Source organism: Zoogloea sp. (assembly GCF_041908905.1).
Taxonomy (GTDB): Bacteria; Pseudomonadota; Gammaproteobacteria; order Burkholderiales; family Rhodocyclaceae; genus Zoogloea.
In genome coordinates, this window is record NZ_JAYREK010000003.1 from 1 (window position 1) to 54,980 (window position 54,980).

Annotated in this window: 58 protein-coding genes and 1 pseudogene (1 of these 59 running past the window's edge); 24 read left to right on the top strand and 35 right to left on the bottom strand. The window is 67.4% G+C overall.

Features of this window, described 5'->3' with window-relative positions:
- Positions 1-603, top strand: a pseudogene (locus ACE3OU_RS03205) (IS3 family transposase); the annotation flags it as partial.
- A gap of 127 nt (positions 604-730) precedes the next feature.
- On the opposite strand, the gene ACE3OU_RS03210 reads toward ACE3OU_RS03205, so the two are convergent.
- The 5 genes from ACE3OU_RS03210 to yiaA form a co-directional block, all read right to left on the bottom strand.
- On the bottom strand, positions 731-1,936 hold the full coding sequence (locus ACE3OU_RS03210) for a YbfB/YjiJ family MFS transporter (RefSeq protein WP_374240096.1): 1,206 nt from the start codon (positions 1,934-1,936) through the stop codon (positions 731-733).
- A 149-nt stretch (positions 1,937-2,085) separates the two neighbouring features.
- On the bottom strand, positions 2,086-2,664 hold the full coding sequence (locus ACE3OU_RS03215; RefSeq protein ID WP_374240097.1) for a peroxidase-related enzyme: 579 nt from the start codon (positions 2,662-2,664) through the stop codon (positions 2,086-2,088).
- A gap of 46 nt (positions 2,665-2,710) precedes the next feature.
- A complete protein-coding gene (locus tag ACE3OU_RS03220) occupies positions 2,711-3,694 on the bottom strand; it encodes an MDR family oxidoreductase (RefSeq protein WP_374240098.1) in 984 nt (327 codons plus the stop codon).
- Between the two features lie 52 nt (positions 3,695-3,746).
- Positions 3,747-4,385, bottom strand: coding sequence for a TetR/AcrR family transcriptional regulator (locus ACE3OU_RS03225; protein WP_374240099.1), 639 nt, complete (start codon positions 4,383-4,385; stop codon positions 3,747-3,749).
- A 154-nt stretch (positions 4,386-4,539) separates the two neighbouring features.
- Positions 4,540-4,971, bottom strand: coding sequence for an inner membrane protein YiaA (gene yiaA / locus ACE3OU_RS03230; RefSeq protein ID WP_374240100.1), 432 nt, complete (start codon positions 4,969-4,971; stop codon positions 4,540-4,542).
- Positions 4,972-5,199: 228 nt separating this feature from the next.
- Here yiaA and nirJ point away from each other — a divergent pair, with 228 nt between their 5' ends.
- Both nirJ and ACE3OU_RS03240 read left to right on the top strand, forming a co-directional pair.
- Positions 5,200-6,393, top strand: coding sequence for a heme d1 biosynthesis radical SAM protein NirJ (nirJ, locus tag ACE3OU_RS03235; RefSeq protein ID WP_374240101.1), 1,194 nt, complete (start codon positions 5,200-5,202; stop codon positions 6,391-6,393).
- An 82-nt stretch (positions 6,394-6,475) separates the two neighbouring features.
- Positions 6,476-8,032, top strand: a complete 1,557-nt coding sequence (locus ACE3OU_RS03240; protein WP_374240102.1) for a cytochrome D1 domain-containing protein — start codon at positions 6,476-6,478, stop codon at positions 8,030-8,032.
- 13 nt (positions 8,033-8,045) lie between these two features.
- Here the strand turns inward: ACE3OU_RS03240 and ACE3OU_RS03245 are convergent, their stop codons facing one another.
- Complete coding sequence (locus ACE3OU_RS03245; protein WP_374240103.1) at positions 8,046-8,405, bottom strand: hypothetical protein; 360 nt, start codon at positions 8,403-8,405, stop codon at positions 8,046-8,048.
- A gap of 286 nt (positions 8,406-8,691) precedes the next feature.
- Here ACE3OU_RS03245 and ACE3OU_RS03250 point away from each other — a divergent pair, with 286 nt between their 5' ends.
- Positions 8,692-8,922 carry a DUF2249 domain-containing protein gene (locus ACE3OU_RS03250; protein WP_374240104.1) on the top strand — a complete coding sequence of 77 codons (231 nt, stop codon included), beginning with the start codon at positions 8,692-8,694 and terminating at the stop codon, positions 8,920-8,922.
- A 14-nt stretch (positions 8,923-8,936) separates the two neighbouring features.
- Here ACE3OU_RS03250 and ACE3OU_RS03255 read toward each other — a convergent pair whose 3' ends face one another.
- A complete protein-coding gene (locus tag ACE3OU_RS03255) occupies positions 8,937-9,644 on the bottom strand; it encodes a Crp/Fnr family transcriptional regulator (protein ID WP_374240105.1) in 708 nt (235 codons plus the stop codon).
- 92 nt (positions 9,645-9,736) lie between these two features.
- On the opposite strand from ACE3OU_RS03255, the gene ACE3OU_RS03260 reads away from it, so the two are divergent.
- The 4 genes from ACE3OU_RS03260 to ACE3OU_RS03275 all read left to right on the top strand — a co-directional run bounded on the left by ACE3OU_RS03260 (position 9,737) and on the right by ACE3OU_RS03275 (position 16,062).
- The gene (locus ACE3OU_RS03260; RefSeq protein ID WP_374240106.1) at positions 9,737-11,008 is read left to right on the top strand and encodes an NnrS family protein; all 1,272 of its coding nucleotides are present in this window, start codon (positions 9,737-9,739) and stop codon (positions 11,006-11,008) included.
- 160 nt (positions 11,009-11,168) lie between these two features.
- Positions 11,169-14,219 (top strand): EAL domain-containing protein, encoded by a 3,051-nt coding sequence (locus ACE3OU_RS03265; protein ID WP_374240107.1) that lies wholly within the window; start codon positions 11,169-11,171, stop codon positions 14,217-14,219.
- Between the two features lie 101 nt (positions 14,220-14,320).
- Positions 14,321-15,082: a TerC family protein gene (locus ACE3OU_RS03270; RefSeq protein ID WP_374240108.1), complete on the top strand. Its 762-nt coding sequence runs from the start codon at positions 14,321-14,323 to the stop codon at positions 15,080-15,082.
- The gene (locus ACE3OU_RS03275) at positions 15,079-16,062 is read left to right on the top strand and encodes a serine/threonine protein kinase (RefSeq protein WP_374240109.1); all 984 of its coding nucleotides are present in this window, start codon (positions 15,079-15,081) and stop codon (positions 16,060-16,062) included. Before ACE3OU_RS03270 ends, ACE3OU_RS03275 begins: the two co-directional genes overlap by 4 nt.
- A 16-nt stretch (positions 16,063-16,078) precedes the next feature.
- Here ACE3OU_RS03275 and ACE3OU_RS03280 read toward each other — a convergent pair whose 3' ends face one another.
- From ACE3OU_RS03280 to ACE3OU_RS03290, 3 genes are all read right to left on the bottom strand, one after another.
- Positions 16,079-17,221, bottom strand: a complete 1,143-nt coding sequence (locus tag ACE3OU_RS03280; RefSeq protein WP_374240110.1) for a PepSY-associated TM helix domain-containing protein — start codon at positions 17,219-17,221, stop codon at positions 16,079-16,081.
- A 15-nt stretch (positions 17,222-17,236) separates the two neighbouring features.
- Positions 17,237-19,264: a TonB-dependent receptor gene (locus ACE3OU_RS03285; RefSeq protein ID WP_374240111.1), complete on the bottom strand. Its 2,028-nt coding sequence runs from the start codon at positions 19,262-19,264 to the stop codon at positions 17,237-17,239.
- Positions 19,265-19,411: 147 nt separating this feature from the next.
- Positions 19,412-19,912, bottom strand: coding sequence for an HAD domain-containing protein (locus ACE3OU_RS03290; RefSeq protein WP_374240112.1), 501 nt, complete (start codon positions 19,910-19,912; stop codon positions 19,412-19,414).
- 131 nt (positions 19,913-20,043) lie between these two features.
- On the opposite strand from ACE3OU_RS03290, the gene fabI reads away from it, so the two are divergent.
- A complete protein-coding gene (gene fabI / locus ACE3OU_RS03295; RefSeq protein ID WP_374240113.1) occupies positions 20,044-20,823 on the top strand; it encodes an enoyl-ACP reductase FabI in 780 nt (259 codons plus the stop codon).
- 16 nt (positions 20,824-20,839) lie between these two features.
- Complete coding sequence (locus ACE3OU_RS03300; RefSeq protein WP_374240114.1) at positions 20,840-21,433, top strand: hypothetical protein; 594 nt, start codon at positions 20,840-20,842, stop codon at positions 21,431-21,433.
- Positions 21,434-21,448: 15 nt separating this feature from the next.
- On the opposite strand, the gene ACE3OU_RS03305 is transcribed toward ACE3OU_RS03300, so the two are convergent.
- The gene (locus ACE3OU_RS03305) at positions 21,449-22,021 is read right to left on the bottom strand and encodes an SCP2 domain-containing protein (RefSeq protein WP_374240115.1); all 573 of its coding nucleotides are present in this window, start codon (positions 22,019-22,021) and stop codon (positions 21,449-21,451) included.
- A gap of 137 nt (positions 22,022-22,158) precedes the next feature.
- Here ACE3OU_RS03305 and ACE3OU_RS03310 point away from each other — a divergent pair, with 137 nt between their 5' ends.
- On the top strand, positions 22,159-22,926 hold the full coding sequence (locus ACE3OU_RS03310; RefSeq protein WP_374240116.1) for a LamB/YcsF family protein: 768 nt from the start codon (positions 22,159-22,161) through the stop codon (positions 22,924-22,926).
- A gap of 67 nt (positions 22,927-22,993) precedes the next feature.
- A complete protein-coding gene (locus ACE3OU_RS03315) occupies positions 22,994-24,280 on the top strand; it encodes a Glu/Leu/Phe/Val dehydrogenase (RefSeq protein WP_374240117.1) in 1,287 nt (428 codons plus the stop codon).
- 49 nt (positions 24,281-24,329) lie between these two features.
- Here the strand turns inward: ACE3OU_RS03315 and ubiE are convergent, their stop codons facing one another.
- Both ubiE and ACE3OU_RS03325 read right to left on the bottom strand, forming a co-directional pair.
- Positions 24,330-25,067, bottom strand: coding sequence for a bifunctional demethylmenaquinone methyltransferase/2-methoxy-6-polyprenyl-1,4-benzoquinol methylase UbiE (gene ubiE / locus ACE3OU_RS03320; RefSeq protein WP_374240118.1), 738 nt, complete (start codon positions 25,065-25,067; stop codon positions 24,330-24,332).
- 22 nt (positions 25,068-25,089) lie between these two features.
- Positions 25,090-25,512: a gamma-butyrobetaine hydroxylase-like domain-containing protein gene (locus ACE3OU_RS03325; RefSeq protein ID WP_374240119.1), complete on the bottom strand. Its 423-nt coding sequence runs from the start codon at positions 25,510-25,512 to the stop codon at positions 25,090-25,092.
- A gap of 166 nt (positions 25,513-25,678) precedes the next feature.
- Between ACE3OU_RS03325 and phoB the strand changes: the two genes are divergently transcribed.
- Positions 25,679-26,389 carry a phosphate regulon transcriptional regulator PhoB gene (phoB, locus tag ACE3OU_RS03330; RefSeq protein WP_374240120.1) on the top strand — a complete coding sequence of 237 codons (711 nt, stop codon included), beginning with the start codon at positions 25,679-25,681 and terminating at the stop codon, positions 26,387-26,389.
- 3 nt (positions 26,390-26,392) lie between these two features.
- The gene (gene phoR, locus ACE3OU_RS03335) at positions 26,393-27,739 is read left to right on the top strand and encodes a phosphate regulon sensor histidine kinase PhoR (protein ID WP_374240121.1); all 1,347 of its coding nucleotides are present in this window, start codon (positions 26,393-26,395) and stop codon (positions 27,737-27,739) included.
- Between the two features lie 24 nt (positions 27,740-27,763).
- On the opposite strand, the gene ACE3OU_RS03340 is transcribed toward phoR, so the two are convergent.
- The 3 genes from ACE3OU_RS03340 to ACE3OU_RS03350 all read right to left on the bottom strand — a co-directional run bounded on the left by ACE3OU_RS03340 (position 27,764) and on the right by ACE3OU_RS03350 (position 30,806).
- The gene (locus tag ACE3OU_RS03340) at positions 27,764-29,398 is read right to left on the bottom strand and encodes a hypothetical protein (RefSeq protein WP_374240122.1); all 1,635 of its coding nucleotides are present in this window, start codon (positions 29,396-29,398) and stop codon (positions 27,764-27,766) included.
- 17 nt (positions 29,399-29,415) lie between these two features.
- Positions 29,416-29,859 carry an HIT family protein gene (locus ACE3OU_RS03345; RefSeq protein WP_374240123.1) on the bottom strand — a complete coding sequence of 148 codons (444 nt, stop codon included), beginning with the start codon at positions 29,857-29,859 and terminating at the stop codon, positions 29,416-29,418.
- A gap of 98 nt (positions 29,860-29,957) precedes the next feature.
- The gene (locus ACE3OU_RS03350; RefSeq protein ID WP_374240124.1) at positions 29,958-30,806 is read right to left on the bottom strand and encodes a class II glutamine amidotransferase; all 849 of its coding nucleotides are present in this window, start codon (positions 30,804-30,806) and stop codon (positions 29,958-29,960) included.
- Between the two features lie 141 nt (positions 30,807-30,947).
- Here ACE3OU_RS03350 and ACE3OU_RS03355 point away from each other — a divergent pair, with 141 nt between their 5' ends.
- A complete protein-coding gene (locus ACE3OU_RS03355; RefSeq protein WP_374240260.1) occupies positions 30,948-31,757 on the top strand; it encodes an NAD-dependent deacetylase in 810 nt (269 codons plus the stop codon).
- Between the two features lie 93 nt (positions 31,758-31,850).
- On the opposite strand, the gene ACE3OU_RS03360 is transcribed toward ACE3OU_RS03355, so the two are convergent.
- From ACE3OU_RS03360 to ACE3OU_RS03400, 9 genes are all read right to left on the bottom strand, one after another.
- Complete coding sequence (locus ACE3OU_RS03360; protein WP_374240125.1) at positions 31,851-32,276, bottom strand: F0F1 ATP synthase subunit epsilon; 426 nt, start codon at positions 32,274-32,276, stop codon at positions 31,851-31,853.
- Positions 32,277-32,336: 60 nt separating this feature from the next.
- Positions 32,337-33,713, bottom strand: coding sequence for a F0F1 ATP synthase subunit beta (gene atpD, locus ACE3OU_RS03365; protein WP_374240126.1), 1,377 nt, complete (start codon positions 33,711-33,713; stop codon positions 32,337-32,339).
- 28 nt (positions 33,714-33,741) lie between these two features.
- Positions 33,742-34,611, bottom strand: coding sequence for a F0F1 ATP synthase subunit gamma (atpG, locus tag ACE3OU_RS03370; RefSeq protein ID WP_374240127.1), 870 nt, complete (start codon positions 34,609-34,611; stop codon positions 33,742-33,744).
- 21 nt (positions 34,612-34,632) lie between these two features.
- Complete coding sequence (gene atpA / locus ACE3OU_RS03375) at positions 34,633-36,171, bottom strand: F0F1 ATP synthase subunit alpha (RefSeq protein WP_374240128.1); 1,539 nt, start codon at positions 36,169-36,171, stop codon at positions 34,633-34,635.
- Between the two features lie 11 nt (positions 36,172-36,182).
- Complete coding sequence (locus ACE3OU_RS03380) at positions 36,183-36,719, bottom strand: F0F1 ATP synthase subunit delta (protein WP_374240129.1); 537 nt, start codon at positions 36,717-36,719, stop codon at positions 36,183-36,185.
- Positions 36,720-36,722: 3 nt separating this feature from the next.
- Positions 36,723-37,196, bottom strand: a complete 474-nt coding sequence (locus tag ACE3OU_RS03385) for a F0F1 ATP synthase subunit B (protein ID WP_374240130.1) — start codon at positions 37,194-37,196, stop codon at positions 36,723-36,725.
- Between the two features lie 35 nt (positions 37,197-37,231).
- Positions 37,232-37,477, bottom strand: coding sequence for a F0F1 ATP synthase subunit C (gene atpE, locus ACE3OU_RS03390; RefSeq protein ID WP_079434620.1), 246 nt, complete (start codon positions 37,475-37,477; stop codon positions 37,232-37,234).
- 62 nt (positions 37,478-37,539) lie between these two features.
- The gene (atpB, locus tag ACE3OU_RS03395) at positions 37,540-38,382 is read right to left on the bottom strand and encodes a F0F1 ATP synthase subunit A (RefSeq protein WP_374240132.1); all 843 of its coding nucleotides are present in this window, start codon (positions 38,380-38,382) and stop codon (positions 37,540-37,542) included.
- Positions 38,383-38,384: 2 nt separating this feature from the next.
- The gene (locus tag ACE3OU_RS03400; RefSeq protein ID WP_374240133.1) at positions 38,385-38,726 is read right to left on the bottom strand and encodes an ATP synthase subunit I; all 342 of its coding nucleotides are present in this window, start codon (positions 38,724-38,726) and stop codon (positions 38,385-38,387) included.
- Positions 38,727-38,909: 183 nt separating this feature from the next.
- Between ACE3OU_RS03400 and ACE3OU_RS03405 the strand changes: the two genes are divergently transcribed.
- The 5 genes from ACE3OU_RS03405 to ACE3OU_RS03425 all read left to right on the top strand — a co-directional run bounded on the left by ACE3OU_RS03405 (position 38,910) and on the right by ACE3OU_RS03425 (position 44,695).
- Positions 38,910-39,221, top strand: coding sequence for an ArsR/SmtB family transcription factor (locus ACE3OU_RS03405; protein WP_374240134.1), 312 nt, complete (start codon positions 38,910-38,912; stop codon positions 39,219-39,221).
- A 15-nt stretch (positions 39,222-39,236) separates the two neighbouring features.
- On the top strand, positions 39,237-41,378 hold the full coding sequence (gene aas, locus ACE3OU_RS03410) for a bifunctional acyl-ACP--phospholipid O-acyltransferase/long-chain-fatty-acid--ACP ligase (protein WP_374240135.1): 2,142 nt from the start codon (positions 39,237-39,239) through the stop codon (positions 41,376-41,378).
- A gap of 16 nt (positions 41,379-41,394) precedes the next feature.
- A complete protein-coding gene (gene rhlP / locus ACE3OU_RS03415; protein WP_374240136.1) occupies positions 41,395-42,222 on the top strand; it encodes a rhombotarget lipoprotein in 828 nt (275 codons plus the stop codon).
- Positions 42,212-42,751, top strand: a complete 540-nt coding sequence (gene rrtA / locus ACE3OU_RS03420) for a rhombosortase (RefSeq protein WP_374240137.1) — start codon at positions 42,212-42,214, stop codon at positions 42,749-42,751. Before rhlP ends, rrtA begins: the two co-directional genes overlap by 11 nt.
- A gap of 66 nt (positions 42,752-42,817) precedes the next feature.
- A complete protein-coding gene (locus ACE3OU_RS03425; protein ID WP_374240138.1) occupies positions 42,818-44,695 on the top strand; it encodes an MFS transporter in 1,878 nt (625 codons plus the stop codon).
- Positions 44,696-44,707: 12 nt separating this feature from the next.
- Here ACE3OU_RS03425 and ACE3OU_RS03430 read toward each other — a convergent pair whose 3' ends face one another.
- The 8 genes from ACE3OU_RS03430 to ACE3OU_RS03465 all read right to left on the bottom strand — a co-directional run bounded on the left by ACE3OU_RS03430 (position 44,708) and on the right by ACE3OU_RS03465 (position 50,754).
- Positions 44,708-45,301, bottom strand: coding sequence for a hypothetical protein (locus ACE3OU_RS03430; RefSeq protein WP_374240139.1), 594 nt, complete (start codon positions 45,299-45,301; stop codon positions 44,708-44,710).
- 8 nt (positions 45,302-45,309) lie between these two features.
- Complete coding sequence (locus ACE3OU_RS03435) at positions 45,310-46,278, bottom strand: DUF3365 domain-containing protein (RefSeq protein WP_374240140.1); 969 nt, start codon at positions 46,276-46,278, stop codon at positions 45,310-45,312.
- A 12-nt stretch (positions 46,279-46,290) separates the two neighbouring features.
- Positions 46,291-46,884, bottom strand: a complete 594-nt coding sequence (locus ACE3OU_RS03440) for a hypothetical protein (protein WP_374240141.1) — start codon at positions 46,882-46,884, stop codon at positions 46,291-46,293.
- Positions 46,885-47,135: 251 nt separating this feature from the next.
- Complete coding sequence (locus ACE3OU_RS03445) at positions 47,136-47,678, bottom strand: YaeQ family protein (RefSeq protein ID WP_374240142.1); 543 nt, start codon at positions 47,676-47,678, stop codon at positions 47,136-47,138.
- A gap of 67 nt (positions 47,679-47,745) precedes the next feature.
- Positions 47,746-48,114 carry a hypothetical protein gene (locus ACE3OU_RS03450; protein WP_374240143.1) on the bottom strand — a complete coding sequence of 123 codons (369 nt, stop codon included), beginning with the start codon at positions 48,112-48,114 and terminating at the stop codon, positions 47,746-47,748.
- Between the two features lie 214 nt (positions 48,115-48,328).
- Entirely contained in the window at positions 48,329-48,889 is a 561-nt protein-coding gene (gene efp, locus ACE3OU_RS03455; protein ID WP_374240144.1) for an elongation factor P, read from the bottom strand.
- A gap of 55 nt (positions 48,890-48,944) precedes the next feature.
- Positions 48,945-50,084, bottom strand: a complete 1,140-nt coding sequence (earP, locus tag ACE3OU_RS03460; RefSeq protein ID WP_374240261.1) for an elongation factor P maturation arginine rhamnosyltransferase EarP — start codon at positions 50,082-50,084, stop codon at positions 48,945-48,947.
- Between the two features lie 265 nt (positions 50,085-50,349).
- Positions 50,350-50,754 carry an ATP-binding protein gene (locus ACE3OU_RS03465; RefSeq protein ID WP_374240145.1) on the bottom strand — a complete coding sequence of 135 codons (405 nt, stop codon included), beginning with the start codon at positions 50,752-50,754 and terminating at the stop codon, positions 50,350-50,352.
- Positions 50,755-51,323: 569 nt separating this feature from the next.
- Between ACE3OU_RS03465 and ACE3OU_RS03470 the strand changes: the two genes are divergently transcribed.
- Entirely contained in the window at positions 51,324-51,797 is a 474-nt protein-coding gene (locus ACE3OU_RS03470; protein WP_374240146.1) for an SRPBCC family protein, read from the top strand.
- A 39-nt stretch (positions 51,798-51,836) separates the two neighbouring features.
- Positions 51,837-52,970, top strand: a complete 1,134-nt coding sequence (locus ACE3OU_RS03475; RefSeq protein ID WP_374240147.1) for an alanine--glyoxylate aminotransferase family protein — start codon at positions 51,837-51,839, stop codon at positions 52,968-52,970.
- 212 nt (positions 52,971-53,182) lie between these two features.
- Here ACE3OU_RS03475 and ACE3OU_RS03480 read toward each other — a convergent pair whose 3' ends face one another.
- The gene (locus ACE3OU_RS03480; RefSeq protein WP_374240148.1) at positions 53,183-53,440 is read right to left on the bottom strand and encodes a hypothetical protein; all 258 of its coding nucleotides are present in this window, start codon (positions 53,438-53,440) and stop codon (positions 53,183-53,185) included.
- Between the two features lie 123 nt (positions 53,441-53,563).
- Positions 53,564-53,833 (bottom strand): ComEA family DNA-binding protein, encoded by a 270-nt coding sequence (locus tag ACE3OU_RS03485; protein ID WP_374240149.1) that lies wholly within the window; start codon positions 53,831-53,833, stop codon positions 53,564-53,566.
- A 150-nt stretch (positions 53,834-53,983) separates the two neighbouring features.
- On the opposite strand from ACE3OU_RS03485, the gene ACE3OU_RS03490 reads away from it, so the two are divergent.
- Entirely contained in the window at positions 53,984-54,493 is a 510-nt protein-coding gene (locus tag ACE3OU_RS03490) for a hypothetical protein (RefSeq protein ID WP_374240150.1), read from the top strand.
- 104 nt (positions 54,494-54,597) lie between these two features.
- Positions 54,598-54,980 carry the beginning of a GspE/PulE family protein gene (locus ACE3OU_RS03495; RefSeq protein ID WP_374240151.1) on the top strand. 1,414 nt of this gene lie beyond the right edge of the window, so 383 of the gene's 1,797 nt are visible here — the first part of the coding sequence; it begins with the start codon at positions 54,598-54,600; its stop codon lies off the right edge, out of view.

Consider the following 54,980-nt stretch of genomic DNA (forward strand, 5'->3'; position numbering starts at 1 on the left):
AGAACGGCATCCGGGCGCGGCACAAGCGGCGTTACAAGGTGACGACGGATTCCAGACACAGCCTGCCGGTGGCGCCGAATGTGCTCGATCATCACTTCGCGCCCGAGGCCCCGAATCGCGTGTGGACGGGCGACATCACCTACATCGCCACCGCCGAGGGCTGGCTGTATCTGGCGGTCGTGATCGATCTGCTCAACCGCGAGGTGATCGGCTGGTCGATCAAGTCGCGGATGACGACCGATCTGGTGCTTGATGCGCCGTCGGCCAGAACCGGGGGTGCTGTTCCACTCCGACCGTGGCAGCCAGTACGCCAGTCATGCCTACCAGGCCCGTCTGGTCACCTACGGCATGCGCGGATCGATGTCGCGCAAGGGCAACTGCTGGGACAACGCCCCGACCGAGAGCTTCTTCAACAGCCTCAAGAACGAGCGGGTGCATGGCGTGCGTTAGGCGACGCGCGACGAGGCGGCCAGCGACCTGTTCCAGTACATCGCCGTGTTCTACAACCGGAGCCGTCGCCACTCCACCCTGGGATACCTGTCCCCGACCACGTTCCTGCGGAACTGGATCGAACGACAGGATCAGCAAGAAAAGGCAGCATAAGGGCGACCGGTTGGAAGGCGGAAAACGTAGGGCACCTCACTGACCGGAAGCCGGCAAGGTGAGGGTACGACCCACCGGCCGCAGCGGATGTCGCCAGAAAAACACCCGGCCAGGCGCAGATCGGGCCTCAGGGATGGGCGGCCCGCCTTTCCTCGCGGATGAGCGCCTGCAACAGGCCCATCCCGGCCACCATGATGACCGCCGTGACGATCAGCGCACCGTGATAGTTACCCGTGGCGGTGGCGATGTAGCCGGCCATGGCCGGCGCGACGATCTGCGCCACGCCATAACTCAGCGTCATCTTGGCCATCGCCTTGGCGGGGTTGGCCGGGAAATGACGCCCGACGATGGTGAGGGTAAGGCTGACGATGCCGACGAAAGTCGCACCGAACAGCAGCGCACCCAGCACATTGAGGGCGGGGCTGTCGGTTAACACCGGCAAGGCGATCGAGATGACCTGCAGACCGTAGGCAATCATCAGGGCCCGTATCCGCCCCAGGGCGTGGGCGACCCGATCCCACACGAAGCCGGATGGTGCGGCGGCCAGCCCGACGATGACCCAGACCCAGCTCCCCTTGCCGGCGAGCAGGGGCAGTTTCACCAGAATGGCGACGATGAAGGTTGCACTGATCACGAAGCCGAAACCCGCGCAAAAGTAGGAGGCGATCATCAACCACATCCAGCGCTGGGTCGGCGCGGCCAGCGCGGGCGCCACCTGACCCGCGCTGGCCTGCATGCTGACCGGCGCCGGCAGCCAGAACCAGGCGGGCAAGAAGAACGCCAGGCCGAGGGCGCCCAGCCCCAGCCATTGCCGGTCCCAGGTGAGCCAATCCGCCATGGCGCCCACGGCGATCCCCGACACGGCAATGCCGAGCCCGATACCCATGAAATGCAAGCCGAGTTCGGGGCGATGGCCCTGCCGGATCAGCCAGTTCAGGACCAGGCCGGAAGCCAGCAGCAGGCCTCCCGTGCTGGAAAAACCGGCGACGAAACGAAGCCCGGCCCACAGCAGCACGTTGTCGGTCAGCCCCATCGCGGCGGTGCTCAGTACGCCAATCACGAGACCGATCCGGTACAGCACGAATTTACGGCCCAGGTCACTGATCGATGCGGCCAGTAGCGCACCAGACATATAGCCGGCGTAATTGATGGTGGCCAGCCAGCCGCCCGCCAGGTGCGACAGGCCCGCCTGGTCGCGCATGATGGGCAGCATCGGCGTGTAGGCAAAGCGCGCCAGCCCCACCGTGAGGATGAGCGCGCAGATGCCGGCAAAGATGACGCGATGGCGTTCATCCCGCCCGGCCTTGGTCACGGTTGTCACTGCAATATTCATGAGGCCTCACACGTTCGGAAATCGGACGAAAAGCCGGGCCGGATGCAGCGACCCTGACCATCGGCGGCTGACCAGCCTCAAGCCGGGAAGGCCTGAAACTGACCCCGGAAAGCACAGCGTAGCCCCTGCACGGTACAGGGGCGTGCCGGTCAGCGACCCAGCGCGTAGAACTCCGCGTTGGGGCGCATGTTGGTCACGTTGGCGATGCGGTTCGACATGCCGAAGAAGGCCGAGATGCCGGCGATGTCCCAGACGTCGTCCTGGGTGAAGCCGTGGGCCTTGAGCGCCTCGAAATCCGCCTCGCCGACCAGGTGCGCAGACTGCGAGACCTTCATCGCGAAATCCAGCATGGCCTTCTGGCGGGGGGTGAGGTCGGCCTTGCGGTAATTGGTGGCCACCTGATCGGCGATGAGCGGGTTCTTGGCCCGGATGCGCAGGATGGCGCCGTGGGCGATCACACAGTACTGGCACTGGTTGGCGCCGCTGGTGGCGACCACGATCATCTCGCGCTCGGCCTTGGTCAGGTTGCCCGGCTTGTCCATCAGGGCGTCATGATAGGCAAAGAACGCGCGGAACTCGTCCGGACGGTGGGCGAGGGTGAGGAACACGTTGGGGATGAAGCCGGACTTCTCCTGCACGGCGATGATGCGCTCGCGGATGTCGTCGGGCATGTCCTTGAGTTCGGGAACCGGGAAACGGCTGACGGCGGGCTGGTTTTCTTGTGCCAAGTTTTTCTCCTTCCTGTGGTGGGACTGTGCTGCTGATGAAACCGGGTTACCGATTGACGTCCACGATGACGCGGCCGCGGACGGCGCCGTCGAGCAGGCTGGCGGCGAGGGGGATCGCCTCGTCCAGCCCGACTTCGCGGCTGATGCGTTCGAGCTTTTCGACGTCGAGATCGTCGGCGAGGCGCTGCCACGCCAGCAGGCGCTCGGCGCGCGGACACATCACGCTGTCGACCCCCGCCAGCGTGACCCCGCGCAGGATGAACGGCGCGACCGTGGCCGGGAAATCCATGCCCGCGGCCAGGCCGCAGGCGGCCACCACGCCGCGGTACTTGGTGGTGGCGCAGACGTTGGCGAGGACGTGGCTGCCGACAACATCCACCGCGCCGGCCCAGCGCTCCTTGCCGAGGGGCTTGCCGGGCGCCGCGAAGAGGGCGCGGTCCAGCACCTCGCCGGCACCGAGCGACTTCAGGTATTCCGCGTCCTGGGGCCGCCCCGTGACGGCAACCACCGAATAGCCGAGCTTGGCCAGCACGGCGATGGCCACGCTGCCGACCCCGCCCGCGGCGCCGGTGACCACGATCTCGCCATCGGCCGGCTTGACGCCGTGCCGCTCCAGCGCCAGCACGCACAGCATGGCGGTATAGCCGGCGGTGCCGATCGCCATCGCCTGCCGCGGCGAAAAGCGGGCGGGCAGCGGAATCAGCCAGTCGCCATCGAGACGCGCCTTCTGGGCCAGGCCGCCCCAATGCACCTCGCCGACGCCCCAGCCGTTGAGCACCACGGCGTCGCCGGGCTGATAGTCGGGATGGGTGCTCTCCTCGACGACCCCGGCCAGGTCGATGCCGGGGACCATCGGGAACCTGCGCACGACGGGCCCTCTGCCGGTGATCGCCAGGCCATCCTTGTAGTTGAGCGTGGAATGGCTGACGCGGACGGTGACGTTGCCCGCGGGCAGGGCGGCCTCGTCGATGTCCCTGACCGCAGAGCGGTAGCCCGATTCGTCCTTCTCGATCAAGATGCCCTTGAACATACGCATTTCCCCCTGAATTTAGACCGATCGTCTAGTTACGCGCAAAAAAATGTCATCCGTGCGGAAGGCTGGCAAAGAAGAAACCGGCAAACACCTGCAACGGCCTGTCGGTCTGTTCCAGCTTGGCGCGCAGCACCGCCCCTTCCCAGCCGATCCAGAAGCAGGCCGCCAGCTGATCGGTGTCGGCCCCGGGGGCCAGCTGGCCGGCCTGCCGGGCTTCCTTGAGACAGGCCGAGAAGCGGGCCTGCCAGTCCTCGAAGGTCTCCTTCAGCCGGGCCCGGAAGCTCTCGGGCAAGGCCCCCATCTCCTGGCCGAGATTGCCGATCAGGCAGCCCCGGCGGTAATCCAGGCGCGCCATGCCGGCCCTGGCGTCATCGACGAAGGCCTGCAGCCGCTCGAGGGGCGGCAGGCCCCGGTTGCCCAGGTGGCGGTCGAGCTTGCGGGCAAAGAATTCACCGTAGCGCTCGATGAGGGCCAGCCCGAAGGCCTCCTTGCTGGCGAAGTAATGGTAGAAGGAGCCCTTGGGCACCCCCGCCCGCCCGAGGATCTCGTCGATCCCCGTGGCCGAGAAGCCTTTTTCGGTGAGCACCTCGAGGCCCGCCCGCAGCAGCAGCTCACGCGTGTCGGCCAGATCCTCCCGCTGTCGCGGGGGTCTGCCGCGGCGGCGGACGGTTTGAGGTTTTGCTTCCATGGGCAGATATTAGACTGATCGTCTCAAGAAATACAAGCCGGCAGGTTTCCGTAGCCAAGGCCCGCGGCCGTTTTGAGACCGCACCACTCGAAGCGTGCGCCCCCACCGCTCCGGCCGGTGCGCCGCATCTTTCTGGCCTCCCGGTCAGGGCCGCTCAACCCTCCAGCGGCCCGAAGGCCTCGGGGAAGCCGGCCGAATCCTTGTCGTGGAGCGCGATGTCGCGCACGTTCTTCTGGACGGCGACGGACCCGAACAGGCTGAGCAGATAGGCCATCGCATAGAAACCCTTTTCGCTCGACGCCAGGCTGGCATTCCACAGCCCCACGACGAGCAGCAGCACCGCCAGCAGCAGCGAGAGCCAGCACAGGGCGTAGTAGATTGCGGTGACGCGGGTGCCCTCCAGGCGGTCGCGGACGGACTTCTGCAGCGAGACGGCGGCAAACAGGCCGTACATCAGGATGGTGAAGTAATAGCCCTTCTCGTTGAGCGGCATCGTGGAGTTCCACAGCCCCATCAGATAAACGACCGCCCCCACCAGCAGCGCCGCCCATGATGCGCCGACGAAGGCGCCGGTTGGCCGTTGCACGCTTGCACTCATGACTCACCTCCATGAAACCCGAATGAATATACCGATAAAATATAACTGAAATTATATATAGCACAATAAAAAGATCAAGGCGGGCAACGCATCCGGCATGCCCGCCGTACGCCGGCCGGGACAGGCAGCGATTCCGGGTGGTGATTGATGGCCGTCAAGGCCCTCCGGGCGCGGCTGCGCCGACAATCGCCGCATACCCGCCCGGAAAGGCCCGCCATGTTCCGCATCTCCGCCTACGTCCGCGAACTCACCTCACCCACGCCCATCGGGCCGAAGCGCAACCCGCCCGGGCCGGTGGTGATCTGGAACCTCATCCGGCGCTGCAACCTCACCTGCAAGCACTGCTACTCGATCTCCGCCGACAAGGACTTCGCCGGCGAGCTCGACACCCCCGAGGTGTTCCGCGTGATGGACGAGCTCAAGGCCTTCCGGGTGCCGGTGCTCATCCTGTCGGGGGGCGAGCCGCTGCTGCGGCCGGACATCTTCGAGATCGCCGGGCGGGCCAAGCAGATGGGGTTCTACGTGGGCCTGTCGTCCAACGGCACGCTGATCGACGCGTCCAACATCGAGCGCATCGCCGCCATCGGCTTCGACTACGTGGGGGTCAGCCTCGACGGCATCCGCGACACCCACGACAAATTCCGCCGCCTCGACGGCGCCTTCGACCGCTCGCTGGCCGGCCTGCGCCTGTGCCGCGATCTCGGCGTGAAGGTGGGGGTGCGCTTCACGATGACCCAGGACAACGCCGCCGACCTCCCCGGCGTGCTGCAGCTGGTGGCCGACGAAGGCATCGACCGCTTCTATTTCTCGCACCTCAACTACGCCGGCCGCGGCAACAAGAACCGCGCCGACGACGCCCGCCACCGCCTGACCCGCGACGCGATGGAGCGACTCTTCGAGACCGCCCTCGACTACGAGGCGCGCGGGCTGGAACGGGACTTCACCACCGGCAACAACGACGCCGACGGGCCCTTCTTCCTGCAGTGGGTGCAACGCCGCTTCCCCGAGCGGGCGGCGCACATCGAGGCCAAGCTACGCCAGTGGGGCGGCAACTCGAGCGGGGTGAACGTGGCCAACATCGACAACCTGGGCAACGTGCACCCCGACACCATGTGGTGGCACCACACCCTCGGCAACGTGCGCGAACGCAGCTTCGGCGACATCTGGACCGACCTCTCCGACCCGCTGATGGCCGGCCTCAAGCAGTCGCCGCGGCCGGTGAAGGGGCGCTGCGCCGAATGCCGCCACCTGGCGATCTGCAACGGCAACACCCGCGTGCGCGCCCAGCAGCTCACCGGCGACCCCTGGCAGGAAGACCCGGGCTGCTACCTCGACAACGCCGAGATCGGCGTGGCCGACGACACCGCCCGGCTGGAGGTCAAGCCGTGGGTACGCCTGACAGCCGCGTAAACCCGGCCTGAGCCCCGCCGCACCGCACCGGCCGGGCACCGAAATCTGTCGGGCCGCGCCCGACCCACAGCGAATACGCGCCATGAAGATCCTCCGCAGCCTCCTCGCCGCCCTCCTCCTCGGCACCCTGCCCCCGGCGCTGGCCGCCGACGCGCCGGCCCTGTACACCCAGCACTGCGCCAGCTGCCACGGCGCCAGCCGCCTCGGCGGGATGGGCCCGGCGCTGCTGCCCGAGAGCCTGGAGCGCCTCAAGCGCAAGGACGCCGTCGCCACCATCCGCGACGGCCGCGCCGCCACCCAGATGCCGGCCTTCGCGGCGACGCTGTCGGCCGCCGAGATCGACGCACTGGCCGGCTGGATCTACTCCCCGGTGAGCCCCGCGCCGGCCTGGAGCGAGGCCGACATCCGCGCCTCGCGGGTCGAGCCCCATCCGCCCGGCAGCCTGCCCGACACGCGCCAGGGCGACATGGCCAAGGCCGACCCGATGAACCTGTTCATCGTCGTCGAGGCCGGCGACCACCACGTGAGCGTGCTCGACGGCGACTGCATGGAGCGCATCCACCGCTTCCCGTCGCGCTACGCGCTGCACGGCGGGCCGAAGTTCACGCCGGACGGGCGCTACGTGTTCTTCGCCTCGCGGGACGGCTGGATCAGCAAGTTCGACATCTGGAACCTGAAGGTGGTGGCCGAGGTGCGCGCCGGGCTCAATACCCGCAACGCCGCGGTGTCCTCCGACGGGCGCTACGTGGCGGTGGCCAACTACCTGCCCGGCAACCTGGTGATCTTCGACGCCGACCTCAAGCTGCTCAAGGTGATCGCCGGCCGCAACCTCAAGGGCGACGCCACCTCGCGCCTGTCGGCGGTGTACGACGCGGCGCCGCGCAAGAGCTTCATCATCGGCCTGAAGGACCTGCCGGAGATCTGGGAGGTCTCCTACGACCCGGCTGCCCAACCCTTCCACGACGGCTACGTGCACGACTACAAGATGGGCGAGGCGATCGCCACGCCGGGCTTCCTCAACCCGCGCCGCACCGTGCTCGACGTGCCGCTGGATGACTTCTTCTTCACCCAGGACTACGCCAACGTGGTCGGCGCGAGCCGCGACGGCCGCGGCCAGGTGGTGAACCTCGACGTGCGCCGGGCCATCGCGGCCCTCGACCTGCCCGGCATGCCGCACCTGGGTTCGGGCATCTCGTGGCTGCGCGATGGCCGGCGGGTGGTGGCCAGCACCAACCTCAAGGACGCCCAGGTCAGCGTGATCGACATGCAGAACTGGCAGACCGTGGCGACCATCCCCACCCTCGGGCCCGGCTTCTTTTTGCGCAGCCACGAGAACAGCCCCTACGCGTGGGTCGATTCGATGATGAGCCCCACCGCCCGCGACACCCTGCAGGTGATCGACAAGCAGAGCCTCCAGGTGGTCCACGAGGTGCGCCCCGAGCCCGGCAAGACCTTCGCCCACGTGGAGTTCGACCGCCGCGGCCGCTACGTGATCGCCAGCCTGATGGAAAAGGACGGCGCGCTGATCTTCCTGGATGCCAAAACCTTCAAGGAAATCAAGCGCCTGCCGGCCAGCAAGCCGATCGGCAAGTACAACCTCTTCAACAAGATCCAGCGCTCGGAAGGCACCAGCCACTGAGCGCCGGGCGGCCTCAGCAGCCCAGCGCCATCCGCTTCTCGACGTAGGCGCGGCGGCGCGCGTTGAGCTGCTCGGTGGCGGCCGGCGACTGGGGCGTCTGCAGGGCGGCATCCACCCCGCGGATGACCTCCTGCAGTTCCTCGCACAGCAGCGCCTTGGCCACCACATCCGGGGTCGGCGCCACCTCGAGGCGTTCCGGCCCCACCGCGTGCTCGGCGGCGGGCGCGCGGCCCCGCGGCGGCGGCGTCTGGTAGGGGAAGGCCGGCGCGGCGGCGGGCTCCGGCTTGCCCCCCGTGGCACGGAAATGATCCGACCAGTAAGCGATGCCCACGGCCAGCGCCAGGGCCACGAGCAGGGCGGAGCCTTCCTTCACGACCGGCTCTCTTCAAGCCGGCAAACGCCACCGGACACATCCGGAGGGTGACAGCCAAACGCAGGGAAAAACTCAGGGTTCATGGGATTTTCAAAAAGGGGAAAGCGGCCACTGGCCACCGCGGGGATCGAGCATTGAAGGAAGTTTAGCCCCCGCCCGGACAAACGCCTGCGCCATGCGCCACGGCCACATGCCGGTGATTGACCAGGCTCAAGGTGTGGTGGTGGCGGCTGGGCCACTCTGCCAGGCACCCGCTGCATTCCGCAGCCTCAACGGAGCGCCTCTCATGCCTGCCCCCGTGATCGTCGATGCCCGCGGCCTGATGCCGCCCGAGCCGCTCAACCTGACCCTCGAGGCCCTCGACACCCTGCCGCCGGACGGCGAGGTGATCCTGCTGCTCTACCGGGAGCCGGGCCCGCTGTACGACATCCTCAAGCGCAACGGCTACGCCCACCGCACCGAGCGGAGCGACACCGGCGAGGTCTCGGTGCACATCCGCCACGCGGCGGCCCCCTGAGGGCCGCGCCCCGTTCAGTCGTGTTCGGCGAGACGGGCGATATCGTGGATCACGATGTGCTTGCCATGGACCGAGATCAGGCCCATGTCGGACAGCTCGTGGAAGATCCGCGACAGGGTTTCGGGGGTCAGGCTGAGCCGCGAGGCAATCACCTGCTTGCTGGTCGGCAGCTCGACCTCGGCCCTGCCCTGGGCGGCGCCGGCGCCCGGCGCGCAGGGCGTGCCCTCGGCCAGCTGCAGCAGGTAGCCGATGACCCGCTGGATCGACGAGCGCAGCGCGTAGGACTCCACGTCGCGCACCATCGTGTGCAGGCGGATCGACATGCCGGCCAGCAGCTTGCGGGCGAAGCGCGGGTCCTGCTCGATCTGGCCGAACACCGCCTGGGCGCCGATGTGCAGCACCAGGGTGTCGGCCAGCGCCTCGCCGAGCACCGGATAGGGCTGGTCGAGGAACATCACCGCCTCGCCGAAGCTCTGCAGCGGACCGAGGATCTCGACCACCTTCTCGTTGCCCTGGGCCGACGTGAAGGCCAGCTTGACCTGCCCCCACACGACCAGGAAGAACCCCTTCGGCTGCTCGCCGCGCTGGAACAGGCGCTCCCCCTTCTGCAGGCGCCGCTCGCGGGTGGCCGCCGCCATGTGGGCCAGGTCGTCCGGCGACAGCGCGCTGAACAGGGGCATTCGGCTCAACAGGCCTGGGATATCGATCTTCTCGGAGGACATCGCGTGAACCTTTATTTTCTGGGAATTCGGCAAGGCGGGATTCTAACCCTGCCCGCGCGCGCTGCCGCCATCGACGAGGGCATTTGACGATCATGCAAAAACCCATCCAGCTCCAGATGCCCGGCCGCCCGGCGGGGCCGCAGGCCGAAACACCGCCCCCCGCGGGGCCGGGAATCCTGTTCGCCGCGCCCCACCGGCCGATGTTCCTGGCCGGGGCGGCGCAGACCGTGCTGGCCTTCCTGCCCTGGGTGTGGGAACTCCTCGCCCGCAACGGCCTGCTGGCGGGCCCGGCCTGGCCGTGGCCGCCGGGCTGGGTGCACGGCCTGTGGGCACTGTACGGGGTGTTCCCGTTCTTCGTGTTCGGCTTCCTGATGACCGCCATGCCACGCTGGCAGGGCATGCCCGACACGCCGGGCAGCGCCGCCCGGCTGCCCTGGCTGTGCCTGGTGGGCGGCTGGCTGGTGTTCGACGCCGGGCTGCTGCTGGCGCTGCCGGGCCTGCTCGCCGCCGGCCTCGCGCTGGTGCTGGCGGGCTGGATGCTGGCGGCGCGCTTTCTGTTCGGGGTGGCGTTCCGGCCGGGCAAGGCCGGCCTGCATCCGGTGGCGGCCTGGTGCGCGCTGGGCGCCGGGGCGGTCGGGCTGGCGGCCTGGATCGCCTTCGCCCTCGGCGCCGGCGCGGCGGCGGCCCGGATCGGGCTGGCGATCGGCATGTGGTGGCTGCTCACGCCGCTGTTCATGGTGGTCGGGCACCGGATGATCCCCTTCTTCTCGGCCTCGGCCCTGCCCCGATACGAGGCCTACCGCCCCGACTGGACGCTGCGCCTGCTGCTCGCGGTCAGCGCGCTGCACGGGGCGCTGGCGATGGCCGACCTGGCCGCGCTGGCCTGGCCGGCGGACCTCGTGGGCGCCGGCTGCGCCCTGTGGCTGAGCTGGAAGTGGCAGCTCCGGCGCAGCCTGGCGGTGCCGATCCTGGCCATGCTGCACCTGGGCTTCGTGTGGCTGGGCATCGCCTGGCTGCTGTTCGGGCTGCAGGGTCTGCTGGCCGCGGCCGGCATCCCCACCCTCGGCCTGGCGCCGCTGCACGCGCTGGCGGTGGGCTATTTCGCGACGATGACGCTGGCGATGGTGTCGCGGGTCACCCTGGGCCATTCGGGCCGCCCGCTGGTGGCCGACGGCCTCACCTGGCGGCTGGCCCTGGCGCTCCACGGCGTGGCGCTGCTGCGGGTGCTGGCGGACGTGCTGCCGGTCGGCCACGACCCGCTGCTGGCGCTGGCCGGCATCGGCTGGCTGGCGGTGTTCGGCCCCTGGGCCGGCCGGCTGTTGCCGATCTACCTGAAACCCCGCGCCGACGGCCGCCCCGGTTGATGGGAGCCAGGACCGCGAAAACTACCGCAGCCGCCACATTTATTTGCAGATTACCTCCAAAGGAATAGGCCCTATCCCCGGTTGAGCGGACTTCCTTCCTTGGCACGGTGCACCCGAGTCGGCAACATCGTACGAACAACAAAATTGCCAGATTCAGACCATGTCGGAACGTCGAAGCAACGCCAGCCCGGGCCGGGCGGCCCTGCGCCTGAACCCGCAACACACCCTCTTCGAAGCCCTGTCCTACCTCCTGACCCGGGGCCTGTCCTGCGTCCCGGTGGGCGAGGTGGAGGCGGACACGCGCTTCCTGAGCGCCCGGACCCTGCTGCAGGCGTGGCGCGACGGCCTGCCCGGCGAGACACCGATCGCCCGGCTGTCCCTCGACACGACGGCCAGCGAGTCCGGCGAAACCCTCGGCGCCGAGGCCCTGATCAACGGCCTGCCGCTGCTGCTGTGGATGAAGGACCGGGACGGGCGCTTCCTGATCGTCAACCGCAGCTTCGCCGAAGCCTGCGGCCAGCCCGAGCCGATGGCGGTGATCGGCCGCACCGACCGGGCCCTGTGGCCGGCGGAGGTCGCTGCCGCCCAGCGCGCCGACGACCTGGAGGTGATGGCCAGCGGACACCCGCGCACGCGGGTCGAGCAGCTGCCCCGGCAGGGCGCCACCCTGTGGTTCGAGACCTTCAAGGCGCCGGTGCGCGGCCGCGACGGGCAGATCATCGGCACCCTCGGCTTCGCCTGCGACGTAAACGAGCGCCTGCTGGCCGAAGACGAGGCGCGGCGCGGCCAGCAGCGGCTGGCCGACGTGCTGGCCACCATCGGCGAAGGGCTGTGGGAGTGGGACCTCGCCAGCGGCACCTTCCGCCACAACGGCGTGTGGTGCCGGATGCTGGGCCGCAACGTGGACGCGCTGGAGCATGCCCTCGACGGCTTCCTCGCGCTGGTCCATCCGGAAGACCGCGACGAGGTCGCCAGCGCCCTCGAGGGCGGCCTGCGCGACGGCTGCCACACCATCGAGTACCGCCTGCGCCACGCCGACGGCGACCCGATCTGGGTGCGCGACCGGGGCGGCGTGGTGGAATCCGACCCCGACGGCCGGCCGCGGCGGGTGGTGGGCAGCGTGACCGACATCACCGCGCTGCGCATCACCTCCGAGGCGCTGCACGAGAGCCAGACCCGCTACCAGCAGGTCTTCGAGTGCGTTCAGGAGGTCATCTTCCAGACCGACATCCACGGCCACTGGCAGCTCCTCAACCCGGCCTGGGAGCACATCAGCGGCCATGCGGTGGCCGACAGCCTCGGCCACAGCTTCCTCGACTACCTCCACCCGGACGACCGCGAGGCCCGCCGCGAAGCCCTGCGCCCGCTGGTGGAGCGCCACGCCGACAGCTGCACGGCGACCCTGCGCCTGATCCACCGGGACGGCAGCCTGCGCTGGGTGGACCTGGCGGTGCGCGCGGTCGTGGACAACGACGACTGCCTGATCGGCACCTCCGGCACCCTCACCGACGCCACCGCCCGGGTCGCCGCCGAGGACTACCTGCGCCTCACCGCCAGCGTCTTCCGCCACGCCCGGGAGAGCATCGTCATCACCGACCCGCAGTCGCGCATCCTCGAGGTGAACGACAGCTTCTGCGCCGTCACCGGCTACCGCCGCGACGAGGTCATCGGCCGCAACTCCCGCATGCTGCACGCCGACCTCAACGACGAGACCTTCTACGCCGGGATGTCGGAAGCCCTCCGCACCAGCGGCGTGTGGCAGGGCGAAACCTGCAGCCGCCGCAAGAACGGCGAACTCTTCGTCCAGCTCGGCAACATCTCCGCGGTGCGCAACGAGGCCGGCCAGACCACCCACTACGTGGGCCTGTTCTCGGACATCACCGAGCTCAAGGAAAACCAGCGCCAGCTGGAGCACCTGGCCTACCACGACAGCCTCACCCAGCTGCCCAACCGCGCGCTGCTGGCCGACCGCATGCAGATGGCCCTCGCCCAGGCCGAGCGCAACGGCAGCCTCGCCGCCGTCGCCTACCTCGACCTGGACGGCTTCAAGCCGGTCAACGACCGCCTCGGCCACGCCACCGGCGACCGCCTGCTGATCGAGATCGCCCGCCGCCTGCAGGCCTCGACCCGCACCGGCGACACGGTGGCGCGCCTGGGCGGCGACGAGTTCGCGCTGATCTACAACGGCCTCGAGCATTCCGACGAATGCGAGCAGGTCTTCCAGCGCCTGCTCGCCACCATCGCCCGGCCGATCCACATCGACGGCCACGAGCTGCGCGTGACCGCCAGCATCGGCGTGACCCTGTGCCCCCTCGACGGCTCCGACCCCGACACCCTGCTGCGCCAGGCCGACCAGGCCATGTACCTGGCCAAGCAGAACGGCCGCAACGCCTACCACCTCTTCAACCCGGAGCGCGACCGCCAGCTGCGCGCCCAGCGGGACGCCCAGATCCGCATCGAGTCGGCCCTGCGGGCCGGCGAGCTGGAGCTGCACTACCAGCCCAAGATCGACACGCGCAGCAACCGGCTGATCGGGGTCGAGGCGCTGATCCGCTGGAAGCACCCGGAGCTCGGGCTGCGCCTGCCGGGCGAGTTCCTGCCGGCGGTGAGCGAGTCGGGTTTCGAGATCGACCTGGGCAACTGGGTCCTCGCCACGGCCGTCACCCAGCTCGACGCCTGGCGCGGTGCCGGCACGACGACCACGATGAGCGTCAACATCTCCGCCCGCCACCTGGCCCACCCGGACTTCGTGCCCCACCTCAAGCAGCTCCTCGACGCCCACCCCGAGCTCGACCCGGGCCTGCTCGAGCTGGAGGTGGTCGAGTCGCCCACCCTCGGCGACATGGCCGACACCGCCCGGGTGATGGCCGCCTGCAACGCGCTGGGGGTGAGCTTCGCCCTCGACGACTTCGGCACCGGCCACAGCGCCCTCACCAGCCTGCGCCGGCTGCCGGTGCGCAGCATCAAGATCGACCGCTCGATCATCCACAACATGCTCGACGACGCCGACGACATGGCCGCCGTGCAGGGCATGATCGGCCTCGCCAGCGCCTTCAAGCGGGAGGTGATCGCCGAGGGCGTCGAGACGCCGCGCCACCGCCAGGCCCTGCTGCGGCTGGGCTGCCACCTGATCCAGGGCCACGGCATCGCCCATCCGATGCCGGCCGCACGCATGCAGCGCTGGATGCGCGCCTACGCCACCCGCCACTGAAGGCGCGCTTTCAGGAATCGGCAACGCCGCCCCGTTTCATGCGACCATGCGCGGCGCGCAGCCCCGGCCGCGCGCGCCCTTGCCACAACACATTGTAAAAAATGGAATTCCTGACCGACCCGCAACTGTTGATCGCCTTCTTCACCCTCACCGCGCTGGAGCTGGTGCTGGGGATCGACAACGTGATCTTCATCTCCATCCTGGTGGACAAGCTGCCCCCCGAGAAGCGCGCCTTCGCGCGCCGGCTGGGCCTGTTCCTGGCGATGTTCATGCGCCTCGCCCTGCTGGCCGCCCTGTCGTGGATGGCCGGCATGACCGAACCGCTGGTCACCGTGCTCGGCCACGGCTTCTCGGGCCGCGACCTGATCCTGCTCGGCGGCGGCCTGTTCCTGGTCTGGAAGAGCACCCAGGAGGTGCACCAGCTGATGGAAGGCGAGGAAGGCGAAGCCTCCAGCGCCGTCAAGGCCACCTTCGGCGCGGTGATCGTGCAGATCATCATGATCGACATCGTGTTCTCCCTCGACTCCATCATCACCGCCATCGGCATGGTGAACAACCTGCCGGTGATGATGGCTGCGGTGATCGCCTCGGTGGGCCTGATGATGATCGCCTCCGGCCCGATCAGCGACTTCGTCTCGCGCCACCCCACCGTCAAGATGCTGGCGCTGTCGTTCCTGCTGGTGATCGGCGTGGTGCTGATGGCCGACGCCTTCGGCCACCACGTGCCGAAGGGCTACATCTACTCGGCGATGGCCTTCTCGGTGATGGTCGAGATGCTCAACCTGCGCATGCGCGCCCGCGCCGTGGCGCGGGTCGAGCCGGTCAAGCTCCACGAGCCGTACGTGCGCGAAGGCAAGCAGTGAGCGCCGGCGCCTTCGGGCCGCTCACGCCGGACTTCGTGCTCGGCGCGGTCGAGAGCCTCGGCCTCGCCTGCGACGGGCGCCTGCTGACCCTCAACAGCTATGAAAACCGGGTGTATCAGGTGGGCATCGACGACGGCCCCCCGCTGATCGCCAAGTTCTACCGCCCGGGCCGCTGGAGCGACGGGGCGATCCTCGAGGAGCACGGCTTCCTGGCCGAGCTGGCCGAGGCCGAGATCCCCGCCGTGCCGGCCCTGGCGATCGACGGCCACACCCTGCACCACCACGACGGCTTCCGCTTTGCGCTGTTTGCCCGCCGCGGCGGGCGGGCCCCGGAGCTCGACGACCCGGCCGTGCTGGGCTGGCTGGGCCGCTTCCTGGGCCGCATCCACGCGGTGGGCGGGCGCCGGCTGTTTGCCGGGCGGCCGACCCTCGACATCGCCAGCTTCGGCCAGCAGCCCCGCGACGAGATCCTGCACAGCAGCTTCCTGCCCGCCGAGCTGCGCGAGCCCTGGCACACGGTGGTGGACCAGGCCCTCGCCAGCGTGCGTCGCTGCTACGAGCGCGCCGGCGACATCCCGCAGCTGCGCCTCCACGGCGACTGCCACGCCGGCAACGTGCTATGGACCGACGCCGGCCCGCACTTCGTGGACTTCGACGACGCCCGCAACGGCCCGGCGATCCAGGACCTGTGGATGCTGCTCTCCGGCGACACCCCGGCGATGGCCCGCCAGCTCGACCACGTGCTCGAAGGCTACGAGCAGTTCGCCGACTTCGACCCCCGCAGCCTGCATCTGGTGGAAGCCCTGCGCACCCTGCGCCTCATCCACTACGCCGGCTGGATCGCCAAACGCTGGAGCGACCCGGCCTTCCCGGCCGCCTTCGGCTGGTTCGACACCCCGCGCTACTGGCAGGACCAGATCCTGGCCCTGCGCGAGCAGATCGCGCTGATGGACGAATCGCCGCTGGTGCGGCAGTTCTGAGCGGCCGGGCGCGGGCTCACCGCGCCGCCACCCGCCGCGCCGCGCTCAGCCGCCGCGCGGCACACTTGTGGCGCCAGCGCAGCCAGCCGGTCACCAGCAACAGCGTCGGCAGCAGCCCACCCGCAAAGGCCAGCAGCCGGCCGGCGAGCCCGAAGGCTTCGCCGTTGTGCAGCGGGTGCATCCAGTCCAGAAAGCGCTCGCCGGCGGAATCCTGCCGGGTGTCGCGGATCGCCAGCACGCCGCCGCTGCCCGGGTCTATCCACACCTGGTTGCGCGCAAAGCGCCGCCCCGGCTCGCCCGCCCGGTGGAAGCGCAGCGAGATCGGCCGGCCCTGCGCGCCGGGGGTCTCCACCCAGCGCAGCTCGCCGTCCGGAAAGTGCCGCCGCGCGCTTGCCAGCGCCGCATCCAGGGAAATCGCCGCCCCGCCCTCCTCCACCAGCCCGGCCGGCCCGCGGAAGCCCGGCGCCAGCGGCGACACCGCGGCGACCAGCGGGCGAGCCAGCTCCGGCAGCGCCAGCACCACGCCGGTGAAGACCAGCACCGCCAGCAGCACCAGCCCGTAAACGCCGCCCAGCACGTGAAGGTCGTAGGTGAGGCGCACCCGGCCCTTGCGCAGCGCAGGCTTCAGGGCGGCCCTCAGGCGCGCCGGGCCGGGCCACCACAGCACCAGCCCGGTGAGCAGGGACACCAGCAGCAGCACCCCGGCCCAGCCCACCAGCGTGCGGCCGGTCGGGCCGGCGAGCAGGGTGTAGTGGAGGTCGTACAGCCAGGTCATCGCGTAGTCGCCCCAGAAGCGGTGGCTGGTCTCCGCCAGCGTCAGCGGGTCGAGGGTCAGCATCAGGGGGGCGAAGCCGCGCCCGGCAGTTTCGGGCGGGCCGTAGTAGCGGGCCAGCAGCGGCCGGTCGGCGGCCAGGGGCATCTCGATCCGCCACGGCCCGTCGCGCTCCGGATGGAGCGCCTGCAGGCGCCGGAACACCGCCTCGGGCGACGGCGCCGGGGCGGGCCGGGCGACCGCGATCTGCGGGTTGAGGAACTCGTCGAGCTCCAGGTAGAACACCAGCCCGCTGCCGCTGAGCCCGAGCAGCGCGAACAGCCCGCCCAGCCCCAGCCCCACGTACAGGTGGACGCGGAGCCAGGCGCGGCGCAGGGCGGGCTTCATGCGGCGGGCGCTTGCTCAGAAGCGGACGGCCAGGGTGCCGAAGACGCTGCGGGGCGTCCCCGGCGCGTGCAGGCTCTGGGCGCCGTCCCACCACACATACTCGCTGTAGCGGTCGAAGAGGTTGCGGACCAGCAGCTCGGCGCTGACCGCCGGCGTGAGGCGATAGGCGGCGGAGAGGTTGACATGGGCGAAGTTGCCGAACTTCCCGCTGCTGTTGGTCCGCTCGAGGTAGTAGCTGGACTGGCCATTGACCCAGCCCGACACCTTCAGGGCGTCGCTCGCCTGGTAGTCGGCGCCCAGGTTGTAGAGCAGGTGCGGGACGTGGTCGATTTCCCGGCCGGTGGTGGCGACCGAGCTGGCGTCGGCCTTCAGGATCTCCGACTCCTGGTAGGCCGCCGACATCCACAGCCCGAGGCGCCCGATCGGCCGGGCGTTGAGCTGCAGGTCGACGCCCTGGCGGCGGGTCTGGCCGATGTTCTCGGCGTCGTTGGCGGGATCGTTGAGCTTGCGGCGGGCCTCGTTGGAGGCCGTCTGCCGCCACACCGCGACCCGCCCGTCGAGCCAGGCGACCGGCCTGAACTTGACGCCCAGCTCGACGCCTTCGTTGAGCGACGGCGCCAGGTCGCTGGTCTGATTGACCTTGTAGGACGCCGTGCCCACCCCGACCTGGAAGCTGCGCCCCCAGTTGCCGTAGAGCGACCAGGCCTTGCCGGGTGCATAGATCGCCGAGAACTTGGGCTGCTCGATCACGCCGTAGGCGTTGACGGGGTAGGTGATGCCGTTGAGCTGGTTGGTGTAGCTGCCGTGGATGCTGTCGATGCGGTAGGCCGGCACCAGCGTCAGGGCGGGGAGCGGTTTCCATTCCGCCTGCACGAAGGCGCCCTGGGTGTCGAACTCGAAGCTCTGGTTGCGGGTCTGGCTCTGGCGCACCTGGCTGATGGTGTTGTAGCGCTGGCTGCGGTTGTCCTGATGTTCGGCATCGAAGCCGCCCATCACCGACAGTTGCCCGATCGCCGTCTGGCCGCCGCGCCAGGTCAGGGTGTTCGAGATGCCGGTGTGGGTCTCGAGGACGATGCGCTCCTGCTGGGACGCGCCGGCCGAAAACTTCACGAAGCGGTGGTCGTCCAGGTTGTTGAGGTAGAGCTGACCGTTCCAGAACCAGCGGCCGCCGAGCTCCGCCTCACCCTGGACGGCAAACTGGCTCACCTGGCGGCGATCCTCGTCGGTGGCGTTATGGGCCGGCGACTGGTCGGGGTCGACGCTGCGCTGGCTGCGGGTGAGGTAGCCGGCCTCGTCGGCGCGGGCGGTGTAATGGCGGGCGATGAGGCCGAAGCGGCTGGTGCCGCCCTGGGGCGTGAAGGACAGCTTGCCCGAGAAGGCCCCGCCCTGGGCTTCCGAGTGGTCCCGGTAGCCGTCGCTGCGCTGCAGCGCCACCGCGTAGTTCTGCGCCAGGCCGTCCTTCTCGATACCCGCGGCGGCCTGCAGGTCGGTGGTGTTGAAACTGCCGTAGCTCGCCCGCCCGAGCAGGTAGTTGCCGCCGCTGCGGGTGGCGATGTTGGCGTTGCCGGCGATGTTGTGCAGGCCATAGCGGGCGTCGTTGGTGCCGCGCACCACCTCGATGGCGTCGATGTCCAGCCGCGGCGCCAGGTCGATGTAGGGCATGTTGCCGTCGTTGCTGTTGGACGGCACCCCGTCGATCAGCAGCTTGACCGCATTGATCTCGCCTTCCCCGTTGAAGGCGCGCATCGAGAACTTGCCCGAGGTGGTGCCCTGCCCGAACTGGGTGAGCATCACGCCCGGCACCTGGCCGAAGAGCTCCCAGTTGTTCTGCGGGACCAGGTTCTCGATCCGCTCGGAGGGGAGGATGTCCACCGAGGTGAGCAGGCGGCGGGCCTCCAGCGGCCCGCTGGCGCCCGAGCTGACCACCACCTGCCCCAGCGTCAGGGCGGTGTCGGCGCCCGGCGCGGCGGGCTGGGCGAAGGCGGCGCCGGCGCAGGTCGCCCCCAGCGCGAGGGCGACGGGGGTAAGGCGGAAGAGCGTCATCGGAGCAGTCCTCAACAGTCGGCAAAGGGGCCGAACTGTAGCAAGGCGGCTCGTCGAAAACGCTTGATCCAGGCCAGGAAAGGCCCGGGTGCGGCAACGTGTCGCAAGGGCCGGGGCGGCCCCGCGGGGGCGAGGAGCGGACGCGGGTCAGGCGCCCGCCGGCGCCGGGCCGGCGCGGAAGGCGTCGAGCATGCGGCGCATCCGCGCGGCGTCCTCGTCGGTGAAGCCCTGCTTGAAGTCGGTGAGCACCAGCCGCGGGCGGGTCGGCCAGTTGCCCGGCGCGTCGTCCACGGCCAGCCACTCGGCGGTGGGCGCCTTGGCCGCCAGCCACTGGCGCGCCTCGCGCTCGCGCAGGCCGTACAGCTCGTTGGGATTGCGCGGAAAGATCGTTGGGGTGACGTCGATCACCCGCGGCCGGATGTCCTCGGAGAAGCGCGCCACCAGCTTGGGCAGCGAAAACAGCGTCCGCCAGTCGGAAGAGATCACCACCCGGGTCTCGGGATAATCGCGCAGCACCGCCTCCAGCACGGGCAGGCAGCGGAAATCCTCCGCCTGGCTCCACGGGTGGGTGACCCCATCGAAATCGAGGAAGACATAGACCGGCGTGATGCCCGGGGCGGAAAGGTTTTCGGCGGTTTTTTGATGCATCGCAACAATCCGATTGAAGAAATCTGGGAACCTTCCGTTACGGAGGAGTGGACTGTAACGACAAGTCTCTATTATTTTAAGTCGTACATTTGCTGCAGCGCAGTATTTTTCTCTTCCAACGGAGCCCATCCATGAAGCCCATCATCAATCTCGAAGGCAAGGTCGGCCTGATCACCGGTATCGCCAACGAAAAATCCATCTCCACCGGCGTTGCCGAGGCCTGTGTCGAGGCCGGTGCCAAGGTCGTCATCACCTACCAGAACGAGAAGACCCTGGCCTTCATCGAGCCCATCGTCAGCCGCCTGGGGGTCGAGGACGTGATGCTCCTCGACGTCACCAAGCCGGAGATCGTCGACGACGTGTTCGCCCAGATCGACGCCAAGTACGGCAAGCTCGACTTCGCGATCCACAGCATGGCCTTCGCCAAGCGCGACGACCTGCACGGCCGCGTGGTCGACACCTCGGCCGACGGCTTCGCGCTGGCGATGGACGTGTCCACCCACTCCTTCGTGCGCCTGGCCCGCAAGGCCGAGCCGCTCCTCGAGAAGGCCGGTGGCGGCTCCCTGATCACCATGACCTACCTCGGCAGCGAGAAGGTCATCGCCAACTACGGCGTGATGGGCCTGTGCAAGGCCGCCCTCGAGGCCGCCACCCGCTACATGGCCTTCGAGCTGGGCCCCAAGAACATCCGCGTCAACGCCATCTCCCCGGGCCCGCTGATGACCCGCGCCGCCTCCGGCATCGCCGGCTTCGACGGCCTGATGGCCGCCGCGGTCGACCGCTCGCCGCTGCACCGCCTGGTGACCCCGGAAGACATCGGCGCCCTCACCGCCTTCCTGGTCTCCGACGCGGGCCGCAACATGTCCGGCGGCGTGCATTTCGTGGACGCGGGCTACAACATCATCGGGTAAGTCGCCACGATCGGCCATGATCGACCGGCCCGACCCCGGATCGGCCCAGGCGGCCGAGGCCACCTGCCTCCCCGATCCGGTCCCGGCCCACCCCCTGCTCGACGGTCTCACCGAACTCGGGCGGGGGGAATCCTCCATCGTCCTCGCCGCCCCCGACGATGAGCGGGTCTTCAAGGTGGTGAGCTCGCCCGCCGACTACTTCTACCTCGCCGCCGACGACCGCCCCACCGGCGTCCACTTTCCGCGCCTGCTTGCCGACCACGGCGTCGTCGGCAAGGCCAGCAACGGCTACTCCTTCCGCCTGCTCGAGATCGAGCGCCTGCAGCCCCTCGCGGGCGAGGCCGCCGAACTCGGCCGGATCCTCGTCGACGCCTACTGGGAAGGCTGCGAGAAATGGGCCAACATGGGCGTCAATCGCGGCCGCCTGGCCCTCTACCACATCGCCCAGGACCCGCCCACCGGGCTCCCGGCCAGCCTGATCCAGGCTGTTTCGGCCCTGTCGGATTTCATCGAGGAATACCCCGTCCAGCCGGATCTCCTCAACCCGGCCAACCTGATGATGCGCCGGGACGGCACGCTGGTGCTGTCCGACCCGGTCTTCCTGCCCTGACCCGCCGGCCGGGCCTCAGCCCTGGCCTTCCAGCTTGCGCAGGCGCTTCTCGAGGCGCGCCAGATCGTCGCGCAGGGTGGCGGTCGAGTGGGCGAAGGCCTCGAGAGCGGCGTGCTTCACCACCATCGGCTGCTCCTCGCTGAAATACTCGGCGAGGTTGTCCACCACCCGCCGGGCCGTGGACAGATGCCAGTCCGCCACGCCGCGGGCCAGCCCCACCGCCCGGTGGGCGGCGATGTCGCCGACGAGGCGCGCCAGGGCCTCCTCGCCATCCCAGCGCAGCTGGCGCAGCACGAAGCCGAGGGCATCGGCAAAATCGGCGTTGCCGCTGATGCGGATGTCGGCCATCAGGGCCTCGACGCCGCCGATCGCCTTGGGCAACGAGCCCAGCGGCAGCTCGAGGGCGACGTCCGGCTCCGCGGCCACCGCCTCGGTGAAATAACCGTCGTTGTCGATCCCGACGCCGATGTCGACGGGCTTCACCGAGAAGACCGCCGTGCGTCCGGCAAAGGGGGCGAGGCGCTCCCGCGCCCAGGGGGCGTCGGCAAGCAGGTGATTGAGGCCGGCAACGGCCGACGAGACGAGCATCGGGGACTCCCGCAGGGATACGCGAACAGGCCCTATTGTAAAGGCTGCGCGCCGGCCGGCAGCGGCCCGCCAAGGTGAAACACAAAGCACGACGGATGGTGTCATCATCACGGCTCGACCATCCTCGCGAGACCCCCATGCCCCACACCGTCAACCTCAACGCCGACCTGGGTGAAAGCTTCGGCGCCTGGGAGATGGGCAGCGACGCCGACATGCTCGCCACCGTGAACAGCGCCAACATCGCCTGCGGCTTCCACGCGGGTGACCCGCTGGTGATGCGCCGCACCCTGAGCCTGGCCCGCAAGGCCGGCGTGAGCGTCGGCGCCCACATTGCCTACCCCGACCTCCAGGGCTTCGGCCGCCGCCCGATGACGATCCCGGCGCCCGAGCTCGAAGCCATCATCCTCTACCAGCTGGCGGCGCTGGCCGGCATGGCCCGCACCGAGGGGCTGACGATGAGCCACGTGAAGCCCCACGGCGCCCTCAGCAACATGGCCTGCCTCGACCCGGCGCTGGCCGCCACGGTGATCGCCGCGATCAAGGATTTCGACCCCGCGCTGATCCTGCTCGCGCCGGCCCTGTCGAAGCTCGCCGAGGCGGGCTACCTGGCCGGCCTGCCGGTGGTCGAGGAGATCTTCGCCGACCGGGCCTACCTCGACGACGGCCAGCTGGTGCCGCGCTCGCGCCCCGACGCGATGATCCACGGCGCCGAGGCCTCCCTCGCCCACGTCACCGCGATGCTCGACGAGCAGGCGCTGATCTCCGTCACCGGCAAGCGCCTGCCGTGTACCATCGGCAGCATCTGCGTGCACGGCGACGGGCCCGACGCGGTGCGCACGGCGCGCTTCCTGCGCGAGGAACTGCTGCACCGGGACTACCGGCTGGCCCCCCTCGAACTGCTCTGAGCCCGGGAACTGCCGCCCCGGCGGGCAGTCTTCCGCTTAGGCACGCCACCGGAGGAGAGAGAACAACATGAGCAACGTCTCGCACATTCCGTCCTACCTGTCCGCCGAACACCTGGGCCCGTGGGAGACCTTCCTGGTGCAGATCGACCGGGTCGAGCCCTATCTGGCGGCCGAGCTGCGGCCCCTGGTGCCGATCCTGACCCGGCCGATGCGCTCGCTGATCGTCAATGTGCCGATCCGCCTCGACAACGGCGAGATGGCCCACTTCGAGGGCTACCGGGTCCAGCACAACCTGGTGCGCGGCCCCGGCAAGGGCGGCATCCGCTTCCACCCGCAGGTGACCCTGGCGGAGGTGATGGCGCTGGCGGCCTGGATGACCGTCAAGAACGCGGTGGTCAACCTTCCCTTCGGCGGCGCCAAGGGCGGCGTGCGGGTCGATCCGAAGACCCTCTCGCCCGCCGAGCTCGAACGCCTGACCCGCCGCTACACCAGCGAGATCCACATCCTGCTGGGCCAGGACAAGGACATCCCGGCGCCGGACATCAACACCAACGAACAGGTGATGGCCTGGGTGATGGACACCTACTCGATGAACGAGGGCCGCACCGCGATGGGCGTGGTCACCGGCAAGCCGGTGAGCCTGGGCGGCAGCCTGGGGCGCAGGGACGCCACCGGCCGCGGCGTGTTCGTGAGCACCACCGAGGCGGCCCGCCGCCTGGGCCTGGAGATCAGCGGCGCGAAGGTGGCGCTCCAGGGCTTCGGCAACGTGGGCGAAGCCGCCGCCCGCTGCTTTGCGGACGCCGGCGCCCGGGTCGTCGCGCTGCAGGACGACAGCGGCTCGATCGCCAATTCGGGCGGCTTCGACGTGCGGGCCGTCAAGGCCTGGCGCCTGGAGCACGGTACGCTGCACGGCGCGCCGGGGGCGGAGAGCACCTCGGCCGAGGATTTCTGGGCCACCGACGCGGACATCCTGGTGGTCGCGGCCCTCGAGAACCAGATCACCACCGCTAACGCCGGCCGCATCCGCGCCCGCCTCGTGGTCGAAGGCGCCAACGGCCCGACCACTCCCGAGGCCGACCTGATCCTGCAGGAGCGCGGCATCACGGTGATCCCCGACGTGCTGGCCAACTCGGGCGGCGTGACGGTGAGCTACTTCGAATGGGTGCAGGACATCAGCGCCTTCTTCTGGAGCGAAGACGAGATCAACGCCCGCCTCGAGCGCATCATGCGCGAGGCTTTCACCGCGGTCTGGGAAACCGCCCGGCAGAAGGGCATCAGCCTGCGCACCGCCGCCTTCGTGCTGGGCTGCGAGCGGCTGCTGACGGCCCACAAGCTGCGCGGGCTGTATCCCTGACCGCCCCCACGCCCCGGCAGGCCGTGCCGGGGCAGGGCGCCCGCCGGCCCTAGAGCTTGTAACCCCGGTGCAGGGCGACGACGCCGGCGGTCATGTTGAAGTACTCGACGCGGGACAGGCCGGCTTCTTCCATCAGCGTCTTGAGGGACTCCTGGTCGGGGTGCATGCGGATGCTCTCGGCCAGGTAACGGTAGCTGTCGGCGTCCTTGGCAACCTTCTCGCCCATCATCGGCAGCAGCTTGAAGGAGTAGAAATCGTAGGCCGGCGCCAGGGGCTTCCAGACCTTCGAGAACTCCAGCACCAGCAGGCGGCCGCCGGGCTTGAGCACGCGGCGCATCTCGGCGATGGCCTGGTCCTTGTGGGTCATGTTGCGCAGGCCGAAGGCCACCGTGACCACGTCGAAGTGGTTGTCGGGGAAGGGCAGCTTCTCGGCGTCGCACTGGGCCACCGGCAGCAGCAGGCCGTGGTCGACGACCCGGTCGCGGCCGCGGGAGAGCATCGCGTGGTTGATGTCGGTGAGCCACACCTGGCCGGTCGGGCCGACCTTCCTGGCGAAGGCGAGGGACAGGTCGGCGGTGCCGCCGGCCACGTCGAGCACCCGGTCGCCCTTGCGCACGCCGGCGATCTGCACGGTGAAGGCTTTCCAGAGGCGGTGCAAGCCAAAGGACATGAGGTCGTTCATCACGTCGTAGCTGCCGGCGACGGACGAAAACACGCCGCGGACCTTGCTGGCCTTCTCGGACTCGGCGACCTGCTGGAAGCCGAAATGGGTGGTCTTGTCGTTCATGATCGTGAGGAAAGGTCGGTTGTCAGTGGTGCCCGCAGCCGCCGGCCTTGGGGGCGGGCGGGGGCAGATCGGCCGGGTCGCGGCTGCCGCCCTCGGCCTCGAGGCGGAGGAGGTAGGTCTGCCACAGGTCATCGCGGTTCTCGCCCAGCTTGTAGAGGTAGTCCCACGAATACAGGCCGCTGTCGTGGCCATCCGAAAACACCGGGCGGATCGCGTAGTTGCCGACGGGCTCGACGCGCTCGATGGTGACGTCGCGCTTGCCGAGCTGCAGGACTTCCTGGCCGACCCCGTGGCCGCGCACCTCGGCAGAGGGCGAGAAGACCCGCAGGAACTCGTAACTCAATTCGAAGCGCCGCCCGTCGTCGAAGGCGACCTCCATGAGGCGCGAACGCTGGTGAAGCTTGATCTCGGTGGGAACGGGATCGTCCTTGCTGAGGCCGGCCATGGGCTTTCCGTCGTTAAAATGGTGAACCTCGCCATGATACTAGAAGGCCGGCCCGCTGCCGGGCATGGCGGTGGTGGACGGCAAGGTTTCAATCCGGTGACCTGTCATCAAAACTTCAATTTGCTGCAATACACTCCGCCCGTCCCATGATCCCTTGGAGCTGTTGATGCCCGCCACGATCCTTCTCGTCGAAGACGAGCCCGCCATCCAGGAACTCATCGCCGCCAACCTGACGCGGGCCGGACACCACGTGCTGCGGGCCAGTGACGCCGAGACGGGCCAGCGCATCGTGCGCGACGCGCTGCCCGACCTGATCCTCCTCGACTGGATGCTGCCCGGCATGTCGGGCGTGGAGTTCGCCAAGCGCCTGCGCAGCGAGGAGCGCACCCGCAGCATTCCGCTCATCATGCTCACCGCCCGCGGCGAGGAGCAGGACAAGGTCGCCGGCCTCGAGGCGGGCGCCGACGACTACGTCACCAAGCCCTTCTCGCCCCGCGAGCTGGTGGCCCGCATCAAGGCCGTGCTGCGCCGCCGGGCCCCGGAGACCACCGAGGATGCCGTCGAGATCGGCGGCCTGCGCCTCGATCCGGCCACCCACCGGCTGACCGCCGACGGCAAGCCGGTCAACCTCGGCCCGACCGAGTTCCGCCTGCTGCACTTCCTGATGACCCACCCGGAACGGGTGCACTCCCGCGCCCAGCTGCTCGACCAGGTGTGGGGCGACCACGTGTTCGTGGAGGAGCGCACCGTGGATGTGCATATCCGCCGCCTGCGCAGCGCCCTCGAGCCCAGCAACCACGACGGGCTGGTGCAGACGGTACGCGGCAGCGGCTACCGCCTGTCGACCCAGCAGGAAACCGCCACCACGGGGCGCTGAACCGTGCCCACCCAACCCACCGAAACCCTGACGGTCATCCGCCCGATCAGCTACATCCGCGTCGCGGTGTTCACGGCGCTGAGCATCTTCATCACCATGGCGGTGGGCGTCGGGCTGTTCTTCGGCCGGGAGGCGGGGCTGCTGACCTTCGCGCTGGCGATGGTCGTCGCCGGCGCCTACCACATCAACAACCTGTTCAAGCTGGTGCGCTGGATGCGCACGCCGTCGGAAGAGTCGGCCCCGCTGCCGCGGGCCGTGGGCATGTGGGACTACGTGTTCGCCGATGTCAATCGGCGCGCCCAGCGCACCCACTCCCGGGAGGAACGCCTGTCGGCGGCCCTCGAACGCTTCCGCGAAGCCAGCCAGGCGATGCCCCACGGGCTGATGTTCCTGTCCGCCCACAACACCATCGACTGGGTCAATCACCGGGGCGAGCAGCAGTTCGGGCTGGACAGGGTGCGCGACCAGGGTACCCCCGTCACCAACATCGTGCGGCAGCCCGATTTCGTGCGCTACCTCGAGACGGGCGATTACTCGGCGCCCCTCACCCTCACCCTCGGGCGGCCGGTGCCCCGCACCCTGGTGGTCACCATCGTGCCCTTCAGCGACGACATGCACCTGCTGATCTCCGAGGACATCACCCAGGGCGAGCGGGTCGAGGCGATGCGGCGGGATTTCGTCGCAAACGTGTCCCACGAGATGCGCACGCCGCTGACCGTCGTCAGCGGTTTCCTCGAAACGGTGATCGACGGCCTCGACGATCTGGAAAAGGACGACATCCGCCACTACCTGGGCCTGGCCTCGGAGCAGGCCGGGCGGATGCAGCAGCTGATCCAGGATCTGCTGACCCTGTCGGCCCTCGAGACCGGCGCGCCGATGTGGCAGGAAGAGCCGGTGGACGTGGCCAAGCTGGTCCGCGAAGTGGAACAGGAAGCCGTCGCCGTCTCGGCCGGCCGCCACCGCATCGAGCTCGACTGCAGCGTCGAGGCGCCGCTCCTCGGCAACGCGAAGGAGCTCCACAGCGCCTTCGCCAACCTGGCGATCAACGCGGTGCGCTACACGCCCGAGGGCGGGCACATCCGCATCAGCTGGCGGCAGCGGGGCGCGGTGGTGGAATACACGGTGGAGGACGACGGCATCGGCATCGCCGCCGAGCACCTGCCGCGCCTCACCGAGCGTTTCTACCGGGTGGACCGGGGCCGCTCCCGGGAAACCGGCGGCACCGGGCTGGGCCTGGCCATCGTCAAGCACGTGTTGAGCCGCCACCAGGGCGATCTGCTGATCGCCAGCGAACCCGGCCAGGGCAGCCGCTTCACGGCCTGCTTCCCGGCCCGCCGGCTGGTGGCCTGAACGCGGGCCTGACGGCCCGGGCCGTCAGGCGGCGCTGGCCGCCACCCGCGGCGTGGTCGCCACCTGCTCGTAGGTGGCCTGGTCGAAGTTGGTGCCGCGGGCGACCAGGCTGGTCAGGCGGAGCTGGCGCGATTCGCCGTCATGGAGCTCGATGACCCGGTCGGCATGGAACCAGCCGCCGGGCAGCACGATGGTCGCCGGCGCCCGCATCGCGGCGATCTCCGGCAGCAGGAAGCCCTGGGCATAGGGCTCATGGGAACTCACATTGACCCCGGTGGTGCGCACCGCCACCGCGGTGGGGAGGCCAGCCAGCAGATGGATGCCGGCCATCAGGGTGCCGTCCGGCTCGTACATCAACCAGCTGACCTGGCCGAGCAGGTACTGGCTGCCGTCGCTGGGCTTGATGCCCACCATCTGGTGATGCTCGATGCGCTGCCCGGCGTGCTTGCGCTGCACGCGGAAGCCGGACACCGAGTGATCCACCGTCTGCCACTCGTCGAGGGCGAAGCCGCGCCGGTGCACCTCGAGCTCGGGGTCGATGAACTCCTCGACGCCCCCATCCGCGCGGCCGAAAGTGATCACGTTGATGTCGTAGCGGCTCCCGAGCGTCTGGCGCCGGTTGGGCGAGACGAAATCACGCCCCGAGACGAGCAGGCCGATGGCCTCCCAGTCGGTGCAGATCTTGTTGCTGCCCTTCTTGCTGCGGCGCGGAAAACGCCGCCCCGCCGCCGACATGCCCCACGGGCGGTACAGGGAGACGAGCAGGCGCGCACAGGCGGGCTGGGAACAGTCGTCGCCGAGGCCGAGGGAGGCCGGCGTGGTGCCCTGCTTGAACTCGGCCAGCATGGCCTTGATCTGGGCCGCCAGGCGATGGCCGTCGAAACGCCGCATGCCCGGGCGGGGGCCGATCAGGGCCACCGGGCGCAGGCCATGGTCTTCGGAGAGGTCGAGGCCGTAGGCGCGGGCGTCGTCCTTCTCCCAGCTGGTCTGCATGATGCAGTAGGGCGCGAAGCGCTGGGCCCAGCGGCAGATCCAGTTGAGCTCACGCTGGTTGCGGCCGTAGGGGTTGGTGAGATCCACCAGCAGCAGGGCGATGTAGGCCTCGTCGGGGCTCTGGGCCTTCCAGGTGTTGTTGAGGGGGTCGATGACCCGGCTGTGGGTCACGCCGGCCCGCTCCGCCTCGAGGAAGGCCGCATGGACGGCCTTCCAGGCGCCCGGCGGTTCGGCCCGGTGGGCACGGAAATATTCGATGATGACCTGGCCCAGGTACTGGATGCGGCGCTGGGCGAGCAGCGGCCACTGGGCGCGGAATTCGTCGCTGCCGCTGCCACCCTCGGCGAGGCGGGCGTAGGCGGTGCTGAGGGCCGTCCACAGGCGCACCACCTGGCGCAGGGTGGCATCCTCCTGGCTGTCGGGGGGCAGGGGATGGGCCGCGTAGCGGGACGACATCTCGTGCTGGACGAAGGTGATCGTCTGCCGGGCCGACTCCAGCACTTCGAGCTGCTCCTCGGGGCCCAGCGGGCTCGCCAGGAGGCCTTCGAGCATGCGCACGAGGGTCGCATGGCTCTCGGCGGCGTTGAGCGTGTGCAGGTTGCGCAGGAGCTTGCGGTATTGCTCCACGCTGCGCAGGTCGGTATGGGTTTGAGCGCTGTCCGGCATCGATGGATCCTCAGGTTTCAACCGGCGAGATGCTCGGCAATGGCGTTGCGGATCGCCAGCGCAAGACGCGCGTCGTCGACCTCCGGCGCGGGAGAGCCGCCGCTCTTGCGCTGTGCCTGACCCCAGATAGGCTGGGGAAAATGGCGGTCATCGAGATAACGGGGGATGAGGTGCCAGTGCAGATGCGGAACCACGTTGCCGAAGCTGGCGAGGTTGATCTTCTCGGGGCGGAAGCATTCACGCAGCGCCACCTCGACCGCCATCAGGATGTTGAAGCAATGGCGCTGCTCGGTTGGCGTCAGGTCGCTCATCTCGGCGACGTGCTCGTTCCAGATCAGACGGCAGTAGCCCGGATAGTCCGCATCCTTGACGCGGATCACCCGGCAGCTCGCATCGTGCCAGAGCAGTGTCTCGCCAACAGGGAAACACAAGGGGCAATCTTTCGGAGTGCTCGTCGGCATGGGGTTCTCGCCCTGGATCTCGATATAGCCGGGGATTCTAGCCCGGATGGGTCACAAATTCTCGTTGGTCACCTGGTGTGACGCAATTCATAAAAAAATCACGCTCCCGCGGCAGGCACGGCGCAGGCATTAGCCGGCGCGCCGTCTTCCCGCACAAAAGGACAGGTGAGCGCTGGCCCCATGTCGACGGGGGCACCATCCACGAACAGCTGCAGGCTGCCTGGCTCCATCACCGTCCAGCTCTCGTCGTCGGTCAGCGGCGTGGTCGCCACGACCGCCACCCGGTCGTCGGGCGAGGTGAGCTCGCTGAAATCCACGGACACGTCCTGATCCTTCAGGTGCGCCCGCGCAAACGGCGCCTGCCGGACGATGTAGGCCAGCCTCGAGGCGCAGTGGGCGAACAGGCAGCTGCCGTTGGAGAGCAGGAAGTTGAACTCGCCGTGGGCACCGATCTCGGCGGCCAGCTCGCGGATCGCCGCGAATAGTTGCGACCGGCCCGGCTCGCCACCCGGAAAACGCCGGCGCAGGGCCTCGAGGATGTAGCAGAAGGCGCGTTCGGAATCCGTCTGACCAACGGGCGTAAACTGACCGAAAAGTTCAGGGTTGAAGCCGTGCAAGTTCCCATTGTGGGCAAAGACCCAGTGGCGCCCCCACAGTTCCCGCTGGAAGGGGTGGGTGTTCTCAAGGCTCACCAGCCCCTGGGTCGCCTTGCGGATGTGGGCGATCACGTTGAGGGAGTGGATCGGGTAATTGCGGACCAGATCCGCCACCCGGGACGTGCTGCTGGCCTGGGGGTCGAGAAACAGGCGAACCCCGCGGCCCTCGAAGAAGGCGATCCCCCAGCCGTCACGGTGGACGTCGGTGAGCCCGCCCCGCGCCTGGAAACCGGCGAAGGAAAAGCAGATGTCGGTTGGCGTATTGCAGTTCATTCCCAGCAGCTGACACATGATCCTGATTCCCATCTTGCGGGCGGCCGCGGGGGAGGGCGGCCACATGGCTAAAAGACTCGCATCCGCGGTCGTTAAACCGCACAATCCCGGCTTGAGGTGCGTGTTCCGACCGAATGCGCCCAGCAGGGCTATCGCATGATGAACAGTACCCTAAACCATTCCAGCGGGCTCATTGAAGCCGCGGGTCGCCTGCTATCGACCGCACGGCGAATCCTCTTCATCACCGGCGCCGGGCTGTCGGCGGATTCCGGCCTGCCGACCTACCGGGGCGTCGGCGGCTTGTACGAGGGCGCCCTCACCGACATCGGCCTGCCGATCGAGCAGGCGCTGTCGGGCGCCATGTTCGAGAAACGTCCGGACATCGCCTGGCGCTACCTGTCCCAGATCGAGGCCAGCTGCCGTGGCGCCCACCCCAACGCCGGCCACTACGCCATCGCCCGCCTCGAGGCCCTGCACGGGCAGGTGACCGTGGTCACCCAGAACGTGGACGGCTTCCACCTGCTGGCCGGCTCGCGGGACGTCATCGAGATGCACGGCACCCTGCGCCGCCTGCGCTGCGTCGACTGCGGCCGCGTGCGCCAGGTCGAAAGCTATGCCGGCCTGGAGATCCCCCCAGCCTGCCCCCACTGCGGCGGCATCCTGCGGCCCGACGTGGTGCTGTTCGGCGAACACCTCCCGAGCCAGGCCCTGCACCGCTTCGAGACCGTCCTCGCCCAGCGGCCGGACCTGGTCATCTCGGTTGGCACCGGCAGCGCCTTCCCCTACATTGCCGGGCCGGTCCTCGCCGCCGCCGGACGCGGCGATCCGACCATCGAGATCAACCCGGGTGGAACCCACCTGAGCGAACTCGTGACCGTACGCCTGCGCATGCGCGCCGCCGAGGCGCTGCCGGCCATTCTCGACGCCGCCGGCTACTCCCTGGACAGCGGCCGGGACGCGTGCAGCTGACGGGGCGCAGGCGCCTCACCAACGGCCGGCCCGGTCATGCAAAAAGGGCAGCCCCTTCGGACTGCCCTTCTGCTTTGCCGCCGATCGTGAAGATCAGTGGCCGCGTTTCTTCAGCTTGTTGATCGCAGCGATCTGAGCCAGCGCGGTGGCCAGCTCGGACTGGGCCTTTGCGTACTCCAGGGCGGAACCCTGGTTCTGCATGGCCTCTTCGGCGCGACGCTTGGCTTCAAGCGCCTTTGCCTCGTCCAGATCGTGACCGCGGATCGCGGTGTCGGCGAGGACAGTGACGAGGTTCGGCTGAACTTCCAGCAGACCGCCCGCCACGAAGACCAGCTCTTCCTCGGCCTGATTCTGAACCTTGACGCGCACGGCACCCGGCTTGATGCGGGTCATCAGCGGCATGTGGCCGGGCAGAATGCCCAGCTCGCCGGACTCACCGGGCAGCGCCACGAATTCGGCCAGACCCGAGAAGATCTGCTCTTCCGCGCTGACGATATCGACGTGAATGGTCATTGCCATAGCTAATTCCTCCTCAAACCGGCGGGCTCATGGAGCGCCGCCGGGCGATGGTCGCATTGATCAGAGGGTCTTCGCTTTTTCGAAGACTTCTTCGATCGGGCCGACCATGTAGAAGGCCTGCTCGGGCAGGTGATCCACTTCACCGCTGAGAATCGTCTTGAAGCCCTTGATCGTTTCCTTCAGGGGAACGTACTTGCCGGGGGAACCGGTAAACACTTCCGCCACGAAGAACGGCTGGGACAGGAAACGCTGGATCTTACGGGCACGGGCGACAAGCAGCTTGTCTTCCGGAGCCAGTTCGTCCATACCGAGAATCGCGATGATGTCGCGCAGTTCCTTGTAACGCTGAAGGGTCTGCTGAACGCCGCGAGCGGTGTTGTAGTGCTCTTCGCCAACAACCAGCGGATCGAGCTGACGGGAGGTGGAGTCCAGCGGATCCACGGCCGGGTAGATACCCAGGGCCGCGATGTCACGGGACAGCACGACGGTCGAGTCGAGGTGCAGGAAGGTGGTCGCCGGGGACGGGTCGGTCAAGTCATCCGCAGGCACATACACGGCCTGGATGGAGGTGATCGAGCCCACCTTGGTGGAGGTGATACGCTCCTGCAGACGGCCCATTTCTTCGGCCAGCGTCGGCTGGTAACCCACCGCGGACGGCATACGACCCAGCAGCGCGGACACTTCGGTACCGGCCAGGGTGTAACGGTAGATGTTATCCACGAAGAACAGGATGTCACGGCCTTCGTCACGGAAACGCTCGGCCATGGTCAGGCCGGTCAGCGCGACGCGCAGACGGTTGCCCGGGGGTTCGTTCATCTGACCGAACACCATCGCAACCTTGTCGAGAACGTTGGAGTCCTTCATTTCGTGGTAGAAGTCGTTCCCTTCACGGGTACGCTCGCCCACGCCGGCGAACACCGACAGACCGCTGTGCTGCTTGGCGATGTTGTTGATGAGCTCCATCATGTTGACGGTCTTGCCCACGCCGGCACCGCCGAACAGACCGACCTTACCGCCCTTGGCGAACGGGCAGATCAGATCGATAACCTTGATGCCGGTTTCGAGCAGATCCACGGACGGGGACAGCTCGTCGAACTTCGGGGCCTTCTGGTGAATGACCCGACGCTCGTCGCACTGGATCGGGCCGGCTTCGTCGATCGGGCGACCCAGCACGTCCATGATCCGGCCCAGCGTGCCGTGACCGACCGGCACGGCAATACCCTTGCCGGTATTCGAAACCTGCATGCCACGACGCAGGCCGTCCGAAGACCCCAGCGCAATGGTACGCACCACACCGTCACCCAGTTGCTGCTGAACTTCGAGAACCAGTTCAGCACCTTCCAGCGTGAGGGCGTCGTAAACCTTGGGCATCGCGTCGCGCGGGAACTGCACATCCACCACGGCGCCGATGCATTGAACGATCGTTCCTTGACTCATCGTCGTTTCCCCAAACTTGTTTAATCCGTTACACCGCGGCTGCGCCGCCGACAATTTCAGACAGTTCCTTCGTGATGGCTGCCTGACGAGTCTTGTTGTAGACCAGTTGCAGTTCGCCGATCACGTTGCCTGCGTTGTCGGAGGCTGCCTTCATCGCCACCATCCGGGCACTCTGTTCGGACGCCATGTTCTCGGCGACACCCTGGTACACCAGCGCTTCGACATAGCGCACCAGGAGTTCGTCGATCACCACCTGCGCGTCCGGCTCGTAGAGGTAGTCCCAGTTCCCTTCCGGGGTTCCGAGACGCTCGCCGGTCAGCGGGAGAAGCTGCTCAAGCTGGGGTTCCTGCTTCATCGTGTTGATGAAGCGGGAATAGACAAGATGCACCTCGTCCAGCTCGCCATTCTGGAACGCGTCGATCATGACCTTGACAGGCCCGATGAGCTTTTCCAGATGGGGGGTATCCCCGAGCTGGGTGACATGCGAAACGACCTTGGCACCAAGGCGCTGCATGAAACCCAGCCCCTTGTTGCCGATCGCGGTCACGCGAATTTCGGTGACGCCCTTGCTTTCCCAATCCTTGAGCGCGTTCAACGCGACACGCAAGGTGTTGGTGTTGAGGCCGCCGCACAGACCCTTGTCGGTCGTGACGACGATCAGCCCCACACGCTTGACATCGTCCTTCTTGACGAGGAACGGATGCTTGTAGTCGGTGATGTTGGCAGCAGACAGATTCGCGGCGAGACGGCGGATCTTCTCGGCATAGGGACGGGCAGCCCGCATGCGGTCCTGAGCTTTACGCATCTTGGACGCAGCGACCATCTCCATGGCCTTGGTGATCTTTTTAGTGTTCTGGACACTCTTGATCTTGTTACGGATCTCTTTGCCGCTAGCCATTTTGCTCTCCGTATGCCCGCGTTATGCCCAGCTCTTCTTGAACTCTTCGATCGCGGCGGCCAGTTGCTTGGAGCCGTCGGCGTCGAGGTCCTTGGTCGATTCGATCTTGGCGACAAGATCGGCGGCCTTGGTCTTCACGAACTGATGCATCGCGGCTTCGCAGGCGAGGGCACGCTTGACATCGACGTCGTCGAAAGCGCCCTTCTCAACCGCGAAGAGAGTGATCGCCATTTCCGAAACCGACAGCGGCGCGTACTGCTGCTGCTTCATCAGTTCGGTAACGAGACGACCGCGCTCGAGCTGCTTGCGGGTGGCTTCGTCCAGGTCGGAGGCGAACTGCGCGAAGGCAGCCAGCTCACGGTACTGGGCGAGGGCCAGACGGACACCGCCGCCGAGCTTCTTGATGATCTTGGTCTGGGCGGCGCCACCGACGCGGGACACGGAGATACCCGCGTTGATGGCGGGACGGATACCAGCGTTGAAGAGGTCGGTTTCCAGGAAGATCTGGCCGTCGGTAATCGAGATCACGTTGGTCGGAACGAACGCGGAAACGTCGCCGGCCTGGGTTTCGATCACGGGGAGAGCGGTCAGCGAACCGGTCTTGCCCTTGACTTCACCCTTCGTGTATTGCTCGACGTACTCTTCGGAGACGCGGGCAGCGCGCTCGAGCAGACGGGAGTGCAGGTAGAACACGTCGCCCGGGTAGGCTTCACGGCCGGGAGGACGACGCAGCAGCAGGGAAACCTGACGGTAGGCCCAGGCCTGCTTGGTGAGATCGTCGTAGACGATCAGGGCGTCCTGGCCGCGGTCGCGGAAGTATTCGCCCATCGTGCAACCGGAGTACGGCGCGATGTACTGCATCGCGGCGGACTCGGAAGCGGTAGCGGCGACGACGATGGTGTATTCCATCGCGCCGTGCTCTTCGAGTTTGCGCACCACGTTGGCGATGGTCGAAGCCTTCTGACCGACCGCAACGTAGATACAGATCATGTTCTGGCCCTTTTGGTTGATGATCGCATCAACCGCAACGGCAGTCTTACCGGTCTGACGGTCGCCGATGATCAGCTCGCGCTGGCCACGACCGACGGGAACCATGGAGTCGACCGACTTCAGACCGGTCTGCACCGGCTGAGACACCGACTTACGCCAGATCACGCCCGGGGCGACCTTTTCGATCGGCTCGGAGAGCTTGGCGTTGATCGGGCCCTTGCCGTCGATCGGCTGGCCCAGGGAGTTGACGACGCGACCGATCAGCTCGGGGCCGACCGGGACTTCCAGAATGCGACCGGTGCACTTGACGGTATCGCCTTCGGAGATGCCTTCGTACTCACCCAGCACAACGGCGCCGACGGAGTCGCGCTCGAGGTTCATGGCGAGGCCGAACACGTTGCCGGGGAATTCCAGCATTTCGCCCTGCATGGCATCGGAGAGGCCGTGGATACGGCAGATACCGTCGGTCACTGAAACCACGGTACCCTCGGTGCGGGCATTCGCGGACAGCTGCAGGTTCTGAATCCGACTCTTGATCAGGTCACTGATTTCAGAGGGGTTAAGTTGCATTGCTTATGCTCCTAGTTCTTTAGCGCGGCGGCCATGTTCGCGAGCTTGCCGCGGACCGAGGCATCGATGACTTCATCCCCGACGGCGATCTTGACCCCACCGATCAATTCGGGGTCGACGCTGACGGTCACGTTGAGCTTGGCCTTGAAGCGGTTTTCCAAGTCAGCGACCAGGGCTTTCAGCGTGGCATCGTCCATCGGGAAGGCGGAGGTGATCTTCGCCTCCTTGATACCTTCATGTTCGTTCTTGAGGGCAACGAACAGGTCACGGATCTCGGGAAGCACCTGCAGACGCTCGTTGTCGACCAGGACGCGGACGTAGTTCTGCTGTTCGGCAGTCAGTCCGGCCCCGGCAACATCGAGGAAAAGCCCAGCCAGTTGCTGCGGCTGGAGCTTGGGATCGGCAATGCAATCCCGCATTTGCGGATCGGCGGCGACGACCGCCAGCCGATCGAGTGCTTCCGACCAAGGCCCCAGCGCATTGCCCGCGGAAGCGAGCTGAAAGGCTGCTTCAGCATAGGGGCGAGCGATGGTGACGTTCTCGGCCATGGCTTATTGAAGTTCCTGTTTCAGGTTGGCCAGCAGGTCGGCGTGGGCCTGAGCGTTGATCTCCTTGCGGAGGATCTTCTCGGCGCCGGCGACTGCCAGGTGGGCGACCTGATCGCGCAAGGCTTCCTTGGCGCGTTGAGCAGCGGCGCCAGCTTCGGCTTCAGCGGCTTCACGGGCCTGGGCAATGATTCGGGCGGCTTCGGCGCGCGCTTCATCGAGGAAAACGGCAGCCTGCTTTTCAGCAGCGGCACGCACGTCCGTAGCGGACTCGCGGGCCTTGCGCAGTTCTTCGACGACCTTTTTCTCGGCATGCGCGAGATCACTCTTCGCCTTGTCCGCAGCCGCCAGCCCGTCGGCGATCTTCTTCGCACGCTCGTCGAGTGCCTTCACAATGGGGGGCCACACGAACTTCATCGTGACCCACGCCAGAATGAAGAACACAACGAGCTGGGCTACCAGGGTTGCGTTCAGATTCACGGTTCTCTTCCTTTAGTCAGGTTGGACCGCGAAACTTAGATCTTGAACGGGTTGGCGAACGCAAACATCATGGCGATACCGACACCGATCAGGAACGCAGCGTCGATCAGACCGGCCAGCAGGAACATCTTGGTCTGCAGGGCGTTCATCAGTTCGGGCTGACGGGCAGAAGCTTCGAGGTACTTGCTACCCATGATGCCGATACCGATACAGGCACCGATAGCACCCAGACCAATGATCAGACCAGCGGCCAGAGCAACAAAACCAAGAACGTGTTCCATGACGACTCCTTTAGTTGAGATGATTTAAATTGAAACCGAAACGACTGCTAAAACTCTGAAACTTAGTGGCTTTCGTGAGCCTGACCGATATACACCAGGGTCAGCATCATGAAGATGAAGGCCTGCAGGGCGACGATCAGGATGTGGAAGACGGCCCAGATGGAACCGGCGACCACGTGACCCAGGAAACCAAACACGGTGGCGGTACCGCCCATCAGCGCGATCAGCATGAACACCAGCTCGCCGGCGTACATGTTGCCGAACAGTCGCATGCCGTGGGAGACGGTCTTGGCCAGGAACTCGATCATCTGCATCAGGAAGTTGATCGGATACAGAAGCGGGTGGGAGCCGAAGGGCGCGGTGAAGAGTTCATGCACCCAGCCGCCGAAGCCCTTGATCTTGATGTTGTAGTAGAGGCAGATCAGCAGCACGCCGATGGACATGCCCAGGGTGCCGTTGAGGTCGGCGGTCGGCACGACGCGGAGGTAGGCGTGCTCGTCACCGGAGATCATCGCCCAGATCTTGGGGAGCAGATCGACGGGCAGGAAGTCCATGGAGTTCATCAGGAAGATCCAGAAGAACACCGTGAGGGCGACGGGGGCAACGAACTTGCGGGATTCGGCGCTGTGGACGATGCCCTTGGCCTGATCGGCAACCATCTCGACGAGGATCTCGATGGCAGCCTGGAAGCGGCCCGGTACGCCGGACGTGGCCTTGCTGGCGGCCTTGACCAGAATCAGCAGGGTGACGATGCCGAGGCCGATCGAGAAGAAGAGGGTGTCCAGGTTCCACACACTCCAGTCGATGATCGCGGTTTGCGCGTGACCGGTAGAGTTGAGGTGGGTCAGGTGGTGGACGATGTATTCGCCCGCTGTCGGGGCGTGTGCTTCGGTACCAGTGCTCATGGTCAGGTCTTCACCAAAAATGCAAACAAATTCGCCTTCAGCGCCACGACCAACCCGAGAAACAACGCCAACCAATGGACGTCTGGATACACGAGTCGAACGGTCGCCAACAATCCTACGGTTGACGCGATCTTCAAGAACTCGCCAACAAAAAACGCAAGCGGGTACGACGCAGCCGGACGCTTGGATACCACGTGCAGGCGCAGGGCGAAAAACAAATTGGGAAGAACACAGGCTGCGCCTCCCAACGCCGCCGACAACGCACCGCGCACCCCTATGATCGCTCCCGCGACTATTGCCGCCAGGATCGTCGCGCCTATCTGCAGGAATACCGCTTTAAACATGGTTCTCTGCGTGGCACGTCGGGTGTTGCGCCGTTCGCCGTACGAAAAACATGCGGATGGTAGGGGTTAACCGTGACAAAGTCAATTGTTGCGGCGCCGCAGCCGCTGGATTTCTTAGGGCGCTTCGCGTTTGTCCGGCCCCGGAGCTTGACACTTTCCCAAAACATATCGATGATCATCGACATGAATAAGGACTACTCCCGAGCCATCCCGGAAGCGTGGCGCGACATCTCCCTGATCTTCAGCGCCCTCGGCGATGAACACCGGCAGCGCATCCTCCTCACCTTCGAGCCGGGTGAGCGGCTCAACGTGGGGCAGATCGCCGAGGTGTCCACCCTCGCCCGGTCCACGGTTTCCCATCACCTCAAGGTGCTGCGGGAAGCCGGCGTGCTGGTGGCCGAGCGGGAGGGCAAGGAGATCTACTTCCACGTAAACAAGGCCTACCTGCAGGCGGCCTTCGGGAAGGTGAACGACTACCTGGAGACCTGGCTCTGACCCGCCGCGATGCCGATGATGCGAAACCTCCTCAAGATGCTGCTGCGCGGGCTGGCCGGACTGCTGTTCCGGGTCCGCGTGAAGGGCGGGCTGCCCGCCGAGCGCGGGCGCCTGCTGGTCGTCGCCAATCACGAATCCTTCCTCGACGGCCTGTTGCTGGGGCTGTTCCTGCCCCTCGACCCGGTGTTCGTGGTGCATACGGGGGTCGTCCGCAACCCGGTGTTCCGGCTGCTGCTCGGGCTGGTGGACTACCTGGCGGTGGACCCGACCAGCCCGATGGCGATGAAGCGGGTGATCCGCCTGATCGAGGGCGGGCGCCCGGTGGTGATCTTCCCCGAAGGCCGCATCACCACCACCGGCAGCCTGATGAAGACCTACGACGGCCCGGCCTTCGTCGCCGCGAGGACAGGCGCCACGATCCTGCCGGTGCGCATCGACGGCGCGGCGCGGACGTATTTCTCGCGGCTCGCGGCCCACGTGCCGCGCAAGCTGTTCCCGCGGATCAGCCTCTTCCTGCAGCCCACCACCCGGCTGCCGATGCCCGAGGCCGGCACCGCGCGGGACCGCCGCCGCAAGGCCGGGGAGGGGATGCGCCGGCTGATGCAGGAGATGATCTTCGCCACCCGCCCGGAGCAGACGCTCTTCGAGGCGCTGCTCGACGCGGCGGCGATCCACGGCCGTGGCACCCGGCTGGTCGAGGACCTGAAGCAGATCGAATACAGCTACCGCGACCTGATCGACATGGCCCTGGCCCTCGGCCGGCTGGTGGCCCGCGAGAGCGCCCCCGGCGAGCGGGTCGGCCTGCTGCTGCCCAACCTGGCGCCGACGCTGGCGCTGGTGTTCGGCCTGGGCGCCCGGCGCCGGGTGGCGGCGATGCTCAACTACACCGCCGGCGTCGACGGCATGCAGGCCGCCTGCACCGCCGCGCAGATCCGCACCATCGTCAGCTCGCGGGCCTTCGTCGAGCAGGCCAAACTCGGCGACAAGCTGGCCGCGCTGCAGGGCGTGCGGGTGGTGTATCTGGAAGACCTCCGCGCCGGCATGGGGCTGGCCGACACGCTGTGGCTGCTGCTGTGGGCACGCCCCTTCCCCCGCGCCGCGCTGCCGGCCGCGTCGCCGGAAGATGCGGCGGTGGTGCTGTTCACCTCGGGCTCCGAGGGCAAGCCGAAGGGCGTCGTGCTGTCCCACCGGGCGCTGCTGGCGAACGTGGCGCAGATCCGCGCGGTGGTCGATTTTTCCATCGACGACAAGATCCTCAACGCGCTGCCCCTGTTCCATTCCTTCGGCCTCACCGCCGGGGGGCTGCTGCCGCTGCTCACCGGCGCCAGGGTCTTCCTGTATCCGTCGCCGCTCCACTACCGGGTGATCCCGGAGCTGGCCTACGACCGCAACTGCACGGTGCTGCTGGGCACCAGCACCTTCCTCGGCAATTACGCCAGGTTCGCCCATCCCTATGATTTCTACCGCCTGCGCTACGTGATCGCCGGCGCCGAGAAGCTCGCCACGCCGGTGCGCGACCTGTGGTTCGAGAAGTTCGGGATCCGCATCTTCGAAGGCTACGGCGCCACCGAGACGGCGCCGGTGCTGGCGGTGAATACCCCGATGGCCTTCCGCAGCGGCACGGTCGGCCAGTTCCTGCCCGGCCTGCAGCACCGCCTGCTGCCGGTGCCGGGCATCGCCGGCGGCGGGATGCTCCACGTCAAGGGCCCGAACCTGATGTCCGGCTACCTGCGCTTCGACAACCCCGGCGTGCTGCAGGCCCCGGCGTCGGCGGCCGGGGAGGGCTGGTACGAGACCGGCGACGTGGTCGAAGTCGATGCCGACGGCTTCGTGAAGATCGTCGGCCGGGTCAAGCGCTTTGCCAAGGTGGCCGGCGAGATGGTGTCGCTGGAGGCCGTCGAGAAGCTCGCCGCCGCCGCCTCGCCCGGCGCCGCCCACGCCGCCTCGACCCAGCCCGACGCCAGCCGCGGCGAGACCATCCTGCTGTTCTCCACCGATCCGCAGCTCAACCGCGAACGCCTGCAGGCGGCCGCCCGCGACGGCGGCTGGCCGGAGATCGCCGTACCGCGGCGGATCATTCCGGTGGACGCGCTGCCGCTGCTGGGCACCGGCAAGATCGACTACGTCACCCTCAAACAGATGGCCGAACAGGCCTGACCCCGAAAGGCCCACCATGCACCGCAAAGCCCTCGCCGCCCTGCTGATCGCACCGCTCGTCGCCACCGGCTGCGCCACCTGGTTCGACCAGGGCCGGCAGGCCCAGCGCGCCAGCGTCGTCGACTACCTCTACCCGAAGGGCGAGCCGCCAGCCCTCGCCCCGAGCGTCCCCGAGCTACAGCTGCCGCTGCGGGTCGGCATCGCCTTCGTGCCGGGCGAGCGCTACGCCGACCTCCCCGAAGCCGAGCGCGAGCGCCTGCTGCGCCGGGTCAAGGAAGCCTTCGCCAGCCGGCCCTACATCGCCGCCATCGAGGCGATCCCCACCACCTACCTGCGCGCCCGCGGTGGCTTCGACAACCTGGAGCAGACCGGGCGGATGTTCAACGTGGACGTGGTGACGCTGCTGTCCTACGACCAGGTGCAGTTCAGCGACAGCAACCGGCTGTCCATCTTCTACTGGACCATCGTCGGCGGCTATTTCGTGAACGGCAGCCAGTACGACGTGAACACCCTGGTCGACGCCTCGGTGTTCGACCTGAAGAGCCGCCAGCTGCTGTTCCGCGCCCCCGGCAGCAGCCAGCTCAAGGGCAGCTCGCCGCTGGTGAGGTTCGGCGAAGCCTCCCGCGAGGCCCGCAGCGAGGGCTACCGGCAGGCCATCGACAACCTGATCCCCCAGCTCGACGCCCAGCTCGAGGGCTTCAAGGTACGGGTCAAGGAAGACAAGGTCGCCCGGGTGGTGCACAAACCCGGCTACAGCGGCGGCGGCGCGATCGATCTCGCCGGCCTCGGCCTGTTAGGCGCGCTGGCGACGCTGGCCACCGTGCGCAAGCGCCGTGCCGGCTGAGCGCCTGGGGCTGGCGCTGCTGGCCCTGCTCGTCGCGGCGGCCAACCTGCTGCCCGGCGAAACCGTCGAATGGCGTCGCGAGGCCATCATGCGTGGCGAATTGTGGCGGCTGTGGAGCGGCCAGTTGTGCCACTGGTCCTCGGCCCACCTTGCGGGCAACCTGGCGGCGATGGCGGCCGTCGGCGTGATCGCCGGCCGACCGGTACGCCGCTGGCTGGCCGCGCTGCCCCTCGCCGCGCCGCTGCTGTCGCTGTTCCTGCTGGTCGCGGCGCCGGCGCTGGAAAGCTACCGCGGGCTGTCCGGCCTGGTCGGCGTGCTGGTGGTCGGCGCCGTGCTCACAGGCGGCGGGCCCGGCCGGCTGCTCGGCCTCGCCTACCTGGGCAAGCTGGCCTTCGACATCGCCACCGGCGGCGGCTCGGCGCTGCTGCCGGCGGGCATCGCCGTCACGTGGCAGGCCCACCTCGGCGGCCTGCTGATCGGTACGGCACTCGCCGTGGCCTTCCGCCGGCTGGACGCCGGCCGGCACTGACACGCCGCCGGCCGCCGCACAACGCCCTTTCGCAAACCTCCCCGCCGCCCCCGACCGGAACCCCGCATGAGCCAATTCCGCCTTCTCCGTGAACGCCGCTTCCGGCCGTTCTTCCTGACCCAGTTCCTCGGCGCCTTCAACGACAACCTGTTCAAGAACGCGCTGGTGGTGCTGCTCACCTTCCAGGCGGCGAGCTGGACGACGATCGCCCCGGCGCTGCTGGCCAACCTGGCGGCCGGCATCTTCATCCTGCCCTTCTTCCTGTTCTCGGCCACCGCGGGCCAGCTGGCCGACAAATACGACAAGGCGCACCTGACCCGCCTCGTGAAGGGGCTGGAAGTGACCATCATGCTGATCGCGCTGGCGGGCTTCGTGGGGCACAGCCTGGCGGTGCTGCTGGGGGCGCTGTTCCTGCTCGGCTGCCATTCGACCCTGTTCGGGCCGGTCAAATACGCGCTGCTGCCCCAGCACCTGCATGAAGACGAGCTGGTCGGCGGCAACGCGCTGGTCGAAGCCGGCACCTTCGTGGCGATCCTGCTGGGCACCCTGGCCGGCGGGCTGCTCGCCGGAGCCGCCCACGGGGAGCTGTGGATCGCCGGCGCCGGGCTGGTGGTGGCGGTGGCCGGCTACCTCGTCAGCCGCGGGGTGCCGCCGGCCCCGGCGCCGGAGCCCGGCCTCCGCGTCAATCCCAACCCCTTCACCGAAACCCGGCGCAACATCGGCTTTGCGCGGGAAAACCGGCCGGTCTTTCTGGCGATCCTCGGCATCTCGTGGTTCTGGCTCTACGGCGCGCTGTTCCTGGCCCAGTTCCCGGCCTATGCAAAAAGCGTTATCGGCGGCGGCGAGGGCACGGTGACCCTGCTGCTGGCCACCTTCACGGTGGGCATCGGGCTCGGCTCGCTGCTGTGCGAGAAGCTCTCGGGCGGGCACATCGAGATCGGCCTGGTGCCCTTCGGCTCCATCGGGCTGACCCTCTTCGGGCTCGATATGGCCTTCGCCTCGCCGACCAGCCTGCCGGCGGGCGCGCCGCTGGCAGTCGCCGGGGTGCTCGCCCAGCCGGGTGTCTTCCGGGTGCTGCTGGCGCTGCTGATGCTGGGGGTGTTTGGCGGCTTCTTCATCGTGCCGCTCTACGCGATGCTGCAGAGCCGCTCGGCGGCGGCCCACCGGGCCCGGGTGATCGCCGCCAACAACATCATGAACGCGCTGTTCATGGTGGCCGGCGCCCTCGGCGCGGCCGGGCTGCTCGGCGCCGGGCTGTCGATCCCGGCGCTGTTCGGCGTGGCGGCGGTGATGAATGCGGCGGTGGCGCTGTATATCTACCGGCTGGTGCCCGAGTTCCTGCTGCGCTTCATCGTCTGGATACTGATCCACACGGTGTATCGCCTGCGCACCCGGGGCCTCGGGCAGATCCCCGAGGAAGGCCCGGCGGTGCTGGTGTGCAACCACGTGAGCTTCGTCGACGCGTTGGTGATCGCCGCCGCCTGCCGACGGCCGATACGCTTCGTGATGGACCACCGGGTCTTCCACTGGCCGCTGCTGTCCTTCGTGTTCCGTCACAGCCGGGCGATCCCGATCGCGCCCGCAAGGGAAGACACGGCGATGCTGGAAGCAGCCTTCGCCGAAGTCTCCCGGGCCCTCGCGGCGGGCGAGCTGGTCGGCCTGTTCCCCGAAGGAAAGATCACCTCGGACGGCGAGCTCGCCGCCTTCCGGCCGGGCATCACGCGCATCCTCGAGGCCAACCCGGTGCCCGTCGTGCCACTGGCGCTGCGCGGGCTGTGGGGGAGCATGTTCTCCCGCAAGGATGGCCCCGCCCTGAGCCGCCCGCTGCGGCGCGGGCTATGGAGCCGGATCGAACTCGTCGCCGGGCCGGCGCTGGCACCGGCCCAGGCCAGCCTGCCCGAGCTGGAACGCCAGGTGGCCGAACTGCGGGGCGACGGGAAATGAAACGGGCGGCGCTCAGCCCAGACTCAGCGCCCCCAGGGAGGCATCGCGGCGGCCCAGCCGCGCGGCCAGGCGCGGGCGGACGGTCAGCAGCGCGAAGACGATGCCCGCCAGCATCAGCCCGACGAACAGGCCCATGAAGCCCATGTAGCCCAGGGTCGCGGCAACCGGCTTGGCAACGCCGACGAAGGCGGCATACAGCCACGAAGTGGCGCTGATCGCGCCGAAGATCACCGGCAGCAGGGCCGCCTGGCCCGGGTTGGCCTGGGGCGCCGCCATCCGCGGGAAGGCCAGCAGATGGAGGCCCAGGCTATTGACCGTCAGGACGGCCACGACGGTCAGCTTGGCCAGCAGCTTGGGCTTGGTGGCCAGCAGTCCGGTGTCGAAGCCGGTGTCCATGCCGATCACCGCCAGGCCGGTTATCCACAGGACGACCAGGGCGATGGTCGCCACCGCCGCGGCCTTCCCCAGCATTCCCATGTCGATGCGCTCCCGCGCAAAGATGGCGAAATCGCCGAAGGCCACGGCCACCGCCGCGATGGCGAGGGCGAGCACGTGCAGGTAGATCGCCAGCATCCTGGCAATGGTCATGAAGTCGGGCGTTTCCATGGTGATCCTCAGCGTTTGTTCATCCGGCGGTACAGGTACTCGATGGAGGTGTGCATCGCCTTCACGGCGGTGTTGAGTTCGTGGATCTCGTTGCGGGACACGTGCTCGCCTTCGATGAAATCCACCTTGGCGATGCTGGTGCCCGGCTCGGCGTTGGCTGCCGCCAGCGCGAACTCCCGCACCCGGCGTACCGGCACGATCACCTGCTGGCGGATGAACAGCAGCAGGCCGAGGACCCCCAGGCCCATCGCCGCGAGGGCCAGCCACACCTCGTTGTCGAAGCGCTGCACGAAATTGACCAGGCTGAAATCCAGCGGGATCGCCACGCTGATCACGCCGGCGAGCTTGCCTTCCTCGTAGCCGTAGCCCTGCGGCCCGGGGTAGAGCGCCTTGACGGCGGCCGGCGCCGCGGCCGGGGCGCCGTGGCAGGTCAGGCAGCCCTTGTCGGCCACCAGCCGGCGGGCGTACAGCAGCTGCCCGCCGCGCACTTCGCTGTATTCGGACGCCCCCGACTCCCGGATCGCGTTCATCGCCACCTTGTCGAAGTCGCTCGGTGCGTTGTTGGGGTTCATGTAGCGGTCGGAGGTCATGCGGAACTTGGCCTTCGCCGGCGAGGCGATCGTGATGTCCGACAGCTCCCGCTGCACCAGGGCCGGGTTCTTGCGGTGGAAGGCCGCCTCGTTGGGTGCCGCGGTGGAATCGTTCGCAGCGCTGGCCGCCGACAGCTCGCGCTCGAGGAAGCTGCCGACCTCCTGCTTCGGATTGCGGGGGTCGTCCTTCACCCACACGCCCCGGTAGCGGGTCGCCCACTGGCCGAAGTTATCCACCATGTCCGCCACGGTGCGCGCCTGGTTGCGGGTCTCGCTGACATATACGGAGGATCCGACCAGATAGCTGGCCACCCCGGCAATGCCGGCCAGAACGATCAGCAGGAGAATGAACTGGAATGACAGGGAAAGTTTCTTGAAGGCATTCATGGGAAATAGGGATCAAACCAATAATTCGCTGAGGAAATCGCCGCGGGCCTTTTCCCCGTCGACATGGGAAGCCACCGCCTGGGCAAAGATATCGACCGCAATACCGCCGGGGTATTTAGGGTAGAGATCATCGAGCACGTCGTCGATCATCATGCTGGCCACCGGTCCGGCATATTTCTTCAATATCACCCGGGCCCGCTCTATTACGACGTCTATTTCCGGAAGAGGGCGATCGAGGGGCGTCGCGAGCCCCGAATTGGTCACCACGTTGCCGATGGAGCGGAGCGCATCCAGAATCGCGACACCCGTGCGGCTGATCGACGCCGTCGCGCCGGAGGCCGCCGCCACGCTCTCCATGCCCGACATGATCGAGCTGGTCATCAGGAACAGCGGCGTCGAAATCCCCTGCCGGCGCATCTGGCGCCCGAGGCGGAAGCCGCTGCTGCCATCCGCCAGCGGGGCGGCGTCGCAGAACACCGCGCCGAATCTGCCGATGGAACACAGGCTCAGCGCCTCATCGACCGAATTGGTCACCTTGGCCACCTTGACCAGGCCCGGCGGCACGATTGCGGCATCGTTGGTAACGAACAGAATCGCTGTCGTCATTGGAAATCCCAATTCGCATTTCAATGGTCACCATCGGCGCGCCACAACACAAATCGCGCCAACCCATTTTGGGTCAGACCATGAAATATAATCTGACAAATGAATTGTTAGATTATGCTAAACCCCAAAAGAAAAGCCGCTATTCAAAGCGGCTTGTCTTGTGACGCATTTCACAAGGGGCAGTAATGGATTTCCTGCCGCCCGAATTGGGTTTTTATTCCCCGAATTGGGCTTTCAATAGGCGATGTCCCTCATTCGGGAAATACGGAGCGGAGGGTGATGCTGAGGGTGGTAGCGCCGGACGAGAACCAGATCTGCCCGTCCTGGATCGTGCAGCTGATTTCCATGTTGCGTTCGGCCAGCGCCGCGAGGGCGCGGGAGTCCTCCTGGGCCAGCGCCAGCACGCGCAGTTTGGGCAGGCGCGACAGCGCCGCGGCATCCTTCTGCCACCAGACATCCACCGCGCGACCACCGTAGGCCAGCACGATCACTTCATCCGCCTTGCCGCTGGCCCGGCGCAGCAGGCGCTCGTCAGGCAGGCCGACCTCGATCCAGCGCAGGATCCGGCCGGAATCGTCCTTCAGCCACAGGGCCGGCTCGTCGTCGGTGGAGATGCCGCGGCCGAACTGCAGGCGCTCATCGGCATGCAGGGCGAAGGCGAGGATGCGGACCATCATCCGCTCGTCGGTCTCGGACGGATGCCGGGCCAAGGTGAGCCCATGTTCGGCAAAATGGCCCCGGTCGAGGTCGGAGACGTTGAGGGTGGCGCGGAAGATGGTGGATTTGAGGGCCATGGCAGCGGTAAAACAATAAAAAACCGGGCCCTGCGGGCCCGGTTGTTGGTAACGGCTGGCGGGGTGCTTACTTGCCGACCGCAGCCTTCGCCTTGTCGGCGGCTTCCTTGGTGGCATCGGCGGTAGCGGCAACAGCTTCCTTGCCCGCCTCCTTGACCTCGCCGGCCGCTTCCTTGGCGGCAGCCACGGCGTCCTTCGCGGCGTCCTTGGTCGCATCGACCGCCTCCTTGCCAGCCTCCTTGGTGGCGTCGGCGGCTTCCTTGCCCGCTTCCTTGGCGGCTTCGGCGGCCTGCTTGGCAGCCTCTTCAGCCTTCTGGGCGGCTTCCTTGGCGGCATCGACGACCGGAGCAGGGGCCGGAGCCGGCTCTTCCTTCTTGGAACAGGCGGCGAGGCCGACGGCGATCAGGGTGGCGAGGAGGAGGGAACGGGTATTCATCGGAAGATCTCCAGCAGGATAGTGAAAACGGGTTTTCAGGCGGACCGGAAGCGTCCGTGAAGCATGTACGTGCCACCATAACGCATCAGGCCAGGCACAGGATGACGCGCGCCCAAAAAAATTCAGGCCGATTTTCGGGGGCATACCACAAAGAAAAATCCCTGCCTGGCACAGGGCCCGGGCAGGGATTTTCGGGAATGCCGGCAACGCGCGATTACTTGACGCGGTTGCGGTACTCGTCGGTACGGGTGTCGATTTCGATCTTGTCGCCGATTTCCACAAAGGCCGGGACGGACAGCTCGAAGCCGCTCGGCGCGATGCGGGCGGGCTTCAGCACCTTGCCGGAGGTGTCGCCCTTGACGGCGGGCTCGGTGTATTCGACTTCGCGGACGACGGTGGTCGGCAGCTCGACCGAGATGGCCTTGCCGTTGTAGAACACCACTTCGCAGGGCATGCCGTCGACCAGGTACTTGAGCGCGTCGGTCATGTTCTCGGCCTCGACTTCGTACTGCTCGTAGTCGGCGTCCATGAACACGTACATCGGATCGGCAAAGTAGGAGTAGGTCACTTCCTTGCGGTCGAGGACGACGATCTCGAACTTGTCGTCAGCCTTGTAAACCGACTCGGACGGCGCACCGGTGAGCAGGTTCTTGAGCTTCATCTTGACGACGGCGGCATTGCGGCCGGACTTGTTGTACTCGGCCTTCTGCACCACGAGGGCGTCGCTGCCCACCATGATCACGTTGCCGGAGCGGAGTTCCATTGCGGTTTTCATGCTGTTTCCTGCTGAGCTGTTGATTGCGCGGCACGTGCCACGAAAAATACCTAACCTAACATTCTAACTTAAGTTCGCAAAACTGCACCAGTTTTGAGGCGAGCTCGCCGGCCTCCTGCAACTGCCCGACCCACCGGACGGCGTGGGCGCGCAGGGCCGGAAGCGCCGCCGCGAAGGCCGGCCAGGCCTCCGCCACGCCGCTTTCCCGGTTCCAGGCCTGCCAGAACGCCACAAGGGCGCGGGCCGCTGCGGGATCCAGCCCGTCGCAGAAGCGGACCATGAAGGCATCGAGCTTCGCAAGGTGGGCTTCCTCGTCCTGTGGATAAATGTGCCAGACGAAGGGTTGCCCGGCCCACTGGGCGCGCACGAAGGAGTCCTCGCCGCGGACGAAATTCAGGTCGCAGGCCCACAGCAGCTCGTCGTAGCGGCGCTGCGCGACGAAGGGCAGCACCTGGAGGGTCAGCGCGCCACGCTGCAGCCGCGCGCCCACGTCCATACCGGCCACCCCGAATGCAGCGGCGACGCTGGCGAGCACCCGCCCCTCGGGAACCAGGCAGGTCACCGGATGATTTGCCCGGCTCCAGGTGTCGAGGAGGGGCGCCAGCCCCGCATTTTCGTAGGCGAACAGCGAGACGCACAGCTCATCGGGCGCCCGCTGCGCGAGTCCGAGGGCCGAGCGGAAGGCCTCCACTGAAAAGGCCGCCCGGCGCGCGGCGTAATCGGCCTCGCGCAGCACGCCACCGGTCCGCCGGTCGAAGCCGGGGAAGAAAAAATACTCGACCAGCGGCAGCCTCGGATGGGGCGAGGGCAGGCCGTGGCAGCCCGTCACCCACTCTTCGGCACTGAGGTATTCGAGATTTATCCACAGCGGCCTCGGATCACGGCGCGCCATGGCCTCGGTGAAGGCCTCCGGAAGCCGGCACGCAAAGGACGCCAGCACCACCTGCCCCGGCTCGACGGGCGCCAGAGGCGTCTCCCAGCGGCGGATCTCGACCCCATCGATGACCTGGGAGGCCCTGCCGACGTCCAGCCCGGGCAGCAGACGCGCCGCGCTGACCAGGTCATCCACCCACAGGCGCACGGAAATCCGGTGCTCGACCGCCAGTTGACGCGCCAGCCGCCAGCACACACCGATGTCGCCGAAGTTGTCCACCACGGAACAGAAGAGATCCCAGGGCGCCGGCGACGGCGTCACAGGGCCCGGAGAAGGGGTTTTCGGCGTCAAGATTGGGGACAAGTCGGCTGAGAAACGTCGGCCAGATTGTGCACAAAGCCTTCACGCAAGGCGAGGCGGGATTTCATCAACAATCGCCACACAGCCCATCCAGCGCCTTGTCGACAGCTTTATTTTTAAAGCAAGTAAATGATAAATATGGTTTTTTAATGGTTATCCACAGAAACAGGCCGAGCGTAAACGTAAACTTTATTTATTTAAATACAAAAACTAATAACAAACCCTCTCAACCTGGATCCGGCCGGCCGACCCCTTCAGGCGCTTCTGGAAAGCGGCGCCGACCGGCAGGTTGCTGCTGATCAGCACGCTTGTAGCGTCGCGACACGAGTTGGAAGAACAGGTGCCCCACCGCCGAGTTGAACAACACCGTGTAGCCCCGCTCGACCGCTTCGCGCCCGAGCGCCACCGCCAGGTGCGTCTTGCCCACGCCCGGTGGGCCGAGCAGCAGCAAAGCCTGGCCATGGCCGACCCAGCGGCCAGATACCGCCGCACCATGTTGCGCGCAATCCCCAGCGTCCAGGCGATCCACTTCGCTCCCCAACCGGACGATGGTCGTGACCGCCTCTGAATCCGACATCTCCTGCGCTCCGCAAACGACACGGCGCACAGGATTCACCTCGATGTGCTTCATTTCCACTGACGGCCTCCTTGCGAACAAGGGGGTCAAGTCCTCGTGTCGTCACGGGGGGCAATTTACGGTGTCGCCTGACACCAGCCGCAGCAATCGTGGTGACAGGCCGATGTTTGGTGCGAAATTTTCCGCTGGCGGCAGTTTTCTGGCTGAAATCAGCGGTTCGGCAAGCAAGACTGTGAACAAGTAGACGCGTAGCTGGGGGTTCAAAATGTGGACAAGTCACGTTACCGCAGAAGACCAAAATTTCGTCCCCATTTTGTCCCAGTCTACCCAGACCACCTTTCCCGTGTTTTTTCCAGTGAACAATGCTTTGTTTTTAAAACCGTTTGATAAGTTATCCACAGAAAACCCCGGACCATAGTTAACGTTGTCTTATATATTTAAAGAAAAACAAGAACTACAAACCTCAACCCAACCGGAGCCGGCCTGCGGGCAACCCCCGGGGCAGGCAGGCACAGCAGCGCCTGCAGGCGGTTTTTGCGTGATCCTGTTAAATCCGGCGCTGGCCAGGCTGACGCAAGGGCACAAGAACCGATACACTGCATCGCTTACATCCGGAGCAGGCCTTGCATTTCGAACATCTCGTCCAGATCAACGACCCCGCCAACCCCCCGGCAGACCTCCTGAGCCGGGAACAGGTGTGGACCGGCCTGATGTATCGGGTGCACGAACCCACGGTATTCCTGCCTGGCCTGGACCGCTGCGTGTTGACGGAGCGATCGGCAGACCGGATCACCCGGGAGCTTCACTTCGGCAACTCGCGCATCCTCGATACGGTGACCTTCGAGCCCCTGGAATGGGTGTGTTTCGAGTCGGCAGCGACAGCGGAACACGCGGGCGGGCGACTCACGATCCGTCTCGAGGAGCCCGACAGCGGGCAGCTGTTCCTGCGCTTCACCTACGAAACCACCCTCCCCGACGGCGGGGAGGCGGGGGAGGGCGTACAGGTGTCGGAATTCGTGAAATCCGCCTACCGCGCCTCCGATCTGGATACGGTGCGGGTCATCCGCACGATCGCCACCCACGGCCGGCCGCAGTAGGCGCATGGCCGGGCGTCCAGCAGACAACCAGGAGAATCCATGAGCATCGACAGACCCGAGATCCGATCCTTCCAGCCGCCGGTGCGTACCCTGATGGGCCCCGGGCCTTCCGATGTACCGCCGCGCGTCCTGTCGGCGCTGGCCCGGCCGACCGTCGGTCACCTGGATCCCGCCTTTGTCGGGATGATGGACGAACTCAAGACCCTGCTCCGTTACGCCTTTCAGACCCGCAACGAGCTGACTTTTCCGGTATCGGGCCCCGGTTCGCTGGGCATGGAGACCTGTTTCGTCAATCTGGTGACCCCGGGCGACAAGGTGATCGTCTGCGTGAACGGCGTGTTCGGCGGTCGCATGGCCGAAAACGTCCGGCGCCTCGGGGGCGTGGCGGTGATCGTCGAGGATGCGTGGGGCGCGCCGGTGGATCCGGCCAAGGTCGAAGCGGCCTTCGCGGTCAACCCGGATGCGGCGCTGCTGGCCTTCGTGCACGCGGAAACCTCCACCGGAGCCCTCTCCGACGCCGCGGCCCTCGCCGCGATTGCCCGGCGCCATGGCGCCCTGACGATCATGGACTGCGTGACGTCGCTGGGCGGCGTGCCGGTGCTGCTCGACGAGTGGGGCATTGACGCGGCCTACTCGGGCAGCCAGAAGTGCCTGTCGTGCACCCCCGGCCTGTCGCCGGTCAGCTTCTCGGAAGCGGCGGTGGCGCGCATCAAGGGCAGGCAGGGCGCCTGCCCGAGCTGGTTCCAGGATCTCGGCCTGGTGCTGGGCTACTGGAGCGGCGCGAAACGGACCTATCACCACACGGCGCCGGTCAATCCGCTCTACGGCCTGCACGAATCGCTGGTGATCCTCGCGAAGGAAGGCCTGGAGGCGGCCTGGGCGCGGCACCGGGACAACCACCTGCGCCTGCGCGCCGGTCTGGAGGCGCTGGGCATCCGCTTCGTGGTGAGCGAGGAAGCCCGGCTGCCGCAGCTCAACTCGGTGTGGGTGCCCGAAGGCGTCGATGAAGCGGCCGCGCGGGCGCGCCTGCTGCAGGAATTCGGTCTCGAGATCGGTGCCGGCCTGGGCGCCCTGGCGGGTAAGGTGTGGCGGATCGGCCTGATGGGGCATTCGAGCCGCCCGGCCAACGTCGCGCTGTGCCTGTCGGCCCTGGAGACGGTGATCAAGGGCTGAAACCCCGGTTTGGTCTGCCGCCGCGACGCGGGGACCAGGTCAGGGTTTGCTGGAAGAGGCCGGACTTCAGCCGCTGGAGGTCCGCTCTGCATAATCATGCAAATCCTTGTTTCATAAGGATTCAAAGGCAGTTGGCGGACATTTACGGCAAGCCTGACGGGGCCCGTGTGGATGCCGCTGCGGCGGGTGAGTCGGGGCTCACCCGGGCGGCTTCAGCGGGTGGCGGCCTCGAGGTCCTTCTGGCGCTGGGCGGCCTTCTGCTGGCTTTCGGCCAGCTGTTGTTCGAACTGTTCCTTGGCGGCCTTCGCGCTCTCGGCCTCGCGGGCCTTGAGCTTGGCTGCGGTGACGGCTGCGCTGCCGCTGTCGCCGAGCCCGCAGGCCGACTGCGACAAGGACAGGACGAGGGACACGCCGAGGGCCAGCAGGGCGCTGGCCGGGCGTGCGGAAAGGCGGGGAGCGGGGTGCGTCATGGTCTTCTCCGTCGGGCTGGAAGGGTTTGACGACCGCCCGCCGCAACGGAAGGCACGGGCCGGGCGTCGGCTGCAACCTTAACGCCCTTCGTGCCTTGCGTCATACCTTGCCGCTTTTTGGGCTCACTTTTTGGTGGTTTCCCCGCTCACCGTCAACTCGCCCTTGAGCTTGGTGATGCTCTTCTCGCCAAAACCCTTGACGTTCTTCAGGTCTTCGACGCTCTTGAAGGGGCCGTTCTTGGTGCGGTAATCGATGATCGCCTTGGCCTTGGACGGGCCGATACCCTTGATGCCATCCAGATCCGTGGCGGTTGCGGTGTTGAGGTTGACGGCGGCAAAGGCCATGTTGATGCCGAAGATGCCGAGTGCGAGGAAGGACAGGATGGTCTTCATGGTTCAGGCTCCGCTGGTTGATTGACGACGTCATTATAGTGTGGTTTTGTACATGTATGCCAAGGGGGTCGGCAACATTTCGAGAGATTTTTTCTCAGACCAAACGGCGTCTCGTGCGTTGAATGGGGAACATCCGCTCCGGAGCGAGTCATGAAGCACCTGTTTGCCGCCCTGCTGGCCAGCGCATCCCTTGCCGGGTGCGTGGTCGCGCCGGTCGATCCCGGCCCCTACCCGCTGCCACCCGCCCGCTACCCGCAGGCCTACCCGGCACCTTATCCGGCCCCGTATCCGTCGCCTTATCCGGCCTACGGCTATCCCGGCTCGGGGACGGTGATCATCCAGCGGAGCTACACCCCGCCGCCGGTCATCATCCAGCGCGCGCCACCCCCGGTGATCATTCAGCCGCCGCCACCACGGCCGTGGTTCGAACCCGGCCATGAACACTGGCGGCAGCCGGATCGCCGGCCGGAGCGGGGTTTCGAGCGCGGGCCGTCCTTCGGACCGGGGCAGCCGATGGCGCCGGGCGGCGGGATGCCTCCGCCCCGCGGCCCCGAGGGCCGGCCGGATAACCGGGGGCCGGAGCGCGGCCCGGGTCGGGGGCCCGACAAGGGCCATGGTTTCGGGGCCTTCGGCAACATGCAGGGGGAAATGCGGCGTTGAGCACGGGTGGATGGCACGTGCGCCGGGATAAAAACCGGCGGACTGGTTAGTATTCGGGGCGGCGGCGCTTGCCCGGCGCCACCCTTCGCGCCCCGGTACCTGCCATGTCCACCTTCTCCTTCGCCACCCACGAACACCGGCTGAGCCTGGCCGAGATCCTCGACGGGCTGGTGGCCGACCAGCGGGTCGCGCGGGCCGACGCCGATGCGCTGCTGGCGGCCCAGCGGCGGCAGTCCGGCGAAACCCATCCGCTGGTGGTGATCGCCGGGCAGAAGTGGTCCTCGCTGCAGCCGCCGCACCGCCCGCTGGGCCTCGAGGAGCTCACCGAGTGGCTGGCCGGGCGGGTCGGGCTGGACTACCTGCGCATCGACCCGCTGAAGATCGACTTCGCCGCGGTGACCGGGGTGATGTCCTCGGCCTATGCCACCCGCTTCGGCGTGCTGCCGATCCAGGTTGGCCTGCGCGAAGTGGTGGTGGCCACGACCCA

Coding starts and splice junctions, on each gene's coding strand:
- ACE3OU_RS03355 (WP_374240260.1), top strand. CDS start 30,948: ATGAACAGTACCCTAAACCATTCCAGCGGGCTCATTGAAGCCGCGGGT.
- ACE3OU_RS03475 (WP_374240147.1), top strand. CDS start 51,837: ATGAGCATCGACAGACCCGAGATCCGATCCTTCCAGCCGCCGGTGCGT.
- ACE3OU_RS03305 (WP_374240115.1), bottom strand. CDS start 22,021: ATGCTCGTCTCGTCGGCCGTTGCCGGCCTCAATCACCTGCTTGCCGAC.
- ACE3OU_RS03400 (WP_374240133.1), bottom strand. CDS start 38,726: ATGTTTAAAGCGGTATTCCTGCAGATAGGCGCGACGATCCTGGCGGCA.
- ACE3OU_RS03440 (WP_374240141.1), bottom strand. CDS start 46,884: ATGACGACAGCGATTCTGTTCGTTACCAACGATGCCGCAATCGTGCCG.
- ACE3OU_RS03380 (WP_374240129.1), bottom strand. CDS start 36,719: ATGGCCGAGAACGTCACCATCGCTCGCCCCTATGCTGAAGCAGCCTTT.
- ACE3OU_RS03270 (WP_374240108.1), top strand. CDS start 14,321: ATGGAATTCCTGACCGACCCGCAACTGTTGATCGCCTTCTTCACCCTC.
- ACE3OU_RS03350 (WP_374240124.1), bottom strand. CDS start 30,806: ATGTGTCAGCTGCTGGGAATGAACTGCAATACGCCAACCGACATCTGC.
- fabI (WP_374240113.1), top strand. CDS start 20,044: ATGAAGCCCATCATCAATCTCGAAGGCAAGGTCGGCCTGATCACCGGT.
- ACE3OU_RS03450 (WP_374240143.1), bottom strand. CDS start 48,114: ATGAATACCCGTTCCCTCCTCCTCGCCACCCTGATCGCCGTCGGCCTC.
- ACE3OU_RS03485 (WP_374240149.1), bottom strand. CDS start 53,833: ATGAAGACCATCCTGTCCTTCCTCGCACTCGGCATCTTCGGCATCAAC.
- atpE (WP_079434620.1), bottom strand. CDS start 37,477: ATGGAACACGTTCTTGGTTTTGTTGCTCTGGCCGCTGGTCTGATCATT.
- rhlP (WP_374240136.1), top strand. CDS start 41,395: ATGCACCGCAAAGCCCTCGCCGCCCTGCTGATCGCACCGCTCGTCGCC.
- ACE3OU_RS03325 (WP_374240119.1), bottom strand. CDS start 25,512: ATGGCCGGCCTCAGCAAGGACGATCCCGTTCCCACCGAGATCAAGCTT.
- efp (WP_374240144.1), bottom strand. CDS start 48,889: ATGAAAACCGCAATGGAACTCCGCTCCGGCAACGTGATCATGGTGGGC.
- ACE3OU_RS03310 (WP_374240116.1), top strand. CDS start 22,159: ATGCCCCACACCGTCAACCTCAACGCCGACCTGGGTGAAAGCTTCGGC.
- ACE3OU_RS03290 (WP_374240112.1), bottom strand. CDS start 19,912: ATGCATCAAAAAACCGCCGAAAACCTTTCCGCCCCGGGCATCACGCCG.
- ACE3OU_RS03225 (WP_374240099.1), bottom strand. CDS start 4,385: ATGGAAGCAAAACCTCAAACCGTCCGCCGCCGCGGCAGACCCCCGCGA.
- ACE3OU_RS03490 (WP_374240150.1), top strand. CDS start 53,984: ATGAAGCACCTGTTTGCCGCCCTGCTGGCCAGCGCATCCCTTGCCGGG.
- ACE3OU_RS03260 (WP_374240106.1), top strand. CDS start 9,737: ATGCAAAAACCCATCCAGCTCCAGATGCCCGGCCGCCCGGCGGGGCCG.
- ACE3OU_RS03465 (WP_374240145.1), bottom strand. CDS start 50,754: ATGAAGCACATCGAGGTGAATCCTGTGCGCCGTGTCGTTTGCGGAGCG.
- ACE3OU_RS03430 (WP_374240139.1), bottom strand. CDS start 45,301: ATGGAAACGCCCGACTTCATGACCATTGCCAGGATGCTGGCGATCTAC.
- ACE3OU_RS03445 (WP_374240142.1), bottom strand. CDS start 47,678: ATGGCCCTCAAATCCACCATCTTCCGCGCCACCCTCAACGTCTCCGAC.
- ACE3OU_RS03405 (WP_374240134.1), top strand. CDS start 38,910: ATGAATAAGGACTACTCCCGAGCCATCCCGGAAGCGTGGCGCGACATC.
- ACE3OU_RS03315 (WP_374240117.1), top strand. CDS start 22,994: ATGAGCAACGTCTCGCACATTCCGTCCTACCTGTCCGCCGAACACCTG.
- atpA (WP_374240128.1), bottom strand. CDS start 36,171: ATGCAACTTAACCCCTCTGAAATCAGTGACCTGATCAAGAGTCGGATT.
- ACE3OU_RS03285 (WP_374240111.1), bottom strand. CDS start 19,264: ATGACGCTCTTCCGCCTTACCCCCGTCGCCCTCGCGCTGGGGGCGACC.
- ACE3OU_RS03210 (WP_374240096.1), bottom strand. CDS start 1,936: ATGAATATTGCAGTGACAACCGTGACCAAGGCCGGGCGGGATGAACGC.
- atpG (WP_374240127.1), bottom strand. CDS start 34,611: ATGGCTAGCGGCAAAGAGATCCGTAACAAGATCAAGAGTGTCCAGAAC.
- ACE3OU_RS03425 (WP_374240138.1), top strand. CDS start 42,818: ATGAGCCAATTCCGCCTTCTCCGTGAACGCCGCTTCCGGCCGTTCTTC.
- ACE3OU_RS03250 (WP_374240104.1), top strand. CDS start 8,692: ATGCCTGCCCCCGTGATCGTCGATGCCCGCGGCCTGATGCCGCCCGAG.
- ACE3OU_RS03300 (WP_374240114.1), top strand. CDS start 20,840: ATGATCGACCGGCCCGACCCCGGATCGGCCCAGGCGGCCGAGGCCACC.
- ACE3OU_RS03220 (WP_374240098.1), bottom strand. CDS start 3,694: ATGTTCAAGGGCATCTTGATCGAGAAGGACGAATCGGGCTACCGCTCT.
- atpD (WP_374240126.1), bottom strand. CDS start 33,713: ATGAGTCAAGGAACGATCGTTCAATGCATCGGCGCCGTGGTGGATGTG.
- ACE3OU_RS03240 (WP_374240102.1), top strand. CDS start 6,476: ATGAAGATCCTCCGCAGCCTCCTCGCCGCCCTCCTCCTCGGCACCCTG.
- aas (WP_374240135.1), top strand. CDS start 39,237: ATGATGCGAAACCTCCTCAAGATGCTGCTGCGCGGGCTGGCCGGACTG.
- ACE3OU_RS03340 (WP_374240122.1), bottom strand. CDS start 29,398: ATGCCGGACAGCGCTCAAACCCATACCGACCTGCGCAGCGTGGAGCAA.
- ACE3OU_RS03360 (WP_374240125.1), bottom strand. CDS start 32,276: ATGGCAATGACCATTCACGTCGATATCGTCAGCGCGGAAGAGCAGATC.
- atpB (WP_374240132.1), bottom strand. CDS start 38,382: ATGAGCACTGGTACCGAAGCACACGCCCCGACAGCGGGCGAATACATC.
- ACE3OU_RS03345 (WP_374240123.1), bottom strand. CDS start 29,859: ATGCCGACGAGCACTCCGAAAGATTGCCCCTTGTGTTTCCCTGTTGGC.
- ubiE (WP_374240118.1), bottom strand. CDS start 25,067: ATGAACGACAAGACCACCCATTTCGGCTTCCAGCAGGTCGCCGAGTCC.
- ACE3OU_RS03435 (WP_374240140.1), bottom strand. CDS start 46,278: ATGAATGCCTTCAAGAAACTTTCCCTGTCATTCCAGTTCATTCTCCTG.
- phoB (WP_374240120.1), top strand. CDS start 25,679: ATGCCCGCCACGATCCTTCTCGTCGAAGACGAGCCCGCCATCCAGGAA.
- ACE3OU_RS03255 (WP_374240105.1), bottom strand. CDS start 9,644: ATGTCCTCCGAGAAGATCGATATCCCAGGCCTGTTGAGCCGAATGCCC.
- nirJ (WP_374240101.1), top strand. CDS start 5,200: ATGTTCCGCATCTCCGCCTACGTCCGCGAACTCACCTCACCCACGCCC.
- ACE3OU_RS03280 (WP_374240110.1), bottom strand. CDS start 17,221: ATGAAGCCCGCCCTGCGCCGCGCCTGGCTCCGCGTCCACCTGTACGTG.
- ACE3OU_RS03480 (WP_374240148.1), bottom strand. CDS start 53,440: ATGACGCACCCCGCTCCCCGCCTTTCCGCACGCCCGGCCAGCGCCCTG.
- ACE3OU_RS03265 (WP_374240107.1), top strand. CDS start 11,169: ATGTCGGAACGTCGAAGCAACGCCAGCCCGGGCCGGGCGGCCCTGCGC.